Origin of the sequence: Kitasatospora saccharophila, assembly GCF_039529925.1 — a bacterium.
GTDB classification, from domain to species: Bacteria; Actinomycetota; Actinomycetes; order Streptomycetales; family Streptomycetaceae; genus Kitasatospora; species Kitasatospora saccharophila.
Genome location: NZ_BAAANS010000027.1, coordinates 54,383 through 112,053, shown reverse-complemented (window position 1 = coordinate 112,053; position 57,671 = coordinate 54,383). Strand labels below are relative to the sequence as shown.

Below are 57,671 nucleotides of genomic sequence, written 5' to 3'. Positions count from 1 at the left end.
CGGCGGCCCGGCTCGGCCCGGCTCGGCCGGGATCCGGAAGGTGACGGAGCCGGGGCTCCGGCCCCGGGCGTCGATCGGCCCGGCGCCGGCCACCGGGGCGTCCGGGCGGGCGGCCGGGCCGGTCGCCCCGATCCGGAACCGGACCGGGACGCGGCGCCGCGCCGGAGGGTGGCGGGGGTCTGGCACTGGGCGGCGGCGGTCAATAGTGTTCCTCCCAGCCACGTACGCAGAGCACCACCGGACCGCGCTCCACCGCCCAGGAGGCCCCAGTGATCCGCACCAGCTCCGCCCGTCGACCGCTCGCCGTGCTCGGCGCCGCGGTCGCCGCCGCCGTCCTCTCCGCGTGCGGCACCGCGCCGGCCCACCAGGGGGCGGCCGCCGTGGTCGGCAGCGACCGGATCAGCATCGCCCAGGTCCAGGCCCGGGTCGCCGCCGTCCGCGACGGCGCCGACCAGGCGGGCGCCGCCACCGACGAGCAGCCCGGCCTGGCCCAGCACGCCGTCTCCGACCTGATCCTCGGCAAGGTCGTCGAGCGTGCCCTGGCCGACCGCCGGCTCACCGTCAGCCAGGGCGAGATCGACCGGGCCAGGACCGCCGACGCGCGGACGGTGGGCAGCGAGGCCAAGCTCGCCGAACTGCTGCGCGCCAAGCAGGGCGTCCCGGCCGACGCCGTCGACGGCTTCTACCGCCAGCAGATCGGCCTGGTGAAGCTGGCCGGCGGCCAGGACCCGGGCAGCGCCGACGGCGACGCCGCCATCCGCAAGGCCCTGGCCGCCGCGGGCACCGCCCTGCACATCGAGGTCAACCCCCGCTACGGCAGCTGGGACGCCGACCGGATCGGCCTGACCGGCAGCACCGAGGACTGGCTGCCGAAGTCCGGCCAGGACGCCTGACCGCGCGCCGGGGCGCCCCGGGGCCGGACGGGTGAGCGCCCCCGCGCGTCGGACGTGTTCGCGCAGCGATCCCGCACCCGGAGGTGAGGCTGGGCTCCTCCGCCCACCCCGCCGTACCGGTTGCGAGGTCACCCGTGGTCCAGCGCCGTCCGCCCCTGCCCAGGACGCTGCGCGCGCTGTGCGCGGTCCTGCCCGTCGCCGCGCTGCTCGTCCCGCTCGCCGCCGCCCCCGCGGTGCCCGCGACCCTGCGCGGGGCGGGCACCCAGCGGCCGATCGGGCCGGACCCGGCGGTGAACCTGCTGACCCACGGCAACCTGACGATGGCCGCCAACTCGGTGCTGACCTGCGACGACAGCGACGGCTCGCCCTGCAACGACACCGAGGGCAGCAACAACAACCGCACCATGTACGTGAAGAGCGACCCGAACGCGCCCGGCGACAACGCCTCCGCCGCCGACCTGGTCGTCCCGGCCGGGGCGACGGTGCTCTCGGCCCGCCTCTACTGGCAGTTCAACCCGGTCAACACCAGCACCATGGGCGGCCACTCCGGCGACATCGCGCTGGGCGACAAGGTCTACTGGAAGGTCCCCGGCGGCTCCTCCTACCAGCAGCTGACCGCCGACACCTACGACTGGTTCGACCAGCGGACCGGCGGCACCCCGACGCTGCTGGCCGGCGCGGGCGTCAAGGACGTCACCGCCGAGGTGCGGGCGGCCGGCCCCGGCAGCTACACCGTCGCCGACATCCAGGCCTGCGACGGCCGCTCCTCCTCGGCGGACGGCGGCGGCAGCAACGTCGGCTGCTGGGGCGGCTGGTCACTGGTCGTCGCCTACCAGAACGCGGCCGACCCGTTGCGCTACCTCAACGTCTGGGACGGCTTCCAACTGCTGCGCACCCCCGACAACCTGGCCACCATCACCCTCGGCGGCATCCGCACCCCCGCCACCACCGCCCCCGCCGCCGCCACCCTCGGCGTGGTGGTCGGCGACGGCGACGTGCAGATCTCCGGCGACCAGCTGTCGGTCGGCTCCGGCACCGCCGACCTCACCCCGCTGCCGATGCCCGGCCCGACCGGCGTCGTCACCGACAACGCCTTCGCCAGCCGGATCGACCGGGTCGCCGCCGACGGCACCGGCACCAACACCACCACCCGGGACCCGAACCCGGTCGACAACTACGGCTACGACGCCCGGACGATCGACGTCACCGGCAGGATCCCGGCCGCCGCCACCCAGGCCGTCCTGCGGGTCAACGGCTCCGGCGACGCCCTGCACCCGCAGGCCGCCTGGCTCGCCCTCGACGCCCTCGAACCCGACCTGCGGATCACCAAGGCCAACAGCCCGGCCGGCACCACCGACGACGACCCGCCCGGCGACGTCGAACCCGGCGACACCGTCGGCTACTCCTTCGACGTCGCCAACCGGCACGCCGACGGCGGCACCGCCGACCTCGACACCGCCACCGACGTCACCGTCACCGACCGACTGCCCGCCGGCACCACGTACCAGAGCGGCTCCAACCCGGACTGCACCGCCGCCGGGCAGACCGTCACCTGCGCCGTCCCCGACCTCGCCCCCGGCGCCACCGCCAACGTCGCCTTCCGGGTGACGGTCGACCAGGACGCCGCCGGCGGCACCAGGCTGGACGACACCGCCACCCTCGACTTCAAGGGCAGCCAGACCCGGCGCGCGCAGACCCGGACCAGCAACACCGTCCGCAACACCGTCGTCGACCGGCCCCGGTACCGGATCGAGAAGACCGCCTCCCCGAGCAGCACCACCCCCGGCGGCACCGTCGGCTACCGGGTCACCGTCACCAACACCGGCAGGGTCCCGGCGAACGGCGTCACCCTCGACGACGACCTCTCCGGCGTGCTCGCCGACGCCGCCTACCGGGGCGACGCCACCGCCGACCTCGGCACCGCGACCGTCACCGGCACCACCCTGCACTGGGCCGGCGACCTGCCGGTCGGCGCCACCGCGACCCTCACCTACTCGGTGACCGTCGCGCCCGCGCTGACCGCTGACACCCGGCTCACCAACACCGTCACCTCCTCGACCCACCGCAACAACTGCGCCGCCGGCAGCACCGACCCCGCCTGCGGAGCGACGGTCACCGTCACCGTCCCGCCGCCGTCGCCCTCGCCGTCCACCAGTGCCGGCCCGTCGCCGTCCGCGAGCCCCTCGCCGCACCCGAGCGGCACCCCGCGGCCCGTGCCCGGCCCCGGCACGAACGGCCGCCTCCCGGAGACCGGGGGCGCCGGCGCCCTCCCGCTGGTCGGCCTGGCCGCCCTCGGCTGCGTGCTGGCCGGCCTGATGGTGCTGGCGACCAAGTCCCGCCGCCGCCGCTGAACCGGGCCGGGGCCGGCCCGGAACCGCACCGGAGGCCCCGGCCGTCCCGCGACCCGCGATAGGTTCGGTTCCGTGGACACCCCGAAGCTGATCCTGCTGACCACCACCCACCGCGTCGCCCCCGGCCTGCTCAGCTGGCCCGCCTGGGAGGCGCTCCGGTCCGCGCCCGAGGTGCTGGTCGGCGTCGCGGACCACCCGCAGCTGGCCGCCCTGCGCGCGGCGGGCGTCGAGCCGGAGCTGGTGGAGCGGCCGTCCGCCCCCGCGCTGGCCCGGCTGCTGCTGGCCCGGGCGCCCGCCGTCTGGCTGGAGAGCCCGGACGGCGACCCGGGGCTGACCGACGCGCTGGCCCGGATCGCGGTGGAGGAGGCCGGCGAGCACCCGGAGATCGAGCTGCTGCCGGGCTCGTACGACCTGCCGGGGGCCCGGCTGCTCGACCTGGTCACCGTGATGGACCGGCTGCGCTCGCCCGGCGGCTGCCCGTGGGACGCCGAGCAGACCCACGAGAGCCTGGTGAAGTACCTGGTGGAAGAGTCGTTCGAGCTGGTCGAGGCGATCGAGGAGGGCGACCGGGAGACCCTGCGCGAGGAGCTCGGCGACGTGCTGCTGCAGGTGTTCTTCCACTCGCGGATCGCCGAGGAGGACGCCGAGGACCCGTTCTCGATCGACGACGTCGCGGGCGACATCGTGGAGAAGCTCACGTACCGCCACCCGCACGTGTTCGGCGACGTCAGCGTGACCGGCTCCGCCGAGACCGAGGCCAACTGGGAGCAGCTGAAGGCGGCGGAGAAGCAGCGCGAATCGGTGCTCGACGGCGTGCCCTCCGGCCTGCCCGCGCTGGCGTACGCGGCCAAACTGGTCTCCCGGGTGCGCCGGGCGCACTTCACCGGCGTGCCGGACGCGCCGTACCGGCTGCCCGCCGAGCTGACCGCCGAGACCGCGGGCGAGCTGCTGCTGGCCGTCGCCCAGCAGGCGCACGACCGGGGCGTCGACGTGGACGCGGCGCTGCGCGCGGCGGCCCGCCGCTACCGCGCGGCGGTCCGGGCGGCGGAGGGGCTGGCGGAGGAGTAGAGGGCAGGGCCGCCGCCCGGTGGCACGCGGGCCGCGGCGATGTCCTTCGTCCTGCTCTTCGCGGACTTCTCGACCACCATCAACCTCATCGGCAACGGCATCTACGTGCTGCCGCGGGAGCTGCTGCCGGCCCTAGCCGGCCAGCGGGACGTCGGCGACCGGGCGGCGCTGGGTCGGGACGACCTCGCCGATGGCCTCGCCGACCAGGGCGAGGACCTCGGCCAGCGGGTCGAGGTGGCCGGGCAGGTCGGCGAGCTGGACGATCCGCTCGCCGTCCGGGCCGGCGACCGCGAACAGGTCGATCGGGCCGAGGTGCTTGACGGCGGTGTCGACCAGCGCGGCGATGTCCGCCGGGTGGTGGATGTCGCCGGAGACGCCGACCACCGGGCAGCCGGGGCGGTCGAGTTCGGCGGCCAGGTCCTCGGCGATGCCGGGGCGCAGGTCGGCGATGAGCAGGCCGGCGGCGCCGGCGGCGGAGAACCGGCGGGCCAGGTCGGCCCCCGAACCCCCGTCGAGCACCGCGATGACCACCACTGCCCCGGCTACTCGCATGGCCTGCTCCCCTTTCAGAGCGCGCACCCGTGGCCGACCCGCACGCCGCCCACGGTGGTTATCGGAGGATCGTAGGCTCGCCCCGACGCTCCGCAACAGGGATTACCCACCAGGTGACCAGACTCACGCACCGGCGCTTCCCGATACGGTCAAGACATGCCAGACCAGCCCCACGCACCCCAGCCGCCACTGTTCACCTGGGAGTTCGCCGCCGACCCCTACCCGGCGTACGCCTGGCTGCGGGAGCACGCGCCGGTGCACCGCACCACCCTGCCGAGCGGGGTCGACGCCTGGCTGGTCACCCGCTACGCGGACGCCCGGCAGGCGCTCGCGGACGCCCGGCTGTCCAAGAACCCGGCGCACCACAGCGAGCAGGCCCACCGCAGCGGCCGGGTCGGCATCCCCGGCGAGCGGCAGGCCGACCTGATGACCCACCTGCTGAACATCGACCCGCCGGACCACACCCGGCTGCGCCGGCTGGTCTCCAAGGCGTTCACCCCGCGCCGGGTGGCCGAGTTCGAACCGCGGGTGCGGGAGATCACCGACCGGCTGATCGACTCCTTCGCCGGCCGCGGCGAGGCCGACCTGATCCACGAGTTCGCCTTCCCGCTCCCCATCTACGCGATCTGCGACCTGCTCGGCGTCCCGGCCGAGGACCAGGACGACCTGCGCGACTGGGCCGGGATGATGATCCGACACGTGGGCGGTAAGAGGGGAGGGGTCGGCCGGGCCGTCAAGCAGATCCGCGGCTACCTGGCCGACCTGATCCACCGCAAGCGCGCCGACCTCGGCGACGACCTGATCTCCGGCCTGATCCGGGCCAGCGACCACGGCGAGCACCTGAGCGAGAACGAGGCCGCGGCGATGGCCTTCATCTTGCTTTTCGCCGGGTTCGAGACCACCATCAACCTCATCGGCAATGGCATGTACGCGCTGCTGCGCAGCCCGGACCAGCGCACCCTGCTCCAGGAGTCGCTGGGGCGCGGCGAGTCCGGCCTGCTGGAGACCGGCGTCGAGGAACTGCTGCGCTACGACGGCCCGGTGGAGCTGGCCACCTGGCGGTTCGCCACCGCGCCGCTGGCCATCGGCGGGGTGGAGATCCCGGTCGGCGACCCGGTGCTGGTGGTGCTGGCCGCGGCGGACCGCGACCCGGCCCGGTTCTCCGCCGAGAACACCCTCGACCTGGCCCGCTCGGACAACCCGCACCTGGGTTTCGGTCACGGCATCCACTACTGCATCGGCGCCCCGCTGGCCCGGCTTGAGGGGCAGCGCGCGATCGGCAGCCTACTGACCAGGCTTCCGGACGTTCGGTTGGCGGCCGATCCGGCCGAGCTGCGCTGGCGGGGCGGGCTGATCATGCGCGGTCTGCGCGACCTCCCGGTCTCCTTCACGCCCCGCTGACGCCGTTTCAGCACCCGCGACACGCCGCCGCGCAGGGCCGACGACACGCCGGGGCGGGGGCGCGCGTCGCACGCCTGCTCGGAATCAATCCGGACATACCGGGATCGTTCGTGTACGTGACACGAAGATCCGTGATTTCGGCGTGATCATGGTGATATGAGCTTGTGATTGCTCGTCAGCTTTGCCTACTCTCCGACATGCCCGCAGCTGCGGGCCCCGATCGCGGCACGCCGAGTCCTGTCCGCCGCGTCCTCGGGCCACCTACCAGGTACCGGACAGGAGCGGGGGAACCAGTGTGAACGCCGTGGTCCCAACGGCTTGGGGTGAAGCCGCCGAGCAACGGGCGCAACCGCGTCCGGAGCGTCCGGCGGCCGGGCCAGCCTCCCGGTCCGAACCCGACAGCTCACCTCGCAGGCGTGCGGAGAGGAAGTCCCGTGCTGTTCTCCAACGCTGCTCGTCACCGCCGTAGTACCAAGGCCGAGAAGGTCATCGCCGCCGCCGGCGTGGCCTCGGTCGGCCTGGCCCTGCCACTGCTCGCCGCCACCGGAGCGGCAGCCGCCCCCGTCGACACCTGGGACCGCGTGGCCCAGTGCGAGAGCGGCGGCAACTGGAACATCAACACCGGCAACGGTTTCTACGGCGGCCTGCAGTTCACCTCCTCCACCTGGCGCGCCTTCGGCGGCGGCCAGTACGCGGCCCGCGCCGACCAGGCCAGCCGCGCCCAGCAGATCGCGGTGGCCGAGCGGGTGCTCGCCGCCCAGGGCCCCGGCGCCTGGCCGGTCTGCTCCAAGCGGGCCGGCCTCGCCAAGGGCGGCGCGCCCGCCGACACCTCCGAGGACACCGCCTCGCGCTCCCAGGAGCGCCCGACCGCGCCCCAGCAGCCGAAGAGCTCGCCGTCGAAGAAGCCGGCCGAGCCCGCTGCCAAGCCCCAGGCCCCCGCCGCCGAACCCCAGGCCGCCCCGCAGAACAGCGCCCCGCAGGCCGCGCCCGCCGGCGGCTACACCGTCCAGGACGGCGACACGCTCTCCGGCATCGCCGCCGCGCGGAACGTGTCCGGCGGCTGGGAGCGGATCTACCAGGCCAACCACGAGCTGATCGGCGCCGACCCCGACCTGATCCTGCCCGGCCAGGTGCTCTCCCTCTGAGCCCGGCCCGGCACCGGTCCCGGCAGGTGGGACGCCCCGGCCCGGCGGCCTGACGAGGCCCCGCCGCAGCCCTGACGAGGGCCGCGTCCCCTGACCGTCCGTCCGCTCCCGGCGCGTGCGCAGCAGTTCGCGCCGCCGGGAGCGGCGGAGCGGGCGTCAAACAGGTGAACTACCGACGAGTAGCCGGGCCACACCGTGAGACGGGGCCCGGCCGGGCGTGGCCGCACGGCGCTGTGCGGCTAGGCTCTGGTCGTAACGACCACACATCCGCTTCCGCTAGGAGATGCACTCGTGCCGTCCATTGATGTCGTCGTAGCCCGTGAGATCCTCGACTCCCGCGGCAACCCCACGGTCGAGGTCGAGGTCGGTCTCGACGACGGCAGCACCGGTCGCGCGGCCGTCCCGTCGGGTGCCTCCACCGGTGCCTTCGAGGCCCTGGAGCTCCGTGACGGCGACAAGAGCCGCTACTTCGGCAAGGGCGTCGAGAAGGCCGTCCTCGCCGTGATCGAGCAGATCGGCCCCGAGCTGGTCGGCTACGACGCCACCGAGCAGCGCCTCATCGACCAGGCCATGCTCGACCTGGACGCCACCCCGGACAAGTCCTCGCTCGGCGCCAACGCCATCCTGGGCGTCTCCCTCGCCGTGGCGCACGCCGCCTCCGAGGCCAGCGACCTGCCGCTGTTCCGCTACCTGGGCGGCCCGAACGCCCACGTGCTGCCCGTCCCGATGATGAACATCCTCAACGGCGGCTCGCACGCGGACTCCAACGTCGACATCCAGGAGTTCATGATCGCCCCGATCGGCGCGGAGTCCTTCTCCGAGGCCGTCCGCTGGGGCGTCGAGGTCTACCACACCCTCAAGGGCGTGCTGAAGGAGCGCGGGCTCTCCACCGGCCTGGGCGACGAGGGCGGCTTCGCCCCGAACCTGGACTCCAACCGCGAGGCCCTCGACCTCATCACCGAGGCCATCAAGAAGGCCGGCTACACCCCGGGCAAGGACGTCGCGCTCGCCCTGGACGTCGCCGCCTCCGAGTTCTTCAAGGACGGCGCCTACCAGTTCGAGGGCAAGGCGCTCTCCTCCGCCGACCTGATCGCGTACTACGCCGAGCTGGTCGCCGACTACCCGCTGGTCTCCATCGAGGACCCGCTGGACGAGTCGGACTGGGACGGCTGGAAGGCCATCACCGACGCGATCGGCGACAAGGTCCAGCTGGTCGGCGACGACCTGTTCGTCACCAACCCGGAGCGCCTGCGCAAGGGCATCGAGACCGGCACCGCCAACGCCCTGCTGGTCAAGGTCAACCAGATCGGCTCGCTCACCGAGACCCTGGACGCCGTCGAGCTGGCCCAGCGCAACGGCTACCGCTGCATGATGTCGCACCGCTCCGGCGAGACCGAGGACGTCACCATCGCCGACCTCGCCGTCGCCACCAACTGCGGCCAGATCAAGACCGGCGCCCCGGCCCGCTCCGAGCGCGTCGCCAAGTACAACCAGCTGCTGCGCATCGAGGAGATCCTCGACGACGCCGCCGAGTACGCGGGCCGCTCCTCCTTCCCGCGGTTCCGCCCCGCGGACAAGTAAGCACAGCAAGGGCTGAACGCACTGAGCCTGTTGTGACCGGTGCCCCGGCTCCCACCGCGTAGGGTGGGGCCGGGGCACCGGCATGCGCAGGAGGGGCGAGCAGATGGCCAAGTGGAGGATTCCCGGGTTGGCGGCGCGACCGCGCTTCACCAGCCGGGCCACCGTGCTGGTGCTCGTGCTCTGCTCGCTGGTGGCGATACTCGCCTACCCGGCCCGGCAGTACATCGCCCAGCGCGGCGAGATCGCCGACCAGCGGGCCAAGGCCGAGCACGCCCGCCGGCAGGTCGACGAACTGAGCCGGGAGAAGGCCCGCTGGCAGGACCCGGAGTACGTCAAGGCCCAGGCCCGCGAGCGGCTGCACTACGCGCTGCCCGGCGAGACCCCCTTCGTCTCGGTCTCCCCGCCGCCCCCGCCCGGCGCCAAGGCCCCCTCGGCCGACGCCGCCGCCCGGCCGAAGGCCGTCAAGCCCTGGTACGCCGGACTCTGGGACTCGGTGGACGCCGCCGACGCCGCGCCGCCCGCGCCGCAGCCGGTGCCCTGACGCCCCGCGCCCTCCCGAAGCCCCCGCACCCACCCGAACCCCCGCCCCCTGACGAACAGACTCCTCCTGATGAGCAACCAGAACCCTCCCGCGTCCGACGCCCCCGAGGTCGCCGAGCGCGACGTCGCCGCCATCGCCGCCCAGCTCGGCCGGGTGCCGCGCGGGCTGCGCGGTGTCGCCCACCGCTGCCCCTGCGGCAACCCGGACGTGGTGGAGACCGCGCCCCGGCTGCCCGACGGCACGCCGTTCCCGACGCTCTACTACCTGACCTGCCCCCGGGCCGCCTCGCTGATCGGCACCCTGGAGGCGGACGGCGTGATGAAGGAGCAGACCGCCCGGCTCGCCGAGGACCCGGAGCTGGCCGCCGCCTACCGGGCGGCGCACGAGGACTACATCGCCCGCCGGGACGCCATCGAGGTGCTGGAGGGCTTCCCCAGCGCCGGCGGCATGCCGGACCGGGTCAAGTGCCTGCACGTGCTGGTCGGGCACTCGCTGGCCGCCGGGGAGGGCGTCAACCCGCTCGGCGACGAGGCGATCGGGATGCTGGAGCAGTGGTGGGCCAAGGGCCCGTGCGTCAGCGACGCCGAGGTCGAGGCGGCCGGAGCGCGGGTCGCCCGCAACCGGGCCAAGGCCAAGGACCACGACGCGGTGATCGCCGCCAAGGAGGCGCTGAGCGCCGAGCGCGCCGCCCGCAAGGCCGCCGACACCGAGCCGGAGGAGGACGGGCAGTGAGCGCCACCCGGGTCGCCGCGATCGACTGCGGCACCAACTCGATCCGCCTGCTGATCGCCGAACTCGACCCGGAGACGGGCGAGATCACCGACCTGGACCGGCGGATGCTGATCGTCCGGCTCGGCCAGGACGTCGACCGCACGGGCCGGCTGCACCCCGAGGCGCTGGCCCGCACCTTCGCGGCCTGCCGCGAGTACGCGGAGGTGATCGCCGAGCACGGGGTCGCCCCGGACCGGATCCGGATGGTCGCCACCTCCGCCTCCCGGGACGCCGAGAACGCCGCCGAGTTCACCGCCGGGGTCGAGGAGATCCTGGGCGTCACGCCGAGCGTGGTCAGCGGCGACGAGGAGGCCCGGCTGTCCTTCACCGGCGCCACCCGCGAACTGCTCGGCGGCCCGCGCCGGCCGCCGTACCTGGTGTTCGACCTGGGCGGCGGCTCCACCGAGTTCGTGCTCGGCGAGCAGGAGGTGCGGGCCGCGTACTCGGCGGACATCGGCTGCGTCCGGATGACGGAGCGTCACTTCGCGGGCGGGCAGCCCACCGAGGCGCAGATCGCGGCCGTCCGGGCCGACGTCCGGGCCGCGCTGGACACCGTCGCCGGGGCCGTTCCGCTGGACTCCGGCGCCACCCTGATCGGTCTGGCCGGGACGGTCACCACCGTCGCCGGGATCGCCCTGGAACTGCCCGGCTACGACTCGGAGCGGATCCACCACGCGGTGGTCGGCGTCGAGCAGGTGCGGGAGACCACCCAGTGGCTGCTGCACTCCTCGCACGCCGAGCGGGCCGCCGTCCCGGTCATGCACCCCGGCCGGGTGGACGTGATCGGGGCCGGCGCGCTGGTGCTGCTGGAGATCATGGAGCGCACCGGGGCCGCCGAACTGCTGGTCTCCGAGCACGACATCCTGGACGGGATCGCCTGGTCGATCGTCTGACCCCGGCCCGGCCCGGGCCCGGCCCCGGGCTCGGGGAGGGATCGGCGGCCGCTCGGCCGAACGGGTCGCGGAAGGCCCCCGGAGGGGTCGCGGGAGGGCTCCGCGACCCCTTCCGGGGGCCTCCCGGCGTGTCGCGGCGAGAACCTTCGTGAATTTCTTCACATGGCAATCCAGTCTTTCGACCCACTCCGGACGCCTGCTCCGCCCGAAATGTGGGACCGAAGGCCCTGCCGGGAGTCGCTCATGGGATCGCAGGCAACCTGCCGTTCATCCCGGAGAAATCGAAACCGCTCTCGGGAACCCGGGTGGCACCGGGATCGTTGCTGCTCAGCGCGGCACCGCGGCCCCGACCGCTCACCGCGGCGGCCCGGCGGGGGTGAGGAGGGTCCTCCGGCCCGGAAGTGCGGGCGCGCAGTGTAGCACCCGGTGTCCAGGGGCTTGTGACGGGCCTCACGAATGGCCCGTCAGGCGGGGGTGGATACTTTCGGATATGAGCACCACGGAGCGTCCTCGCATCCTCATTGTCGGCGGTGGTTACGTCGGCCTGTATGCCGCGATGCGCATCCTCAAGAAGATGCGTTACGGCGAAGCGACCGTCACGGTCGTCGACCCGCGGTCGTACATGACGTACCTGCCCTTCCTTCCCGAGGCGGCCGGCGGCAACGTCGCGCCTCGCAACCTCGTCGCGCCGCTGCGCAGCGCCCTCAAGAAGGCGGAGGTGCTCACCGGTCACGTGACCGAGGTGGACCACGCCCGCAAGGTCGCCACCATCCAGCCCGCGGCGGGCGACTCCTACGAACTGCCCTTCGAGTACCTGGTCGTCGCGACCGGCTCGGTGTCCCGCACCTTCCCGATCCCGGGCCTGGCGGAGCACGGCATCGGCATGAAGACGGTCGAGGAGGCGATCAGCCTCCGCAACCACGTCATGGCGCAGCTCGACAAGGCCGAGTCCACCACGGACGAGGACGTCCGGCGCAAGGCCCTGACCTTCGTGGTCATCGGCGGTGGCTTCGCCGGCATCGAGACCGTCGCCGAGATCGAGGACATGGCGCGCGACGCCGCCAAGATCTACAAGACCGTCAGCCGTGACGACATGCGCTTCGTGGTGGTGGAGGCGGCCAACCGCATCCTCCCCGAGATGGGCCCGGACCTCGGTCTGTGGACCAAGGGCCGCCTGGAGGAGCGCAACATCGAGGTCTACATCGAGACCTCGATGGACTCCTGCGTCGACCAGCACGTGGTGCTGAAGAACGGCATGGAGTTCGACGCCTCCACCATCGTGTGGACCGCGGGCGTCAAGCCCAACCCGGTGGTCAACCGCTTCGGCCTCCCGCTCGGCCCGCGCGGCCACGTGGACACCGCGGCGACCCTCCAGGTGCAGGGCTTCGACTACGTGTGGGCGGCCGGCGACAACGCCCAGGTCCCCGACCTGGCCGCCGGTGAGGGCGCCTGGTGCCCGCCGAACGCGCAGCACGCCGTCCGGCAGGCCGCCGTCCTCGGTGACAACGTCATCGCGGGCATGCGCGGCTTCCCGCAGGCCGAGTACAAGCACAAGAACCTCGGTGCGGTGGCCGGCCTCGGCCTGCACAAGGGCGTGGCGATCCTCTTCGGCAAGGTCAAGCTGAAGGGCCGCCTGGCCTGGTGGTTCCACCGCGGCTACCACGGCGCGATGGTCCCGACCATGAACCGCAAGATCCGGGTCTTCACCGACTGGACCCTGGCGATGTTCCTCAAGCGCGAGACGGTCGGCCTCTCCGAGATGGAGAAGCCGTTCGACGCCTTCCAGGAGGCGACCGCCCCCGCGCCGAAGCCCGCCGCCGCGGCCGAGCCGAAGAAGGAGCTCGCCGCGAGCAAGTAAGCCGCGACGAGCAGGCGACCAGACCCGACACCAGGTCGGGTACGAGTCGGAGGCCCTCCGCCCGGCAGCGCCGCCGGACCACGACCTCCGTGGTGCTCAGCCGGCCCCGCCACCGGGCGGAGTACAGCAGGCAGTTGACGAAGGCCCCCACCCTCCACCGGGTGGGGGCCTTCGGGCGTTCCGGGGCCCGTCAGGAGGGGTCGGCGGGCGCCGTCCGGTCGGTGAGCCGCTCGTGCCGCTGGCGGGCCGCCTGCGGCGTTCCCAGCCCCAGCCCGAAGGCGATGTCCTGCCAGGTCATCCCGCGGCCCCGGGCCATGGTGAGCAACCCGGCCTCCAGCTCGTCGAGTTCGGCCCGGACCAGCGGCAGCAGGGTCAGCGCGGCCGTGACGTCGTCCCGGTCGACCTCCGGCTCCCCGTCCTCGGCCAGGGCCGCCCCGCTCAGCAGGAACGCCACCAGCCGCACCGCCTCGTGCGGGGCGAGCATCGCCGGGTTGGTCTGCCGCCGCCGCTGCCCGTCGGTGGCGGCGTGCCGCTCGGCGATCCGGAACAGCGAGGCGTACACCCGCGCGCCGCGCGCGGCGGCGGGATCGGGCGGGGCGAACGGGTCGGTGCCCGCGGGCGGCGGGGGAGGGGTGTCGGCCATGGCCCCAGGATGATCCTTGAACGCCAGGGCGTCAAGGATTCGTTGTGAACGAGTTGTTCAATCCAAGGGGAGCGTTGTTGCCGTGCGTGGTGAGGGGCGGGCAAAGCGCGACGAAGAGTAGCGGTTCCGTACTCTTTCGATCACAAAGCGTTACGAAAAAAGGGCAGGAGAGTGCCCAGAGCCGGACTCGAACCGGCACGGCCTCGCGGCCAAGCAGTTTTAAGCTGCCCGTGTCTGCGTTCCACCATCTGGGCCTGGGAGCGCGGCGATCTCTGCCCTGAGCCTAGTCGGCCGGACGACCGTTTCGCATATTTCCCGGGACGGAAGTTGTCATGCTTCCATGACATCTGACGAAGCGTCTGGCGTTTCGGCCACACTGCGGCGGTTATCGGCCATCCGGGGCCTCGGGGGAGGGGTCATCCCGCAGGAGGAGACGGCGGGAAGGGCCGTACGCCTGCCGGTGGTGGGCCAACCCTTCGGCGGAGCGACGTGGGTGGCACGGGGCGGCGGCGAGGATGGGATAGCGGTCGGAGGAGCCCCCGGAGGGGACCTCGCGGCGGCCGCGCCGTGACGAACCCGCCCTCCCGGACAAGGAGTCCCACCGTGAGCACCTCGACCGCGTACGCAGCCCACACCGGTCTGGCGGCGGCCCGCGCCACCGGCCTGAACAAGGTCTACGGCGAGGGCGAGACCCGGGTGGTGGCGCTGGAGGACGTCTCGGTCTCCTTCGGGCGGGGCGAGTTCACCGCGATCATGGGCCCGTCCGGGTCCGGCAAGTCGACGCTGATGCACTGCATGGCCGGGCTGGACACGGTCTCCTCCGGGTCGGCCACCATCGGCGACACCGAGCTGGTCGGGCTGAAGGACAAGCAGCTGACCCGGCTGCGCCGCGACAAGATCGGCTTCATCTTCCAGGCGTTCAACCTGCTGCCCACGCTGACCGCGCTGGAGAACATCACGCTGCCGATGGACATCGCCGGCAGCAAGGTCGACCGGGCCTGGCTGGACCGGGTGGTGGAGACCGTCGGCCTGTCCGGCCGGCTCTCGCACCGCCCCGCCCAGCTCTCCGGCGGCCAGCAGCAGCGCGTCGCGTGCGCCCGGGCGCTGGCCAGCAAGCCGGAGATCATCTTCGCCGACGAGCCCACCGGCAACCTGGACTCCCGCTCCGGCGCGGAGATCCTCTCCTTCCTGCGCAACTCGGTGCGCGAACTCGGCCAGACCGTGGTGATGGTGACGCACGACCCGGTCGCCGCCTCCTACGCGGACCGGGTGGTCTTCCTCGCCGACGGCCGGATCGTCGACGAGCTGCACCGCCCCACCGCCGACGCCGTCCTGGACCGGATGCGCCGCTTCGACGCCAAGGGCCGCACCAGCTGACGTCCCGCCGCACCCGTCGACCCCGCCCGCACCGACCTCCCCCGGGACCCCAACCATGTATCGCACCGCACTGCGCAACGTGCTGGCCCACAAGGGCCGCCTCCTGATGACGGTACTGGCCGTGCTGCTCGGCACCGCCTTCGTGGCCGGCACCCTGGTGTTCTCCGACACCATGGGCCGGGCCATGCGCGACAGCTACTCCACCAGCTTCTCGGACGTCTCGGTGCTGGTCTCCGCCGAGGGCGCGGACGAGGGCCCGGTCGACCACGACGCCCCGCGCCCCGAGAAGGGCGCGCTGACCCAGGCCACCGTCGAGCAACTGGCCGCGCTGCCCGGCGCCGAGCGGGCCCGCGGCGTGGTCTCCGGCTTCACCGGCGTCGCCGACAAGAAGGGCAGCCTGATCGGCGAGGCGTGGAGCGCCCGCGGCGCCAACTTCGCCCCCGACGCCTCCGGCGCGGACAGCCGCTACCCGATGGCGGACGGCCGCGGCCCGCGCACCGCCGGCGAGGTCGCGCTGAACCGGCAGGCCGCCGACAAGGCCGGCTACCACGTCGGCGACACCGTCCGGGTGGCCGGCAACGGCGCCGCCCGGGACGCCGTGCTCACCGGCGTGTTCACCACCGACGACCCGCAGGTCACCTCCGGCGGCACCCTGGTGCTGATGGACACCGCCACCGCCCAGCGCGAACTGCTGGAGCCGGGCCGGTACAGCTCGGTGGCGCTGACCGCCAAGGCGGGCACCAGCGAGGCCCAACTGCTCGACCAGGCCCGGGCGAAGGCCCCCACCGAGGGCGTCGAGCTGAAGACCGGCCAGCAGCTCAAGGACGAGCAGACCAAGATGGTCGCCGACTCGGTGAGCGGCATGAAGACCATGCTGCTGGTGTTCGCCGGGATCTCGCTGTTCGTCGGCATCTTCATCATCGTCAACACCTTCACCATGCTGATCGCCCAGCGCCTCAAGGAACTGGCGCTGCTGCGGGCGGTCGGCGCCAGCCGCGGCCAGGTCACCAAGTCGGTGCTGGTGGAGGCGCTCGCCATCGGCCTGGTCGCCTCGGTCGGCGGCCTGCTCGCGGGCATCGGCATCGGCGCGGGCCTGCAGTCCCTGCTGCACGCCTTCAACGAGGGCCTGCCCACCGGCTCGCTGGTGATCGCCCCGGTGACGGTCGTCGGCACCCTGGTGACCGGCGTGGTGGTCACCGTGCTGTCGGCGCTGCTGCCCGCCGTCCGGGCCTCCCGGATCCCCCCGGTGGCGGCGATGAGCAGCGGCGAACAGCCCGGCACCCAGCGCGGCCTGCTGATCCGCAACTCGATCGGCGTGCTGCTGGCCGGCTCCGGCCTGGGCCTGATCCTGGCCGGCGCGAACGGCTCCGGCTCGGACGCCCAGCACAAGCTGGAGTTCGGCGCCCCGCTCACCCTGATCGGCGTGTTCGTGCTGCTGCCGCTGCTGTCCCGCCCGGTGATCGCGCTGGTCGGCCCGGTGCTGGCCAAGGTGTTCGGGACCCCCGGCAAGCTGGCCCGGCTGAACGCGGTGCGCAACCCGCGCCGCACCGCCAGCACCGCGGCCGCGCTCACCATCGGCCTGACCCTGGTCACCGCGCTGACCGTGATCGGCAACTCGGTCACCAGCGCCGTCACTTCGATGGTCGGCGACACGATGAAGGCCGACTACGTGGTCGGCATGGCCGACGGCCGCGAGCTGTCCCCCGAGCTGACCGGGCTGGTCGCCAAGGCGGACGGGGTGAAGGCGGTCAGCCAGGTCGACAACGTCTGGTGGGACATCGAGGGCGTCGGCGGCAACCGCGCCATCGAGGGCTACGACGCCGCCGCCTTCGACCAGTTGGTCAACCTGACGATGAAGTCCGGCTCCACCGCGGCCCTCGGGCAGGACCAGGTCTTGGTCAGCGAGGAGTTCGCCACCAAGCACCAGCTGGCGGTCGGCTCCGCCCTGAAGGCCACCGCGGCCAAGGGCGCGCCCGTGGCGCTCACCGTCGGCGGCGTCTTCGAGACCACCTCCGGCGTCTCCCCGATCGTGGCCCCCAACCGCCTGATCGAGGCCAACGACCCGCAGCCGCTGGTCCAGCAGATCCTGGTGAAGGGCACCGACGGCCCGACCGCCGCGCTGAAGCAGTCCCTCACGGACGCCACCGGCCGCAACCCGGTGATGGAGGTCCGCACCCTGCAGGACATGGTGGACGAGTTCAGCCGGATCATCTCGACCATGCTCAACCTGATGTACGGCCTGCTCGGCATGGCGGTGGTCGTCGCCGTCCTCGGCGTGGTCAACACGCTCGCCATGTCGGTGTTCGAGCGCAAGCGCGAGATCGGCATGCTGCGGGCGATCGGCCTGGAGCGGCGCGGCATCAAGCGGATGATCCGCCTGGAGTCGGTGGTGATCTCGGTCTTCGGCGCCCTGGTCGGCGTCCTGCTCGGCTGCTTCCTGGCCTGGGCCGCGACCCGCGTCCTGGCCTCCGAACTGAAGGGACTGACCACCGTGATCCCGTACGGCAGCGTGCTGCTCTTCCTCGGCCTCGCCGCCCTGGTCGGCATGGTCGCCGCGCTCTGGCCGGCCCGCCGGGCCTCCCGGCTGGACATTCTGACCAGCATCAAGACCGACTGACCCGGCCGCCGGCGCCCGGACGCCGCCCACCCCGGCAAGGGGCGGGCGGCGTCCGGGCGTTCGGGTCGGGGCGTCAGCGGGTCTCGATGACGACCTTCTCGATCACCACGTCCTCGACCGGGCGGTCGTTGCGGCCGGTCTCGACGTTCACGATGGCGTCCACGACCCGCTGGCTGGCGGCGTCGGTCACCTCGCCGAAGATGGTGTGCTTCCCGGTCAGCCAGGTGGTGGGGCCGACCGTGATGAAGAACTGCGAACCGTTGGTGCCCGGGCCCGCGTTGGCCATCGCCAGCAGGTACGGCTTGGTGAAGGCGAGGTCCGGGTGGAACTCGTCGGCGAACTTGTAGCCCGGGCCGCCGGTGCCGTTGCCCAGCGGGTCGCCGCCCTGGATCATGAAGCCCTGGATCACCCGGTGGAACACCGTGCCGTCGTACAGCGGGGCGTTGCTGGGCTGCCCGGTGTTCGGGTCGATCCACTGGCGCTCACCCGTCGCCAACTCCGTGAAGTTCTTGACCGTCTTGGGGGCGTGGTTCGGCAGCAAGCGGATCTCGATGTCGCCCTTGTTGGTCTTCAGGGTGGCGTACAGTTCCTCGGCCATCGGGGCCGCCTTTCTGGGTATGCGTCAATTGCGACCCCCACCCTGCCCGGTCGGTGGCCACCCGCGCAGGCGACACGGGATCATCCTCACGACCGACGCGGAATACTTTGCCAAACCATTACTCTTGTGCTCTGTGTGGGTGGTGCCGCGCCGCCCCGGAAGGAATGTGATGAGAAGCAGGAACCCGGTCTTCTCGCGGGAGGGGTCCTTCACCCGCAACGACCAGTACGCGGGGTTCGGCACGCAGACGGCCGGCCAGCCGGGGCAGCAGGCGTACGGCTCCCCGTACGCGGGCCAGCCCTACGCCGACCAGCCGCCGTTGACGGACGAGCAGCTCGCGGGCATGTACAACGCGCCGTCCGCCGGCCCGGTCCAGACCGGCCGGATGACCATGGACGACGTGGTCGCCCGGACGGCCATGACGCTGCTGACCCTGGTCGCCTTCGGCGCGGTGGCGTGGTTCACCGTGCCGATGGACAACTTCGCCCCGGCGATCGGCGCGGCCCTGGTCGCGATGGTCATCGGCTTCGTGATCAGCTTCAAGCGCAGCGTCAACCCCGGCCTGATCCTGGCCTACGCGGCGCTGGAGGGCTTCTTCCTCGGCGCGATCAGCAAGGCCTTCGAGACGCTCTGGCCGGGCATCGCGATCCAGGCCGTGCTGGGCACCTCCGCGGTCTTCGCGGCCACGCTGTTCGCCTACAAGAGCGGCCGGATCCGGGTCACCCCCCGGTACACCCGGATCGGCATCTCGATCGCCATCGGCTTCGTCCTGCTGATGATGGTCAACATGGTGGCGATGATGTTCGGCGCCGACTTCGGCCTGCGCTCCGGCCCGCTCGGCATCCTGGTCGGCCTGGTCGGCATCGCGCTCGGCGCCTTCTTCCTCACCCTCGACTACGCCGAGATCGAGGAGGGCATCCGGATGGGCGCCCCCGAGAAGGAAGCCTGGCGGGCGGCCTTCGGCCTGACCCTGTCGCTGGTGTGGATCTACATGGAGATGCTGCGCCTGATCGCCATCCTGCGCGGCGACGACTGACCCGCACCCGGTCGGTGAAGCGGCGGGCCCCGGAGGAACGTTCCTCCGGGGCCCGCCGCGTTCCCGGGAGGGCCTAGGCTCGGGGCATGTCCGAGCAGCTCCCCGCCGCCGCAGCGCGGCTGACCGAAGCCGTCGACCGGCTCGCCGACCGCTTCCGGGCGATGCCGCAGAGCCGCCTGCTGGCCGCCGTCCCCGGGCACCCGTCCCGGGCCGCCGCCGTGCTCGAACTGGCCCGCCGGCTGGCCGACTCGGGCCGGGGGCTGGAGGGGCTGCCCGCGCTGGAGGTGCCGGACTGCGGGGCGTTCGCGGTGGGGGACCAACTGGCCGTCACCGGGCACGACCTGGCGCTGGCCGCGGCGGACGGGCACCCGGAGGCGCTGGCCGCCGCGCTGGACGACGTCGAGCGCACCGACCGGCTGACCGGCTGACCGGCCGGCCCGCCGGGGGTGGGCGCCGGAGCCGGACGCGCCGACGGGGCGCCGAGCCGGTCCGGGCAACCCCTTGCCGGGTGGTCTCGGCGCCCCGTCGGCGCGGGCGCGGTCGGGCGGGCGGTCAGATCGAGGCGACCACCCGGTCGGCGAGCACGTAGACCGTCTCGTCGTCGGTGGAGAAGGTCAGCGAGTACGAGCCGGAGAACCGGGACCCGCCGAGCAGCCGGACGTCCTCACCGGCCCGGACGGCGTCGATCAGCCGGTACGCGGCCTCCCGGTCGCCGGGGGCGACGCACAGCGTGGTGCCGTCGGCGAAGGCGTACACGTCCAGGGTGCCCAGCGGGCCGGGGCGGACGTCGGTCAGTCCGATCCGCTCCTCGGCGAGCGCGGCCAGCCGGTCGTCGGTCCACTCGCGGGACGGGGTCGGGCTGGGCACGAAGTCGGGGTGCGAGGGGTGCCGGCGCGGGTCGGGCGCGGTCGCGGGCTCGGCCTCGGCGTCCAGCAGCCCGGCCTCCAGGCCGGTGGCCAGCAGGTCGGCCTCCCGGCGGGCCCGCACGTCGCCGTTGTCGCCGGGGGCGGGCAGGCCGCCGCCCTGCGCGGGGTGCCCCTGCGCGGGGTGCGCGGCCCGGGCGCCGCCGGCCGGGGTGCCGTCCGTCGGGGCGTCCTTGATCAGGTCCTCCAGCGCGTGGCGCAGCGCCTCGCCGAACTCCGGGTCCATCACGCCGTTGTTGTCGGCGGCGTCCTGCGGGCCGGTCGGGCGCGGGAAGAAGATCGGCCAGTCCTCGCCGATGGTGGTGAACGGGGTGTCGAACAGCGGGGCGTCCTCGGCGGCGCGCGCCTCCTGCTCGGCCCAGAACGCCCGGGCCTCGGTGATCTCCCGCTCCCGGTCGGCGGCCAGCGCCTCGGTGACGGCGCGGCGTATCAGCGCCTCGTCCACCTGCGGGGCCGTCGGCCTGGCGTCCAACTTCCTTGCCAGCGTACGGAGGTGGAGCAGGACGGCGGAGGTCAGGGCGATCAGTACCAGCAGCAGGGAGAGGAAGACGGCGCTCACGGAACGTACTCCCAACGAGGAGCGGAACGGGGTTACGCCTCCACACTGCCGTATCGGCGGCCGTTACTGCAGTGGCTCATGTCGGATTTGTCTGTGACTTTCCTACTTGTCCTCAAATTGTTAGGTAATACCTTTCTACGCTGCGGAGTTGATCCAATCCGGTGCGTCGAACATTCGGTCGCGGAACGATGAAAAACGGGCCGGATCGCACCCGAGGTGTGATCCGGCCCTCAATTACGCAGCGTCACTCCGGATGGGTGAGACGCCTGTCACAGTGGTCAGCTCAGGCGCTCGATCACCATCGCCATGCCCTGCCCGCCGCCCACGCACATGGTCTCCAGGCCGAACTGCTTGTCGTGCCACTGGAGGGAGTTGATCAGGGTGGTGGTGATCCGGGCACCGGTCATGCCGAACGGGTGGCCGACCGCGATCGCGCCGCCGTTCACGTTCAGCCGGTCCAGGTCCACGCCCAAGTCCCGGTAGGACGGGATGACCTGGGCCGCGAACGCCTCGTTGATCTCCACCAGGTCGATGTCCCCGATCGACAGGCCCGCCCGCCGCAGCGCCTGCTTCGACGCCTCCACCGGGCCGTACCCCATGATCTCCGGGGATAGCGCGGAGACGCCGGTGGACACCACCCGGGCCAGCGGCGTGATGCCCAGCTCGCGCGCCCTGGTGTCCGACATGACCACCAGCGCGGCCGCGCCGTCGTTCAGCGGGCAGCAGTTACCGGCCGTAACGGTGCCGTCCGGGCGGAACACCGGCCGCAGCCCGGAGACGCCCTCCAGCGTCACGCCCGCGCGCGGGCCGTCGTCCGCGCTCACCACCGTGCCGTCCGGCAGCGTCACCGGGGTGATCTCGCGCTGCCAGAAGCCCGCCGCGATCGCCGCCTCCGCCAGGTTCTGCGAACGCACGCCGAACTCGTCCTGCTCGGCCCGGGTGATCCCCTTCAGCGCGGCCAGGTTCTCCGCGGTCTGCCCCATCGCGATGTACGCGTCCGGCAGCAGGCCGTCCTCGCGCGGGTCGTGCCACTCCCCGCCGCCGGTCTCCGCCCGGTGCTTGGTGCGCGCCTGCGCCTCGTCGAACAGCGGGTTGGTGGTGCCCGGCATGCCGTCCGAGGTGCCGTTGACCGAGCGGGAGACGGTCTCGACGCCCGCCGAGACGAAGACGTCGCCCTCGCCGGCCTTGATCGCGTGCAGCGCCATCCGGGTCGTCTGCAGCGACGAGGAGCAGTAGCGGGTGATCGTCGCGCCCGGCAGGTAGTCCATGCCCATCTGGACGGCCACGATCCGGGCCAGGTTGTGGCCCTGCTCGCCGCCCGGCAGGCCGCAGCCCAGCATCAGGTCGTCGATCTGCCGCGGGTCCAGCTGCGGCACCTTCGCCAGCGCCGCACCGATCACCTGCGCGGTCAGGTCGTCCGGGCGGACGTCCTTCAGCGAGCCCTTGAACGCCCGGCCGATCGGCGAACGGGCGGCGCTGACGATGACGGCTTCGGGCATGGCGGACTCCTCGCTGAGTGACCTCGGGACGCGATCCGGTGGATCTCCCGGGAAAGTTACCGTTTGGTAGCTCCGGCGTCATCCGCCTCCGGATGTGAGTTCGCCGACGTGATCGCCCGCCGCCCGTCCCCGCCCTCCAGGCCGGCCGGCGCCGCGCCCTCCCCGGCCGGCTCCGCGTCCTCCCCGCGCGGCAGGGCCAGCCGGAAGCGCTGCTTGAGCGTCGCCCACCGCCAGGTGCCGTTCGCCGGACCGGCCGCCGTCACCTCGGTGCCCGAACGCCCCGCCGCCGCCGCGGCCGCCACCGCCACCGGCAGCACCGCCTGCGGCTCCACCACGCCGCCCGCCGCCGACTCCTGCGGCCACAGCCCCAGCTCCGCGCAGAGCGAGGGCAGCAGCGCCATCGACGCCGTCGCGTAGCCCTGCGCGGACGGGTGGTAGCGGTCCGCGGCGAACAGTTCCGGCCGGGACGCGAACTCCGGGCCCAGCAGCGAACCCAGCGAGACCGTCCGCCCGCCCGCCTCCACCACCGCGATGGTCTGCGCCGCCGCGAGCTGCCGGCTCAGCCGCCGCGCCACCCAGCGCAACGGCGGCCGGACCGGCTTGATGGTGCCCAGGTCCGGACAGGTGCCCACCACCACGTGACAGCCCGCCGAGACCAACGCGCCCACCGCCTCGCCCAGTTCGCGCACGCTGCGGGCCGCCGGGGCGTGCCGGGTCACGTCGTTCGCGCCGATCATCACCACCGCGACGTCCGGCCGGTGCGGCAGCGCCAACTCCAACTGCCGGGCCAGGTCGGACGAGCGCGCCCCCGACTTCGCCACGTTCGCCAACCGCACCCGGCGCTCCGCGACCGAAGCCAGCCCCGAGGCCAGCAGCGCGCCCGGCGTCTCCTGCGCCCGCTGCACGCCCAGCCCTGCCGCGGTCGAATCGCCCAGGAACGCCAGCACCAGCGGCTCCCGCGCGTCGGACGGATCGGCGAAACCCTCGCCGTACACGCCGTCCGCGTGCGGCGGATCGCCGTCCAGGATGCCGATCGCCCGGACCGCCAGCCGGCTCTCGGTCAACAGCACCCCGGCCAGACCCACCCCCAGCAACCCCAGCCCACCACCCCCGTACGCCGCCGCGGTGGCGATCCGCCGCGCCACCCGGGCCCTCGACGCCTGCGAGCCGGACATCGGCCACCCCCTCTCCACTCCGCACACCGGTACCCCACTGGTACCCCCCGGCCACCCCGGCGTACCGGCCCACCGGGGCAGAACCACCCGGGCGCCGCACGGGGGCGGGGGGAGGCGGAGGGGGGGTAGGCGCCTGTGGTGGGCTGGGGAGGGGGAGTGGGTGGGGCGGCCACTGCGGCGTACTGGCGCGCCGGGGTGGAATCACTCGGGCGTCTGCGGTGGGGTCGGGCGGGGTGGGGGCGCGTGGGTGTGATGGGGGTCGGGGGGTGCGGGGTGGGCCCTAGGCTGGGGGTTTCGGAAGAACAGTGATGCCATCGACCGGGAGGACCCCCGTGCGGTACCACAATTCGATCATCGAGCTGGTCGGCGACACCCCGTTGGTGAGGCTCAACAAGGTCGCCGAGGGGATCAGCGCCACCGTGCTGGCGAAGGTCGAGTACTTCAATCCGGGCGGTTCGGTGAAGGACCGGATCGCGATGCGGATGATCGAGGCGGCGGAGGCTTCCGGCGCGCTCAAGCCCGGCGGCACCATCGTCGAGCCCACCAGCGGGAACACCGGGGTGGGGCTGGCGATCGTGGCCCAGCAGAAGGGCTACCGGTGCATCTTCGTCTGCCCGGACAAGGTGTCCACCGACAAGATCAACACCCTGCGGGCGTACGGCGCGGAGGTCGTGGTCTGTCCGACCGCGGTCGCGCCCGAGCATCCGGACTCGTACTACAACGTCTCGGACCGGCTGGTCCGGGAGACCCCGAACGCGTGGAAGCCGGACCAGTACTCCAACCCGGAGAACCCGGCCTCGCACTACCACTCCACCGGCCCGGAGCTGTGGGAGCAGACCGAGGGGCGGATCACCCACTTCGTGGCGGGCGTCGGCACCGGCGGGACGATCTCCGGCACCGGCAACTACCTGAAGGAGGTCTCCGGCGGGAAGGTGCAGGTGGTCGGGGCGGACCCGGAGGGCTCGGTGTACTCGGGCGGGACCGGCCGGCCGTACCTGGTGGAGGGCGTCGGCGAGGACTTCTGGCCGACCGCGTACGACCGCGGCGTCGCGGACCGGATCGTCGCGGTCTCCGACAAGGACTCGTTCCAGATGACCCGCCGCCTCGCCAAGGAGGAGGGCCTGCTGGTGGGCGGCTCCTGCGGGATGGCCGTGGTGGCGGCGCTGGAGGTGGCCCGCGAGCTGGGGCCGGACGACGTGGTGGTGGTGCTGCTGCCGGACGGCGGCCGCGGCTACCTGTCGAAGATCTTCAACGACGACTGGATGGCCGACTACGGCTTCCTGCCGACGGCCACCGACGAGGCGCACATCGGCGAGGTGCTGGCCCGCAAGGACGCGATCGAGCACGAGGGCATCCCGCAGTTCGTGCACATGCACCCGGGCGAGACGGTCGCCGAGGCGGTCCGGGTGCTGCGGGACTTCGGCGTCTCGCAGATGCCGGTGGTCTCCGCGGGCGCCGGGCACCCGGACATCATGGCCGGCGAGGTGGTCGGCTCGGTGGTCGAGCGCGAGCTGCTGGAGGGCCTGTTCAGCGGGCGGATCCAGCTGACCGACACCCTCGACGGAGTGATGTCGAAGCCGCTGCCGGTGGTCGGCTCCGGCGAGTCGGTGACCAACCTGATGGCGGTGCTGGAGAAGGCCGACGCGGTGGTGGTGCTGGTCGAGGGCAAGCCGCAGGGCATCGTGACCCGGCAGGACCTGCTGGCCTTCCTGACCGCCCGGGCCGGGCACTGACCCCGCGTCAGGGGGCCGGACGCCCGCCGTCCGGGTGAAGGCGCGGGGTCGGGAACAGTTGGTACCCGGAAGTCACAACCGCGCATCACCCGGTTAACACGGGCAGGGCATCTTTAAAGCACGGCAAGAAGCCGCAAGCGGTGACGAAGGAGGAAGGGAGCGGCTCCCCGGCCTCCGGGGTCACCGAGGACACAACCGGCCGGTCCTGACCCGGCCCACCGTGTCCGCCCGTGGGAGACGCCGTCGTCCCGCCCCTGTCCTGCAGGGTGCGGCGGCTCCCGCGGCAGAGATCGCGCCGCGAGGCGCGGCTCCGCGAGCTCCCGGGTGGGGGAGTCCGAGCGGAGGAGGCAGGGCCGGTCCGGGTTCGCCCGGGCCGGCCCTCCCTCGTGCCCGGACGTCGCGGGCGGCGCGTTCCGGTGGGGGTGATACGCCGGAAGGGTGGGCCAGGCCCTAGGCTCGCCGGTATGACCAGCACCGACCTGCCCGAGCAGGACGCACCGCGCTACGTTCGCCTCACCATCGAGCTGATCGCCGAGATCACCGACGAGGGCGCCCTCAAGGCCGCCGCGCTCACCCAGGTCGCCGACGACGAGTACCTGGAGGACGACGAGCGGGCCCAGGCCGTCGAGGCGATCGAGGTGGACCCGACCGGTTCGCTCGCCCACTTCGTTGACCCGGTCGCCCTGCTCGGCGACATCCCCGGCGTCGAGCTCGCCTCCGCGACCTGGGAGTCCGCCAGCACCGACTACGACCCCGACGACGAGAGCTGGGACGAGTACGAGGTCCAGTAAGCACCCTCGTTCCGCCCCCGTTCCACCCCGTGCGAGAGCCCGGTCCGGTACCCCCGGACCGGGCTTTTGTCCGTTCTGCGGCCTGCTTGGGTACTCTCGTACGATCTGCACATAAATGAGTGATCTTGGGACCGAGGAGCGTGGACGTGACCGCAGCGGACAAGCAGGACCGGCCGCGCGGCGGCAGCTGGAGCCGGCGCGGGGTGCTCTCCGGGCTGCTGGGCGCTCCCGTGCTGCTGGTCGCGGCCTGTTCGGGCGGCGGGGGCAAGTCCGGCGGCTCCGGGGCCTCCGGTGCCGCCGGCTCGGCCCCGGCGGAGGGCGGGGCGTCGAGCAGCGCGTCCACCAGTCCCAAGGCGTCCGTCGCGCAGATCACCGTCAAGCCCGCCGACGGCACCACCGCCGCGCCGTTCACCGAGCCGGTCACCGTCACCGTGCTGAACGGCACCCTGACCTCGGTGACCGTCACGGACGGCACCGGGAAGGCGATAGCGGGGCGGCTCGCGGCGGACAAGGCGAGCTGGACCTCCACCGCCAAGCTCTCCAGCGGCAGCCGGTACACCGTCGCGGCCTCCGCCGTGGACGGCGACCAGCGCCCGGCCGACGCCAACGCGAGCTTCTCCACCGCCTCCCCGGCCAACACCTTCGTCGGCTACTTCACCCCCGAGGACGGCACCACCGTCGGCGTCGGCATGCCGGTGTCGATCAACTTCAACAAGGCGATCACCGACCGGAAGGCCGTCCAGCAGGCGATCACCGTGGTCGCCGACCCGCCGGTGGAGATCGTCGGCCACTGGTTCGACTCCACCCGGCTCGACTTCCGCCCGCAGGACTACTGGGCGAAGGGCACCAGGGTCACCCTGAAGCTGCGGCTCAAGGACGTGGCCGGGGCCAAGGGCGTGTACGGGACGCAGTCCAAGGACGTCACCTTCACCGTCGGCCGCAGCCAGGTCTCCACCGCCGACCTGACGGCCGACACCCTCACCGTCCGCACCGACGGCCAGGTCACCGCCACCTACCCGGTGATCGGCGGCGCCCCCGAACACCGCACCTGGGGCGGCAAGCTGGTGATCTCGGAGAAGTACCAGCAGACCCGGATGAACTCCAGCACGGTGGGCCTGGGCAGCGAGTACGACATCCCGGACGTGCCGCACGCCCAGCGGCTCACCACCTCGGGCACCTTCATCCACGGCAACTACTGGTCGCCCGCCTCGCAGTTCGGCAGCGCCAACACCAGCCACGGCTGCATCGCGCTGCAGGACGTCCAGGGCGGCAACGACCCGAGCACCGACGCGGCGAAGTTCTACGCGAGCTCGATGGTCGGCGACGTGGTCGAGGTGGTCAACTCCGGCGACCGGACGGTGAGCCCCGCCAACGGCCTGAACGGCTGGAACATGACCTGGGCGGACTGGGTCGCGGGCAGCGCGGTCTGAGGGCTCCGGCCGGCCGGGTCACGGTTGGCACACGGAGCTGGGGGGATCATGAGAACGTCCTATACGAATGGTAAAAATATTCGCGTGCGGGGGGACGCGTCATCGTGCTGAGCTTGCCTCCGCGGCAGGGCCGACCGGGCCCGAACCGTCTCCAGTAGCAGGAGCAAGCCATCAACACCGACACCCGCCGCCGCACCGTCCGCGCCGGCATAGCCGTCACCACCGGAGCCGCCCTCCTCGGTGGCGGCCTCGTCGCCTGCAGCACCGTCGAGCAGATCAACACCGGTGAGAAGCTGAGCAGTTCGTTCGAGAAGCTCGGCGACGCCCGGACGCTCTCCTTCGACCTCTCCTTCGACGCCGCCGCCGACCAGCTGGTCGCGTTCGGCGAGGCGACCGACTCGCCGATCGAGCGGCAGGAAGCCGACCTGCTCGCCGACCTGAAGCTCTCCGTCTCGGTGAGCTACGACAAGCCGCTCAAGGAGACCGAGCTCTTCAAGGGCGGCTGCTCCGGTGCCGCCGCCACCACCGGCGCCGACACCGAGGGCCTCTCGATCGCCTACGCGCTGAACGGCAAGAAGGACGGCAAGACCTACCTCGACGTCCGGCTCGTCGACGACACGGCGTACGTCAAGGCGGACGTCCGCGGCATCGCCGAACTCGCCGGCGAGGACGCCTCCGAGCTCGACCGGAACCTCGACGGACTGCCGCCCGAGGCCGCCCCGCTCAAGGACCTGATCGACGGCAAGTGGGTCTCGGCGGACGCCGACGCGTTCAAGCAGATCGCCGAGGGCATGCCGGGCGCCGGGGCGGAGCACGACGGCGGCGCCGACCCGGGCGCCGCGCCCGGCGTCGACCCGTCCGTGCTCCAGCACTTCTGCGACTCGGTGAAGAGCGCGCTCTCCAAGAACGTCTCGGTGACGGACCTCGGCAAGTCCGGCGACGCCGACGTGATCCGGGTGTCCGCGCCCGCGCGCGGCCTGCTCGACAGCGTCTACGGGTCGCTCACCGACGCCGCCAAGGAGATCCCCGGCGCCCCCGCGTTCCCGTCCAAGAAGAAGTTCGACGGCTTCAGCGAGGTGCCGGACCGCAGGCTCGCCGCCGACGTGCGGATCGTGAACGGCCGGGTCTCGGCGATCACCCTCGACCTCGCCCAGTTCGGGGACAAGACCGACTGGTCGACGCACCTGCCGCTCCGGCTCGGCATCTCCGCCGCGGACACCCCGATCGAGGCCCCGTCCGGCGCCACCGCGTTCGACGTCGGCAAGTTCAAGGAGCTGCTGACCTCGATGGAGGACGGCGGATCCTACGGGGAGGACGACTTCGGCACCGACACCGACACCGACACCGACTACGACTACACCGCCGGCGCCCCGCTCACCGCCTCCGAGTACGCCCAACTGGAGGCGCTCGGCATCGACCGGGACACCGCCGAGGCGCTGAACCACGCCGGCTTCGGGTTCGACGACATCAAGGAGATGGCCCCCGAGCTGACCTGACGCACCGTCAGGATTGGAGCGGGCAGCGCCCGGCCCGTCGCGGCAGCACGCCGCGGCGGGCCGGGCCGCGTCCCGGCCCGCCGGCTCCCGGCCCGCCGAGCAGCGCGACGTCCGGAAGCCGCCGGACCGGGCGGCCGCCGGAGCACAGGCTGGAGGCATGCACACCACCGACACCACCACCGCCCTGGACGTCCGGGCCGTGCCCGCCCCGGTGCTCGCCGAACTGCGCCGCGCCGACGACGCCGGACGGGCCCGCGCGGCCACCGACGCCGGGCCCGGCGGCCACCCGCTGCGCTGCTGCCTGACCAGGGCCAGGCCCGGCGACCGGGTCGTCCTGCTGTCGTACGCGCCGCTGCTGCGCTGGGCCGCCGAGACCGGCTGCGACCCCGGCCCCTACCTGGAGACCGGACCGGTGTTCGTGCACGCCGAGCCGTGCGCGGGCCACCCCGGCGGCTGGCCGGAGGGCTTCCACGGCGGCCCGCGGGTGCTGCGGGCCTACTCGGCGGACGGCCTGATCCTCGGCGGCCGGGTCGGCGCACCGGCCGAACTCCCGGGGATCGCGGCCGAGTTGCTGGCCGACCCGGCCACCGCCGTGCTGCACGTGCGGGCGGTCGAGTTCGGCTGCTTCATGCACGAGGTCCGCAGGGCGTAGGGCCGCTCCGGCCGCCGCGTCAGGCGGCGGGCTTCGCGTAGTCGGCGTAGCCCTGCCAGTCGAGCATCACGCAGGGCACGTCACCGAGCACCCAGGCGTCGTGGCCGGGCGGGCAGAGCATGAAGTCGCCCGCGCCGAACTCCGCCGCCTCGCCGTCGTCCATCTCCACCCGCAGCCGGCCGGAGATCACGTACCCGGCGTGCGAGGACCGGCAGCTGTCCGTGCCGGCGATCGGCTTCACGTGCTCCGACCAGCGCCAGCCCGGCTCGAACACCGCCCGGCCGACGCCGCCGGCCGCCAGGTTCACCAGCGCCAGCTGCCCCTTGCCGCCCTCGAACGGGCGGACCTCCTCCGGTTCGTCCAGACTCATCCGCACCAACCCGGCCATCACCGTTCACCTCCGGCCGAGAACGACCCGCGCCCCGCCACCGGGCTCGGCGACGGGGCGCGGCTGACCCCTCCATCCTCGGCACCGGGCCGGGCGGGCGCGACGCGGGACGGTCACCCGGCGGTCGGGGCCCCCTGCGCCCGGGCCCGCTCCTCGGCCTCCCGGAGCTCCAGCAGCTCCAGCACGGCGCCCGCGCGGTGTCCGACGAAGGTGCCGACCGGGTCGTCGAAGTACGAGGCCCACGGGTCGGGCACGGCCGTCCCCAGCGCCCGGAACTGCTCGACCGCCTCGACGGGCCGGTCGGCCCGGTGGTCCATGTACGCCAGCCAGCCCCGCACGTACGTCAGGTGCCGGTCCGCCGGGTCGGCGGCCGCCAGGTCGGCGCGCACCGCGTCGGCCGCGGCCCGCACCTCGGGAGCGCCGTAGGCGTACTCCCGGTCGTAGCCGAACTGCTCCCAGTACCCCTCCAGCTTGAGCACGGTCAGCAGGCTGCCGGGCGGGGCGGCGGCGATCGCGGCGTCCGCGAAGGCGTGCATGTGGGCGTGGTCGCCGCCGCCGCCGCGCCACTTGGCGCACCAGTACTGCAGCGCGTCGAGGTGGGCCGGCCACAGGAGCGGGGCGCGGTCGGTGATCTCCACCCACAGCTCGCGGAAGCGCTCGCGCGGCCAGCTCAGGCCCCGCGCGATCGGGAGTTGCACCGAGAACGGCAGCGGGTCCGCCGGGTCGGCCAGCGCGACGGCCTCCGCGGCCGCCTCGACGGCGTCGCCGAGGATCTTGTGGAACACGTCGAACTGCTCGCGGCTGACCTCGCCGGCGCGCTTCGAGGTGCGCACCTTCCAGGCCACCCCGATCAGCGCGCGCACGCCGGTCACCGCGGCGTCCGCGTCCCCTGGACGCTCGGCGCGCCACGCCTTCAGCCAGGCGTCCTCCTCGACGGCGCTCTCGGCGAACCGCTCGACCAGGCCCCAGCGGCGGTCGTGGTCACCGGCCGCGGCGGCGAACAGCTCCGCCGCCGGACGCCAGTCGCCCGCGGCGGCCGCCGCCAGCGCGGCGTCCACCTCGGGGCCGGTCAACACGCCCTTGTCGACGACCAGTTCGGCCCGGCGGACCAGCCCGTGCTCGGACGGGACGATGGTCGGCCGGGTGGCCTCCTCGATCCGGGCGACGTTCGCCCGGGCCGCCTCGGTGGCGGTCTTCAGTGCGGCGGTGCGCCGTTCCATCAGCCAGGTGGCCAGTTTGAAGCCGATCAGCAGGACCAGCGGGATGATGACGATCAGTCGGGCCATCGGGGACGGTTCTCCAAGGGGTGACGGCGGATCAGGCCGGGGTGGCGGCGGAGGCCGCGGCCTCCGCCAGCAGGGCGCGCAGCGGCGCGCTGTCGGGGGTGTCGGCCACCGCGGCGTCCAGCGCGCCGGGCAGCCGCTCGGCGGTGCCCCCGGGCAGCACCAGGAAGGCCGGGCCGCTCCAGGACGCCTCCCAGCGGGCCGCGCCCCGCGCGTACAGCGCGAGCATGGTGAGCGAGCGCAGCGCCTCGCGCAGCAGCGGGCGGCGGAACTCCCGGGCGGCCCGGCCGGTCGCGGCGGCGGCCCGCTCGCTCCGCGGCAGCAGCCGGGCGATCTCCTCGCCCCGGCCGGCGTCCAGCACGTCCAGCAGGGCCTCGACGGTGCCGGGGCGCCCGGTGCCGGTCAGCGCCCGCAGGACGGGCTGCGCCTTCCCCCGCTCCCGGGCGCGCAGGGTGCCGTCGACCAGTTCGGGCCAGTCGACCCGGCGGGCGCCGCCGGGCGCCGGGACGGCCGCCTCCAGGTCGGTGAACTGCCGCTCGGCGTCGGCCAGCAGGGCCGCGGCCGGGCCGGGCGGGGGCGGGTCGAGCCGGGCGGGGGCGTCGGGCCGGGCCAGCAGCGCGGCGAGCCGCCGGTGCAGCGACGGAGGGGCGCCCGGGCCCTCGTCCTCGTCCTCGTCCTCGTCGGTGCGGCGGGGCAGGCGCCGGACCGCTTCGTCCAGTTCGGCGGCCCGGCGCGGGGCGGCCAGCAGGTGCGCGAAGCCGCCGACGACCTGGCCGGGCAGCGGCAGCAGGTCGGCCTCCAGGCCCATGCCCACGTACTGCTCCAGGTAGTGGGCGTGCAGCGGGGCCAGCGCGTCGGCGCGGCCCAGCGCGGCCACCGCGGTGTCCCGGCCGGCCAGTTCGGCGGCCAGCCGGTCGGCCGCGTACTCCTGCCGCTCGCGCACCCGCGCGGACACCCGGCCGTACAGCCGGGCGTAGGCCCCGAACAGCCGGGCCAGCACGCCCTCGACGCCGCCGCGGCCCGGGTCCTCGGCCCGGGCGGGGCGGCCGGAGGCGACCCGGTAGGCGTTCTCCTCGGCGATCTCCCCGGCCTCGGCCGCGCGGTGCCGGTCGGCGCGCAGGTGCAGGGCGGCGACCACCTGACCCACCGCGTCGTGGCCGGAGAGCACGACCGGGCCCAGCCGCACGCCGTTGCCGGCGAACCGGCCCAACTCGCGGGCCAGCAGCGCGTCCAGCTCCGCCGCGGACAGGCCCAGCAGCAGCGGCGCGCCCAGCAGCAGCGTCCGGCGCCCCGGCAGCAGGCCGAGCAGCGCGGTGCGCTCCACCACCGCGAGCCGGGGCTCCGGCACCAGCCGCAGCTCGGCCGGGCCGCGCACCCCGGCGGCGGCCGCCACCGCGTCCACCCGGGCCCACAGCGCGGGCTGCGCCTCCCGGGACAGCGCCGGACCGGCCGCCGCGGCCGGGCGCGGGCGGCGGGCCAGCAGCACCACCCGCAGCACCGGGTAGCCGACCACCGCGCTCAGCAGCCACAGCTTCACCATCCAGGGGTGGAACCGGTCGGAGCCCAGCACCAGCGCGGCGTTCACCCCGGCCAGGCCCAGCAGGACGGCCGCCGCCAGCAGGGGCAACCCGGCCAGCAGCGCGACGGCGGGCAGGGCCCGGACCGGGGCGTCCGGCCCGGTGCGCTCGGTCGACATCCCACGCCCCCAGCAGCTTCGATCACGTGTACGGCCGGGCGATCGTAGCGGTACGACCCGTGACCCTGCGAGGGCTTTGCGGGGGCCTTGCGGTGACGTTGCGGCAACCTGACACCCCGTCGCGGCACACCCCCGCGAACACCCGGTCGCACTAGGCTCGGTGGCATGACCGAGCACCAGCTTTCCCACGGCTTCGAGACCCTCGCCATCCACGCGGGCCAGGAAGCGGACCCCCGGACCGGGGCAGTCGTGACGCCGATCTACCAGGTGTCCACCTACAAGCAGGACGGCGTCGGCGGACTGCGCGAGGGCTACGAGTACAGCCGCTCCGCGAACCCGACCCGCACCGCGCTGGAGGAGTGCCTGGCCGCGATCGAGGGCGGCGCGCGCGGCCTCGCCTTCGCCTCCGGGCTGGCCGCCGAGGACACCCTGCTGCGCACCCTGCTCAAGCCCGGCGACCACATCGTCATCCCGAACGACGCGTACGGCGGCACCTTCCGGCTGTTCGCCAAGGTGCTGACCCGCTGGGGCGTCGAGTTCTCCGTCGCCGACACCCACCACCCCGAGAAGGTGCGCGAGGCGATCCGGCCGACCACCCGCGCGGTGTGGGTGGAGACCCCGTCCAACCCGCTGCTCGGCATCACCGACCTGGCCGCGGTCGCCGAGATCGCGCACGCCGCCGGGGCGAAGCTGGTGGTCGACAACACCTTCGCCAGCCCCTACCTGCAGCAGCCGATCGCGTTCGGCGCGGACGTCGTGGTGCACTCCACCACCAAGTACATGGGCGGGCACTCCGACGTGGTCGGCGGCGCCCTGGTGGTGGCCGACGCCGGCCTGGCCGAGGAGGTCGCCTACCACCAGAACGCGATGGGCGCGGTGGCCGGGCCGTTCGACGCCTGGCTGGTGCTGCGCGGCATCAAGACGCTCGGCGTCCGGATGGACCGGCACTCGGCCAACGCCGAGCAGGTCGCCGACCTGCTGGCCGGCCACCCGAAGGTGACCCGGGTGCTCTACCCCGGGCTGCCCACCCACGCCGGGCACGACGTCGCCGCCAAGCAGATGAAGGCGTTCGGCGGCATGGTGTCGTTCCGGGTCGCGGGCGGCGAGCAGGCCGCCGTCGAGGTCTGCAACCGGGCGCAGCTCTTCACCCTGGGCGAGTCGCTGGGCGGCGTCGAGTCGCTGATCGAGCACCCCGGGCGGATGACCCACGCCTCCGCGGCCGGCTCCCCGCTGGAGGTGCCCGCCGACCTGGTGCGGATCTCGGTCGGCATCGAGTCCGCCGCCGACCTGCTGGCCGACCTGGAGCAGGCGCTCGGCTGACCGGCGCTCAGGCCGGACGACGGTTCAACGGCGGTCCAGCAGGCCGTCGTTGAACCGGGCCAGCAGCGCGCAGAACACCGCCCGCTCCCCGGGCGTCCAGCCCGCGGTCAGCTCGGCGATCAACTCCCGCCGCCGCTCCCGCACCTCGGCCAGCCGCCCGGCCCCCAGCGGCGTCAGCGCCAGCCGCACCGCCCGCCGGTCCGCCGGGTACGGCAGCCGCGCCACCAGCCGCTCCCGCAGCAGCGGCGCGGCCTGCCGGGTCACCGTCGAGGAGTCCACCCCGAGCCCCGCCGCCAGCGTCTTCACATTGGCGGGGCCGGTCGCGGCGAGCTGCTCCAGCAGCAGGAACGCGGCCCGGTCCAGCTCGCCGGCGACACTGATCCGCCGCGCGAACACCGCGACCTGGTAGGGGAGTTGACCGTCCGGATCGGGGCGGTCGGGATCGGGGGAGGGGTCGGGCACAGGCAGGCTCATCGCGGCTCACGGGTGGTGTGGGCGACTCGTGACCAGCAGCGTACGCGCGCCGGGCGAACACCGGAACAGTGCGCGTCCTACGCTGGCCCCCATGCACAGGTGGCCGATCACGGTGGACGACGTCCGGGGCGCGCAGAAGATGCTGGCCGGGGTGGCCCGGGTCACCCCCATGCAGACCAGCCGCCACCTCTCCGGGGTGGCCGGCACCCCCGTCCACCTCAAGTGCGAGAACCTGCAGCGCACCGGCTCGTTCAAGCTGCGCGGCGCGTACGTGCGGATCGCCGGGCTGTCCCCGGTCGAGCGGGCCGCCGGGGTGGTCGCCGCCAGCGCCGGCAACCACGCCCAGGGCGTGGCGCTGGCCGCCGCCCTGCTGGGGGTGCGCTCCACCGTCTTCATGCCGCTCGCCGCGCCGCTGCCGAAGGTCGCCGCCACCCGCGAGTACGGCGCCGAGGTCCGGCTGCACGGCGCCAACGTCGACCAGGCGCTGCAGGCGGCCCGCGAGTACGCCGAGGCGACCGGCGCGGTGTTCATCCACCCCTTCGACCACTGGGACGTGATCACCGGTCAGGCCACCGTCGGCCTGGAGGTGCTGGAGCAGTGCCCCGAGGTGCGCACCGTGCTGGTCGGCACCGGCGGCGGCGGACTGCTGGCGGGCGTGGCGATCGCGGTCAAGGCGCTGCGCCCGGACGTCCGGGTGGTCGGGGTGCAGGCCGCGGCGGCGGCCGCGTACCCGCTGTCGCTGGCGGCGGGCCGGCCGGTCTCGCTGGAGCGGTACGCCACCATGGCGGACGGCATCATGGTCGGCCGCCCCGGCGACATCCCGTTCGAGGTGGTGAACTCCCTCGCGGACGGGGTGGTGACGGTCACCGAGGACGCGCTCTCCCGCTCGCTGCTGGTCGGCCTGGAGCGGCTGAAGCTGGTGGTCGAGCCCGCCGGGGCGGCGCCGATCGCCGCGCTGCTCTCGGAGCCGGGACGGTTCGAGGGGCCGGTGGTGGCGGTGCTCTCCGGCGGCAACATCGACCCGCAGCTGATGCAGCGGGTGCTGCGGCACGGCCTGGCCGCGGCCGGCCGCTACCTGTCGCTGCGGGTGCGGCTGTTCGACCGGCCGGGCTCGCTCGGCGAGCTGCTGGGCGTGCTGGGCCGGGCGGACGCCAACGTGCTGGACGTCGCGCACGTGCGGATCGACCCGCAGCTGGGCCTGACCGAGGTCGAGGTGGACCTGCACCTGGAGACCAAGGGCCCGGAGCACTGCGCGGTGGTGATCGGGGAGCTGCGCGAGGCCGGGTACGTGGTCAGCCGCTGAGGCCGCTGCGCCCGCCGGGGCCGTTGGGGCCGCAGGTTGTCAGTGGTGGCTGCCAGGCTGTGACCGGGCTCACCTGCGGAGCTTGACGCGATATATCGCGAGTGACAGCATCTTGCGATGTATCGCGAGCTTCGCCGCAGGCGGGCTCGGGTAACAAATCGGATGATCCCCCCGCAAAACCGACTCGCATCAGGAGATGAGGCAGGCCCATGGCGGCAGCCATCGAAGCCGAGAACCTGGTCAAGACCTTCGGTGACGTCCGCGCCCTGGACGGCGTGAGCCTGGACGTGCCCGAGGGCACCGTGCTCGGGCTGCTCGGCCCCAACGGCGCGGGCAAGACCACCACCGTCCGCGTCCTGACCACCCTGCTCCAACCGGACTCCGGACGGGCCACCGTGGCCGGGGTCGACGTCCTCAAGCACCCCAACAAGGTGCGCAGCCTGATCGGCCTGTCCGGTCAGTACGCCGCCGTCGACGAGTACCTCACCGGCCGCGAGAACCTCCAGATGGTCGGCGAGCTCTACCAGATGAGCGCCCGCGACGCGAAGAAGCGGGCGCTGGAGCTGCTGGAGTGGTTCAACCTCTCCGAGGCGATGGACCGCACCGCCAAGACCTACTCCGGCGGCATGCGCCGCCGCCTCGACCTGGCCGCCGCGCTGGTCGTCCGGCCCCCGGTGATGTTCCTCGACGAACCCACCACCGGCCTCGACCCGCGCAACCGGCTCGCCCTGTGGGAGGTCATCGAGACCCTGGTCGAGCAGGGCACCACCCTGCTGCTCACCACCCAGTACCTGGAGGAGGCCGACCGCCTCGCCCACGACATCGCGGTGGTCGACCACGGCAAGGTGATCGCCCGCGGCACCGCCGACGAGCTCAAGCGCCAGATCGGCGGCGAGCGGATCGAGGTGGTGGTCCGCGCCGCCGACCTGGTCCCGGAGGCGGTCGCCGCGCTCACCCCGTACGCCAAGGGCGACCCGACGGTGGAGAAGAACACCCGCCGGATCACCGTCCCGGTCAGCGGCGGCGCCCGGGTGCTCGCCGACGCCATCCGCGAACTGGACGCCCGCTCCATCGAGATCGACGACATCGGCCTGCGCCGCCCGACCCTGGACGACGTCTTCCTCTCGCTCACCGGCCACGTCACCGAGGGCGGCGCGGACGAGGACGAGGACGGCGGCGCGACCGCCGGCCAGGGCCGCCGCGGCAAGGGGAAGGACGCCTGAGATGACCCTCTCCGACACCCGGGGCGCGATCGGCGGCGCCCCCGTCACCCCCCGGCGCGGCGTCGCCGCCACCGCCCACGACTCCTGGGTGGTCGCCAAGCGCAACCTGCGCCGGATGACCCGGATCCCCGAGATCGTCGTGTTCGGCCTCATGCAGCCGGTCATGTTCGTGCTGCTGTTCTCGTACGTCATGGGCGGCGCGATCGCGATCCCCGGCGCCCAGCCCAGCCACCAGACGTACATCGAGTACCTGATGGCCGGCATCTTCGCCCAGACCGTCACCTTCGCGGTGGCCGGCGCCTCGGCCGGCATCGCGGAGGACATGACCAAGGGCCTGGTCGACCGGTTCCGCTCGCTGCCGATGTCCCGGGCCGCCGTGCTCACCGGCCGCACCCTGGCCGACCTGGTGCAGACCGCGTTCATCCTGGTGGTGCTGGCGCTGGTCGCGCTGGCGGTCGGCTGGCGGATCCACAACGGCGTGCTCGACATGCTCGCCGCGTTCGGCCTGCTGCTGCTGCTCGGCTACGCCTTCTCCTGGATCGGCGCGCTGATCGGCCTGTCGGTGCGCAGCCCCGAGGCGGCCACCTCGGCCGGCCTGATCTGGCTGTTCCCGCTGACCTTCGTCTCCAACGCCTTCGTGCCGGTCAGCTCGATGCCCGGCTGGCTGCAGCCGATCGCCTACTGGAACCCGTTCTCCGCCACCGTGCAGGCCTGCCGCAGCCTGTTCGGCAACCAGCTCGGCCCGGTGCCGGACTCCTGGCCGATGCAGCACGCCGCGCTGGTCTCGGTGGTCTGGTCGATCGTCATCATGGCGCTCTTCTCCTGGCTGGCGGTGCGCAAGTACCGCCGCGCGGCCGGCTGAGGCCCGCCCCGTGACGGGCTGAGGCCCGCCCCGCACGCGCGACGGCCGCTCCCCCCACCCGGGGGAGCGGCCGTCGTCGTGCGTCGCGCGGCGGTCAGCCGGAGAACGGCTTGGCGTCGACGATCTTCACGCGCGCCTTCTTGCCGTTCGGCTGCTCGTACTGGGCGTCCTGGCCCACCGACTTGCCGGTGATGGCCCGGCCCAGCGGCGACTGCGGGGAGTACACGTCGATGTCGCCGTCGGTGACCTCGCGGGAGGCCAGCAGGAACTCGATGGTGTCGTCCTCGTCGCCGTCGAAGGCGACCTTCACCAGCATGCCCGGGGCCACTACGCCCGAGTCCGCAGGGGCCTCGCCGACCTTCGCCCGCTCCAGCAGCTGGGACAGCTGGCGGATCCGCGCCTCGGTCTTGCCCTGCTCGTCCTTGGCCGCGTGGTAACCCGCGTTCTCCTTGAGGTCACCCTCCTCGCGCGCCGCCTCGATCTTCTTCGCGATCTCGACGCGCCAGGGCCCGGTCAGGTGGTCGAACTCGGCCTTGAGCTTGTTGTAGTGGTCCTGAGTGAGCCAGGTCACGTCATCGTTGGTCTGGGTCACAGGGTGCTCCTCGTCGGTGCTGGTGCCGCCCCGGGGGCGGTCCGGCGGCGGTGGGTCTGTTTTCTGGGCAGATGCAAAGCAACGCCCGCTCCCGAGCCGGCCGGCGCGGAAGGGGCGAAATCACGAGCCTAACAAGTTCCGGGCCCGGACGGGAGGGTCGTGGGCGGGCCGGGGCCCTCCCGCGCGTCAGCACCCTCCGAAAGGGTGAGCGAGCGGGAGCGGTGACGGGTTACTTCTTGTCGGGGGTGCAGCCGAGCAGCTCCGCGGTGGTGCCGCGGGCCGTGGTCCGCAGCGTGACCACCTCGTCGTAGCTGCCGCCCGCCGCCGGGACCCGGAAGTCCGACTGGCCGACCACCGAGCCGTCCGTCCCCTGCGAGCGGACCGTGCACACCCCGGAGGTGCCGTCGCTCTTGCGCACCGACAGCTGCAGCTGCAGCTCGGAGTCCGACACCGCCTGGAAGGTGGGCACCGTACCGTTCAGCTCGGTCTCGCGCAGCAGGTACGAGCCGCCCAGCCAGGCGATCAGCCCGAGGAACAGCACCCCGCACACCACCGCGGCCACCCGCAGCCTGCGGTCGGCCGTCCGGTCGTCGGCGCGGTTGTAGCGGCCGGCCGGCGGTGCGGCCGGGGGCGCGACCCGCGTCTCGGGCGTAGGGCTGTGGTCCATGGCGGGCTCGGTCCTTTCGCGGAGGGGGGTTCGTCCTTCGGTGGGAATGGACGGGCCCTCCAGTCCGTCACTATAGGAGGGGCACGTCCGCGCCACAGGCGGCGGGGGAGCCGGCCCGACGAACCGGACATACCTGTACCTGAAGGGGACCAGGCGTTGAGCGAGCAGTTGCGTTTGATGGCGGTGCACGCGCACCCGGACGACGAGTCCAGCAAGGGCGCCGCCACCATGGCGATGTACGTCGACCAGGGGGTGGAGGTCCTGGTCGCCACGTGCACCGGCGGGGAGCGGGGGTCGATCCTCAACCCCAAGCTCCAGGGCGACGCCTGGGTCGAGGAGAACATCCACGAGGTCCGCCGCAAGGAGATGGACGCCGCCCGGGAGATCCTCGGCGTCCAGCAGGCGTGGCTCGGCTACGTCGACTCCGGCCTCCCGGAGGGGGACCCGCTGCCCCCGCTGCCCGAGGGCTGCTTCGCCCTGGAGGAGGTCGAGGTCGCGGCGGGCGCCCTGGTCAAGCTGATCCGCGAGTTCCGCCCGCACGTGATCACCACGTACGACGAGAACGGCGGGTACCCGCACCCCGACCACATCATGACCCACAAGATCACCATGGTGGCCTTCGAGGCGGCCGGCGACCCCGAGGCGTACCCCGAGGCCGGCGAGCCCTGGCAGCCGTCCAAGCTGTACTACAACCACGGCTTCCCGATGGGCCGGATCCGCGCCCTGCACGCCTACCTCAGCGCGAACGGGCACGACTCCCCGTACGGCGAGTGGATCGAGGGCTGGGAGAAGTCCGGCCGCGCCGAGCGGGAGATCACCACCCGGGTCGAGTGCGCCGACTTCTTCGAGACCCGCGACAAGGCGCTGATCGCCCACGCCACCCAGATCGACCCGGACGGGCCCTGGTTCCGCGTCCCGCTCGACGTCCAGCGCGAGGTCTGGCCCACCGAGGACTACGAGCTCGCCAAGTCCCTGGTCGACACCGACCTGCCCGAGAACGACCTCTTCGCGGGCCTGCGCAAGTAGCTCCGCGGCCGCTTCGTCCCGCTTCGCCCCGCCCCGTACCACCCCCCGGTGACCCGGCCGCCTTAAGGCCGGGTCACCATGGAGGAATGAGCACCCCCGTGAACCCCGTCCAGCTCGCCACCGCCCTGGCCCTCGACGAGACCAAGGTCACCCCCGGCCTGCTCGGCTTCGTCGTCTTCGCGGCGCTCGGCGTCGCCACCTGGTTCCTCCTGAAGTCGATGAACGCCCGCTTCAAGAAGATCGACTTCGCCGAGCAGCCGGACCCCAAGGACGACTGACCCGGTGCGTCCCCGCCGGTCTACCGGGCGGCGGCGGGCGCGGTCGGCACCGGCGCGTCCGGGGCGGGAGCGCCCGGGCGGGGGCGGGCGGTCAGGGCGAGGACGGCGGAGATCGCGGCGTAGGTGACGACCGTCCCGGCGGCCGCGCCGAACCCGGCCACGGCCGGGTTCTCCTCGTGCGCCACGTAGGGGACCAGGGCCATCGCCATGGCGGGGGCGTGGGGTTCGCCGAGGTAGCGGGCCGCCAGGCAGACCACCGCGACGGCGAGGGCGCCGCCGACCCACTCCTGCGGGACCGTCCACAGCGCCAGCGAGCCGACGGCGCAGCCGCCGCACAGCAGCACGCCGCGCTTGAGGGCCAGCTGGAGGGTGCGGGCGGGCAGCATCGCCCACTCCAGGGCGGAGACCATCAGCGGCGGGGCGACCGCGACCGGCGGCAGGTCCAGCAGCACGCCGCTGACCAGCAGCCAGCCGCCCGAGACCGCGCCGAGGACGAGGAGCCGGTCGACCCGCCAGGCCCCGGCGGCCACCATCGGCGCGGGGGGCCGGGGCACGCCCCGCTCGATCGCGAACATCACCGCGGCGATCGCCGCGCAGATGCAGAGCACGGCCAGCGGGTAGTCCCAGGTGCGCAGGGAGAAGACCACCGGGAGCACGGCGGCGGACACGGCGGGGCCGATCGGCGCGGCGAGCAGTTGCAGGACGGCCAGCGCGATCAGCAGGGCGACGGCCGCGGCGGCCCACTTGCTCCAGTGCAGGGCGTGGAAGAGCTGGGCGACCAGGATGCCGTCCACGGCGCAGAGCACCGGTCCCGCGACCATCCGGGTCGGCGAGGCGATCCAGGCGGGGCGGTGCATCACCCAGACGCCGAAGGCGAGCGCGATCGCCTCCGGGAAGAGGATCGCGCGCTGGTTGAGCCCGACGGCCAGGGCCAGCATGGCGGCGGCCGGCAGGACGGGCGCCAGCCAGCGCAGGGTGGTGCGGAGTTCCTTCTTGTCCATGGACGCGACTACCTCGGGTCGTCTGTAACGGACGGCTCGCTGGTCGCGGGCCGGGAGGGGAGTGGTCGGGCGGCGGCTCAGCGGTGCGGGCGGGCGGTGCGGGTGGTGACGACCAGGACGGCCGCCAGCAGGACCAGGTTCTTGATCACGAATTCGCCCTCCATGGTCAGCAGGGCGGGGTTGCCGTCCTGGAAGGCCCGGTCGGGAACGACCACCAGCACGCCGAAGGTGGCGAGCAGGTGTCCGAAGAGGACCGGCAGCGCCCAGCGCATGCCGATCCCGGCGGCTATCCACAGGCCGAGGACCACCTCGACGCCACCGAGCACCGGGACCACCCAGCCGCCGGTGTGGAACGGGATGGTGCTGGTCACCAGGTCGGCGGCGGGGCTGCGGTCGATCAGCTTGAGGACGCCGAACCAGAGGTAGACCAGGCCCAGCGCGCAGCGCAGCAGGGTCAGGCCGAGCCGGTGCAGGGCCGGGCGCAGGGATTCGTAGCGCTCCAGGACGGGGGCGCCGGTGACGAGGGGGGCGGGACCCTGCCCGGTGTCAGGAAAGTGCGGAGCCGTGGTCACGGTGGCCTCCTGCCAGTGACGGGGTGACGGGGCGCCGACGGCCGTTCGCGGTCTGCGCGGCGCTGATCGGGATGACGCCCGCGGGGGGTCGCGGGCCGGCGGCGGGCCGGGCCGCCGGTGCGGCGGGTGGTGCGGGAACGGGGGGCCGACCGCGGGGGACCGCTTCCCGGGCCAGTTCCTCGCGGAGCTGCCGCTCGTACTGGCGGCGGTAGGCGTCCGCGGTGATCTCGTTGCCCGCGGCCCGGTAGGCGGCCACCAGGGCTTCGTGGGCGCTCTCCCGCAGCCGGTCGGAACCGATCGCGACCAGGGCGACGTCCACGGCGGCGCCCGCGAAACCCGCTTCGGCCAGCCGCCGCGACAGGGTCTCCAGGGCGTGCAACCGGCGCTGGTGCCAACGGATCTGACAGTGCGTCAGCCACTCCTCCGCCCAGTCGGGGAGCAGGTCGTAGTCGAAGTCGAGGTCCAGGGCCCGGCCGAGTTCGCGGTCGTCCATCTCGACGGCCGGGCCGAGGATGCGGGCGGCCGCGCGGTTGGCGGCGGCCAGGTCCACGGCGACGTCGGGGGACAGCGTCAACAGGCCGGCGCCGCACTCCTTGACCAGGGGGACCGGGCAGGCCGGCATGCGGTGCAGCGCGGTGCGCAGCGCGGCCGCCGCGCGGTTGCGTTCGAGGTCGGGCCAGAGGACCTCGGCGGCCCGCGCCCTGGTCAGGCCGCGGGGCTCGACCGCGAGCAGCGCCAGCAGTCGGCGGGCGCCCAGGGAGGGTTTCAGCTCCTCGCCCCGGAAGGAGAGGGTGAACCCGCCCAGCAGGCCGAGTCGGACCTGTTGGGCGCTCGGGTGCGTCGCCAGTTCGCACCGGGCGACGGAGCCGCCGGACGGCTCCGGTCTCTCCGCTTCGTGTGCCACTGCCCCTGTCACGGTCTCTCCCCCGGTCGGCTGCTCCAGCGCCAAGAAGGCTAAGGGGGGTGAATCGGCCGGAGGGCGGCCGATCGGTTCCTCGCATGGGGCCATAGCGACCTCCGATGGGTCGGGCCGGGCGGAGACGGACCGAAGTCGGCAGAAAATCGCCAGATAACCAGACAGTTTCGAACATATAAATGTCAGTACGCGGTCATTTCGCAATGGTGAGACACATTTTTGCAACGTTCGGGACACGTCCGCCGCTCTAGCGTGGCCCCGCTTCCGGCAGTCGGGCGGTCGCCGCCGAGACCGAGCGCCCCCGTCGGCGCCCCGGACCCCGAGCGCCCCGCAGGGAAGCAGGCACCACCGGACCACGCCAGACACCACGGACGGACCCGGCAGCACGGGCGCCGCACAGGCGCCGCCGGGCACGTCCCCATCGGACAAGGAGCAATGCCAGATGCAAGAGCCGTACACCCCCGGTCGGCGCACGGTGTCCCGCCGTTCGATGCTCGCCGCCGCCGCCGGCGCGCTGGGTGCGGCCGGCCTGGCCGCCGCGACCGGCCCGGCCGCCTGGGCCGCCGAGACCCGCACCGGCCGCCGCGCCGACGGCACCGGCGGGCTGCCGAGCGTGGTCGTCCGGTGGAACCAGGCCACCATGGACGCGATCCTCGACAAGTACCGGCTGACCGGCGCGGTCTTCGGCCCGGCCACCGTCAACGCCCGCTCCCTGGCCGTGGTGCACAACTGCATCTACGACGCCTGGGCCTGCTACGACAGCCACGCGAACGGCACCCGCTTCGGCGGCGCGCTGCGCCGCCCGAGGGCCGAACGCACCCTGGCCAACAAGAACGAGGCGATCAGCTACGCCGCGCACGCCGCGCTGACCGACCTCTACCCGGAGCAGGCGCCCGCCGCCGACTCGATGCTGCGCTCGCTCGGCTACGACCCCGCCCGCACCGGCGGCTCGCCGACCGGCCCGGCCGCGATCGGCCTGCGCACCGCCCGGGCCGTGCTCGCCTTCCGGCACCAGGACGGCGCCAACCAGCTCAACGCCTACGCGGACACCACCGGCTACCAGCCGAAGAACCAGCCGCAGTCGGTCGCGGGCTTCGACCCCGCGCTGCTGGCCTCCCCGGCCAACTGGATGCCGCTGGTCGTCGGCGGCGCCACCCAGCACTTCCTCACCCCGCAGTTCGCCCGGATGACGCCGTTCGCCCTGACGAGCCCCGACCAGTTCACCGTGCCGGCCCCGCCCGCGCTGGGCAGCGCGACCCTGAACGCGGCCGTCCAGGAACTGATCACCATCAGCGCCGGGCTGTCCGACGAGCAGAAGGCGATCGCCGAGTTCTGGCTCGACGCCGACGTGACCCCGCCCGGCGCGCAGCAGGCGTGGGCCCGCTTCGTCTCCGCCCGCGACGGCTACGGCGTGGACGAGGACGCGAAGCTCTTCTTCGGCCTCAACATGGCCGAGTGCGACGCCGCGATCGGCTCCTGGGCGGTGAAGGCCCGCTACGACTTCGCCCGCCCCAGCTCGCTCATCCCCTACCTGACCCGGGGCCAGCGGATCCGCTCCTGGGGCGGCCCCGGCCAGGGCACCGTCACGATGGACGGCGCGTCCTGGCGGGCCTACGTGCCGGTGCCGGCCTTCCCGGCCACCGTCTCCGGCCACAGCACCTTCTCCGGCGCCGCGGCCGAGTTCCTGCGCAGGTTCACCGGCTCCGACTCCTTCGGTGACTCCTACCTCTTCAAGGCGGGCACCTCCACCATCGAGCCCGGCCTCACCCCGGCCGTGGACACCCGGCTGACCTGGCCGACCTTCACCGCGGCGGCGGCCCAGGCCGGCATCTCCCGCGTCTACGGCGGCATGCACTGGCGTTTCGACAACGAGCCCGGAATCACCATGGGCACCCAGATCGGCGGCGTGGTCCACCGCCGGGCGACCTGTTACTTCCAGGGTCAGGGCTGATTCCGACCGCACCGAACCGGCGACGGCCGCACCGCGGGTGCGGCCGTCGCACCCCGTGACAACCGGAGGTTGCGATGACCCGACACAGTCCTGTGGTGACGGCCGACTGGGTGGCGCGGCACCGCTCGGACGAGCACGTCGTACTGGTGGAGATCACCGACGGCGGACCCGGCCCGACCGGCTGGATACCCGGGGCGGTGAGCCTGAACTGGCGCACCGACCTCCAGCACCCGGTCCGCCGCGACGTCCCCGACGCCGCGCAGATCGCGGCGACCCTGGGAAGCCTGGGCATCGGCCCGGACGACACCATCGTGCTCTACAGCGGCAACAGCAACTGGTGGGCCACCGCGGCCTTCTGGCTGCTGCGCGTGTACGGCCACCGGGACCTGCGGCTGCTCGACGGCGGGCGCGCCCGCTGGGAGGCGCAGGGCGGCGAACTGACCTTCCGCCGGCCCGAACGGCCGCCGACCGCCTACCCGGTGCCGACCGCCGACCTGTCCCTGCGGGCCACCCGCACCGACGTCCTGGACGGCATCGGCCGGATCAACCTGCTGGACGTGCGCTCGCTGCCCGAGTACCTCGGCGACCGCACCACCCCGCCGGACGTCCCGGAGGACCTGCACGTGCGCCCCGGCCACGTCCAGTCCGCCCAGCACTTCCCCTGGGACCTGCACGTGCGTCCGGACGGCTGCTTCCGCACCCCGGAGGAGCTCCGGGCCGTCTACGCCGAACTCGACACCACCGTCCCCACCGTCGTGTACTGCCGGATCGGCTGGCGCTCCTCGCTCGTCTGGTTCGTCCTGCACGAACTGCTCGGCCTGCCGAACGTCCGCAACTACGACGGCTCCTGGCAGGAGTTCGGCGCCATGGTCGGCGCACCCGTGGTGCGCGGCCCGCTGCCCTGGGGCGAGGTCCGCGGTACGAACGAGCGCAAGGAGACGGTCGATGCCTGAGGTCACGGTCATGCGCGACGTGCTGCGCAGCGGATTCCTGCAGGACGACCTCGCGTGGGTCCCGTGGGTGGAGCCCGGCCGGGTGGGCGTCGAGCACGTCGTCCTGTGGGCCCCCGACAGCGGGACCGGCGAGGACTCCACCGCGCTGCTGCTGCGCTTCCCCGCCGGGGCGCACGGCGACTTCCACGAACACCTCGGCCACGAACTGATGCTGGTCCTGGACGGGGTCCTCGACCACAGCGACGGACGCAGCTTCCGCCGGGGCGACCTGGTGGTGGAGGAGCCGGGCACCCGGCACCAGATGTCCAGCGCCCTGGGCTGCACCGTCCTGGCGGTCCGGGCCAGGCCGGCCGCGGCCCGGGTCCCCGGCCCCGGCGAGCCGGCCGACCGGACCGGCCGACAGCCGACGGACTGACCCCGGCCGCCCCCGGCCGCCCGGGGCCCCGCCCGCACCCACCCGGCGACGCCGCCGCCCACAGCCGCACCGAGGAGACGCAATGGCACACCCAGACCTCGCCACCAGGAAGGCGAAGCGCTCGACCGGACGACCGGACGCACCGGGGCCCGGCCTGCGGGTACTGCTCACCACCGGGGCCTCCGACGCCCACACCTGGAACCTCGTCCACCTGCAACTGTTCCTGGAGGAGGCCGGCCACTCGGTCCTCAACCTGGGCCCGTGCGTGCCCGAACGCCTGCTGGTGGACACCGTCGAACTGACCCGCCCCGACCTGATCGTGTTCAGCTCGGTCAACGGGCACGGCCACCTGGACGGCCTGCGCGCGGCCCACGCGCTCGACGCCAACCCCCTCACCCGGGGCATCCCGAAGGTGATCGGCGGCCGCCTCGGCATCACCGCCGGCGAGGGCGAGGCCGAGCGCCGGACCGCACTGCTGGCGGCGGGCTTCGACGAGGTCCACCCCGACGGGGCCGGACCGGAACCGCTGCTGGGCCGGCTCGCCGCACTCGCCGGGGCCGCCGACGCGCGGCTCGCGGCGTGAGCGGGCCGGGCGGCGGACGGCCGTGGCGCGCCGCCGACCTCGGCGCCTTCGTCCAGTCCGCCGCACGGGACGGGGAGTTGGTGGTGCAGCCGCGGATGGGCATGGCCCGCCCGCAGGACATGGCGGCCGGCGTGGCCGCCGTCGCGGCCCTGGCCGAACGCACGGTCGCCACCATCACCCTGGACAGCTACACCCGGGTCGGCGACCACGCGGCCGCCGCCGAAGCCATCCGCTCCGCCCAACCGCTCAACGGGTTCCCCCTGGTCAGCCACGGCCCGGAGACCTCCGCCCGGGTCGCCGCCCAGGCCGGCCCCGACACCCCCGTCCAGGTCCGGCACGGCTCCGCCGACCCCCGGGCGATCTTCCGGACCATGGTCGCCGCCGGACTGACCGCCAGCGAGGGCGGACCGGTCTCCTACTGCCTGCCCTACGGACGCACCCCGCTCGCGGAATCCGTCACCGCCTGGCGCGAGGCGGTGCGCCAACTCGCCACCGACACCCGGGCCCGGGGCGCCCGCGCCCACCTGGAGACCTTCGGCGGCTGCCTGCTCGGACAGCTCTGCCCGCCGTCGCTGCTGGTCGCGGTGTCGGTCCTGGAAGCGCTGTTCTTCGTCCAGAACGGCATCACCAGCGTCTCGCTCAGCTACGCCCAGCAGACCCACGCCGACCAGGACGCCGGAGCGCTCACCGCACTGCGCCTGCTGGCGGACGAACTCCTCCCCGCCGGGACCGACCGCCACCTGGTGCTCTACACCTACATGGGCGTCTTCCCCCGGACCCCCGAGGGCGCCCGGCTGCTGCTCGCCCGCAGCACCGACCTCGCCGTGCGCGGCGGCGCGCAGCGGATCATCGTCAAGACGGAGGCCGAGGCGCACCGCATCCCCACCCTCGGAGAGAACCTGGCCGCGCTGCGCCGCGCGGCCGCCAGGGCCCGGGCCGCCCGCTCCGGCCCCGCCCCGGCGCCCGCGATCGACGGCCCCGACACCTACGAGGTGCTCACCGAGGCCCGGGCCCTGGTCACCGCGGTCCTCTCGCTCGCGGACGACGTCGGCACCGCCCTGCTGCGCGCCTTCCACCGCGGCATCCTGGACGTCCCCTACTGCCTGCACCCCGACAACCGGGGCGGGAGCCGCAGCGTGATCGCCGACGACGGCCGGCTGCGCTGGGCCGCGCACGGCGCGATGCCGCTGTTCACCACCGGCACCCGCAACGGCACCGTCACCGCGGACCGGCTGGCCGCGATGCTGCGCCGCACCGCCGACCTGCACGACCTGGAGGCGCGCCCGGCCGAGGAGCCCCGGCCGGGCGTCCCGGCGGCCCCGCCGCGGCGCCCCCGCCGGATCGTCGTGGTCGGCACGGGCCCGCGCGGCCTCTCGGTACTGGAGCGGCTGGCCGCCCGGGCCGCCGAACGGCCCGCCGGTAACCCGGTCCGGGTGCAGCTCGTCGACCCGTACCCGGCCGGCCCCGGCCGGGTGTGGCGCACCGACCAGTCGCCCTGGTTCCTGATGAACACCGCGGCCTGCGAGGTGACGATGTTCTCCGGTCCCGCCGACGACGGCCCGGCCCGGCCCGGCGCGGGCCCGAGCCTGGCCGAGTGGTGGGCCGGGCACGACCCGGAGCACGCCGACCCCGACGGGTACGCGCCCCGCGCCGTGTACGGGGCGTACCTGGAGTACGTGACGGCCCGGATCACCGCCACGCTGCCGCCGGACCTGACGGTGGAGCACGTCCCCGCCCGGGTGCTCAGCGCGGACCGCGTCCCCGGCACCGGCGAGGACGGCGGCACCGGCTACCGGCTGCGGCTGGACCGGGGCGACGTCCTCACCGCGGACCGGTTGGTCCTGGCCACCGGCCACCCCGCCGTCGAACCCAGCGACGAGCAGAACGCGCTGGTCGCGTTCGCCGCCGCGCACCCGCCGCTGCGCTGCATCGTCGGCGAGTCGGCCGCGGACATGCCGCTGGCGCTGATCCCGCCCGGTTCGGCGGTCGGCGTCCTCGGCATGGGACTGACCTTCTACGACGTGCTCGCCGAACTCACCCTCGGCCGCGGCGGACGCTTCCAGGAGAGTGACACCGGCCTGCGCTACCTGCCCAGCGGCCGGGAGCCCAGGATCGTCCCGGCCTCCCGCAGCGGCGTCCCGCTGATGACCCGGGGCGTGAACCAGAAGAGCCCCGGCCACCGCTACCGGGCGGTGCTCTTCACCCCCGAGCGGATGGCCGCGCTGCGGGCCGCGGGACCGGTGGACTTCCACGCGGCGGTGCTGCCCTGGCTGATGGCCGAGATCAACCTCGTGCTGCTCGGCACCCGGGTCCGCCGGGCCGCCGGAGCCGCCGCGGCCGAGGAGTTCACCGAACGGGTCCGCGCCGCCCACGCCCGTCCCCCCGCCGCCCGGCCCGAACCGCCCGAGCCGGCCGCGCTCGCCCGGACCGCCGCCGAGTACGGCGCGGACACCCGGACGATCGCCGACCTGTCCTCGCTGGCCCGGCCGTTCGCCGGACGGCGCTTCCGCTCCGCGGCCGAGTACCGGACGGCCCTGGCCGAGCACCTGCGCGCGGACCTCGACGAAGCGGGGATGGGCAACCTGGGCGGGCCGCTGAAGTCCGCCTGCGACACCCTGCGCGACGTCCGCCAGACCATCCGCGGCGTGGTCGACTTCGGCGGCCTGACCCCCACCTCGCACCAGCGTTTCCTGCACGAGTTCGCCCCCCTGGCCGCCCTGGTCTCCACCGGGCCGCCGCCGCTGCGCTCCGAACAGTTCCTGGCCCTGATGGACGCCGGGGTGCTCGACCCGGTCGGCCCCCGCGCCCGCTTCCAGCCGGACCAGGCGAACGGCTGCTTCACCGTCGCCTCCGACCAGGTCGACGCCCCCGGGACCCGGCTGGACACCCTGATCGACGCACGCGTGCCGAGCACCGACCTGCGGGCCGACCGGGACCCGCTGATCCGGGGCCTGATCGCCGACGGCACCATCCGCACCTTCGTCAACTCCTGGGCCGGCCACTCCTTCGACACCGGCGGCCTCGCCTCCACCGACGCGCCGTTCCACCCCGTCCGGGCCTGCGGGACGGTCGAGCACGGCATGCACGTGATCGGGATCCCCAGCGAGCACACCCGCTGGTTCACCCAGGTCGGCAGCGGCCGCCCCGGACCCTGGGGCTCCTTCACCCGGGACGCCGACGACATCGCCCGGGCCCTGCTGGAACCGCTCCCGGGCCCGGCCGCACCGGCCGCCCGCCCGGCGGACGCGGTCGCGGGCGGGAGCACCGGGTGACCCCGCCGACCCGGCCGCCCGACTACTGGGCCCGGCGGCGGACGGCCGCCCACCGGGAGTTCCGGGCCGCCCGCGACCTGCTGCTCGAACTGCGCGGCAACCGGGCGGCGGCCGCCGCCCGGTTCCGCTGGCCCGCCGCCGAGCACTTCAACTGGGCCCTGGAGTGGTTCGACGTCCTCGCCGACGAACAGCCCGGCAGCGCGCTCGAACTGCTCGCCCCGCCCCGGCCCGACGGCCGCACCGAGGTGGCGGAACGGGTCGGGTTCGCCGAACTCTCCGCCCGCTCCGACACCCTGGCGGTGCGGCTGGCCGAACTGGGGGTCGCCCGGGGCGACCGGGTCCTGCTGCTGCTCGACACCCGGGTCGAACTCTGGGAGTCGCTGCTGGCCTGCCTCAAACTGGGCGCCGTCGTGGTGCCCTGCTACCAGGACCTCACCCCGGAGGAGGCCGCCGACCGGCTGCGGCGGGGACGGATCAGCCACCTGCTGTGCACCGCCGGGGCCGCCGCGACCGTCGACGGCGCGACCCGGTCCGGGCCGGGCGCGGTGCCCGGCCTGCGGATCGCCCTCGACGACCCGCCGGCCGGCTGGCTGCGCTACCCCGACACCCGCACCGACCCGCGCCCCTTCCTGCCCGGAGGACCGACCGGGGCCGCCGACCCCGCGTTCTGCTACTTCACCTCCGGCACCACCGCGCTGCCCAAACTGGTCGTGCACACCCACGCCAGCTACCCGGTCGGCCACCTGTCCAGCCTGTACTGGCAGGGCGTCCGGCCCGGGGACCGGCACCTCAACCTGTCCGAGCCGGGCTGGGCCAAGCACTCGTGGAGCAGTTTCTTCGTCCCCTGGACGGCCGGGGCGACCGTGGTCGCCCTGCCCCCCGGCGGCGTACCGCCCCGCCTGCTGCCCAGGATCGCCGCCGACCACGCACTCGACAGCCTGTGCGCCCCGCCGAGCACCTGGCGCGCCATGGTGCCCCACCTCGCCTCGGCCCCCGGCGTCCGGCTCCGGGAGGCCACCGCCGCGGGCGAGTGCCTGGACCCCGGGACCGGCGACGCCGTCCGGGCCGCCTGGGCGGTGCGGGTGCGCGACGGCTACGGCCAGACCGAGGCCACCGCGCTGATCGGACGGGCCCCGGGCGGCCCCGACCCGCTCTCCCCGCTCGGCCACCCGCTGCCCGGCTACCGCGTCGTCCTGGTGGACCCGGACACCGGCGAAGCCGGCGACGCGGGCGAGGTCTGCCTCGACCTGACCGAACGCCCGGCCGGACTGATGGCCGGGTACGCCGACGACCCCGAACGCACCGAAGCGGCCCTGGGCGGCGGCCGCTACCGCACCGGCGACACCGGCGAACGCTGCGTCGACGGCTCGATCCGGCTGCTCGGCCGCCGGGACGAGGTCTTCAAGTCCTTCGGGCACCGGGTCTCGCCGCCCGAGATCGAAGCGGTGCTGCGGCGCTGCCCCGGCATCGCCGACGTCGCGGTGGTGCCCCGCCCGCACCCGCGGGGCGGACTGGCACCGCACGCGGTGGCGGTGCCCGCGGGCGAACCCGGACCCGACCTCGCCCGGGAACTGCTCGCCTGGGCGGCCGCACGGCTGCCCGGCCTGCTGGTGCCGCGCGGCGTCGACCTGGTCCGGGAACTGCCGCGCACCCGCTCGGGGAAGGTGCGCCGGGCCGAACTCGGCTGAGCCGCCCGGGCGGGCCCACACCCGAAGCCCGCCCGGGCGGCTCACACGTCCGGGCCCGCCCGGGCGGCTCACATCCGGGCCGGCGCGTCCTCCTCCCGCTCCTGCCGGGTCTCCTCCCGGTCCGCGGCGCCCAGCAGCGCGGCGGCGATCCCGCGGGCCCGGAGGGCGGCGTCGGGGGTGCCCTCGCGCAGGGCCGTGACGATCGCGCCGTCCGCCAGCAGGGCCAGCTGGCGGGACAGCACCTCGTGCGAGCGGTAGCCGCAGTCGCGCAGCAGCCCGTCCAGGTAGGTGATCACCCGTTCCTTGTGGTCGGCGGCGACGCCGTGCGCCGGGCTGTCCGGGTCGGCCTCCTCGACCATGGTGTTGATGAACGCGCAGCCCCGGAACCCCATCGCCGCGAAGCGTTCGTGGAGGCCGTCGAAGAGCGCGAGGGGCAGTTCGGCCGGCTCCAGGTCGCTGGCCCCGACCCGGGCGGCCAGCCAGGCGCGCCAGTTCCGGTCGCGTTCCGTGAGCACGGCCACCAGCAGGTCGTCCTTGCCGGGGAAGTGGCGGTAGAGGGAGGCGCGTCCGACGCCGGCCTCCCGCAGGATCCGCTCCACGCCGACGGCGCGCACCCCCTCCTCGTAGAAGAGACGTTCGGCGGTGGCCATCAGTCTTGCTCGGGCATTGGTCGGCATCTTCAGACGGTACCACTCGGTTCCGAATTTTCCCGGAGTCCATTGACGGAGGGGGGAGGGCTCTATAGCGTTCACGACGAGACCGATCGGTACCGTCTTGCTCGCCCACGTCATCAGCTCAGCTCCACGCACTGCCGTCCTGAGGAGTACCGCAGCCATGTCCCGTCTGACCCAGCTCACCGCCGAGACCGCCTCCGAGGAGCAGCGGGAGCTGCTGGAGGGCACCCTGAAGCAGCTCGGCAAGATCCCGAACCTGTACGCCGCGATGGCCAACGGCCCGGCCGCCCTGCGCGGCTACCTCGCCCTGCGCGGGGCCCTGGTCGGCGGCAGCTTCGGCAACCGCGAGCGGGAGCAGCTCGCCCTCTTCATCGCGCAGCGGAACAACTGCACCTACTGTGTCTCCGCGCACACCATGCGCGGCGGCAAGGTCGGCCTGACCCAGGACGAGCTGCTGGCCACCCGCCGGGGCACGGACGCCGACCCGCGGATGGACCAGGTCCTGCGGCTGACCGCCTCGATGATGGACACCGGCGGCCGGGTCACCGACGAGGAGATCGAGGCCGCCCACCGGGCCGGGGTGACCGACGCGGAGATCTCCGAGATCGTCGCGCACATCGCGCTGAACGTGCTCTCCAACTACTTCAACCACGTCGCGCAGCCGGACCTCGACTTCCCCCCGGTGGACGCCGAACACATCGGCTAGTCGGCCGTAGGCTTCGGGGAAGGGTGCCCGGCGGGAACGCCGGGCACCCTTCCGGGTTCCCCGGACGCGGACGTGAACGAACAGTAGGTCGGCAGAGACTACGGGGACAGACATGGACATCGACACCAGAACGCTCCGCACCTTCTGGGGTGTCGTCGGAGCGGGTTCGTTCACCAAGGCCGCCCAGCGGCTCGGCTACTCGCAGTCCAGCGTCACCATGCAGATCCGGACCCTTGAGCGGATCGTCGGCGAGCCGGTCTTCATCAGGTCCTCCAACGGGGTGCGGCTCACCCCGGCGGGCGAGACCGTCTGGGAGTACGCCAAGCAACTGCTCAGCCTGGTGGACAACCTGGAGGACGAACTCCAGCGCACCGCCGACCCCTTCCCGCGGATCCGCCTGGGCGTCGTCCCCGCCCTGGCCTGCGGCAAACTGCTCAGCCGGCTGACCCACGCCGGCCAGGCGCTGCTCAAGCACGTCGGGCTCGACCTGCGCGTCGTCGTCAGCCACGACATCCCCGCCGCGCTGCGGGAGAAGCGGCTGGACGCCGCGATCGGGCTCGCCAGCGCCGAACGCCGGTGCGCCGCCGGCGGTGCGGAGGCCGGTGCGGCCGTCGCGGAGGAGCGCGAGCCGTACAGCGACCGGGACAGCCGGATCGTGCTCGGCGGCCTGAAGTTCGCGGCCGTCGCCCCTTCGCCGGGGCGCGGCGGAGGGGCCGCCTCGCAGTACGTCCGGCCGATCACCGCCCCGGTGCTGGTCGCCGACCCGGGCTGCCCCTCGCAGCGCTGGCTGCCCGAGTACCTGCGGATGCGCGACGGCCGACCCGCCGAGAGCCGCGAACTCGCCACCCTCGACGGCATCCGCGAGTCGGTCCGGACCGGCTTAGGCTGCGCGATGCTGCCGGTCGGCCTGTTCGGGGCCGCCGAGCGCGACAGCCTCGTCCCGATGTCCGGCGTTCCCGTCATGCGGTGGAGCGCCGTCCTGCAGAGCGACCCGGCCCGCCCCTTCGGCGACCTCCACCGCCGCGCCCTGGTCGACACCGTCCAACTCGCCCTCCAGCCCACGGCGGCGGCCGGCCTCGCCTTCACCCTCCTCGGCGGCGCCCGCGCCTGACCCCGCCCGGCCCGTTCCGCCCCGCCCGGCCGGTGCGGGCGGGGAGGGAGCGGCCCCGGCGTGTTGGTCGAACGCTCCGCTCGGTGGGCTGACGGGCTGGGATACTCGCGGGCATGGTGAACCGCCTGGCGCACGCGACCTCCCCGTACCTGCAGCAGCACGCCGAGAATCCCGTGGACTGGTGGGAGTGGGGGCCGGAGGCGTTCGCGGAGGCGGAGCGGCGGGACGTGCCGGTGCTGTTGAGCGTGGGGTACGCGGCGTGCCACTGGTGCCACGTGATGGCGCACGAGTCGTTCGAGGACGAGGCGGTGGCGGGGTTCCTGAACGAGCGGTTCGTGGCGGTGAAGGTGGACCGGGAGGAGCGGCCGGACGTCGACGCGGTGTACATGGAGGCGGTGCAGGCGGCCACGGGGCAGGGCGGGTGGCCGATGACGGTGTTCCTGACGCCGGGGAAGGAGCCGTTCTACTTCGGGACGTACTTCCCGCCGGAGCCGCGGCACGGGATGCCCTCGTTCCGGCAGGTGCTGGAGGGGGTGGACAAGGCGTGGACGGAGCGGCGGGACGAGGTCGGGGAGGTGGCCGGGCGGATCGGTCGGGACCTGGCGGAGCGGGCCTCGGTGTACGGGGTGGGGAGCGGGGTCGCCGGGGTGCCCGGGGCGGGTGAACTGCACGCGGCGGTGGTGGAGTTGACCCGGTCGTTCGACCAGCGGCGGGGCGGGTTCGGCGGGGCGCCGAAGTTCCCGCCGTCGATGGTGCTGGAGTTCCTGCTGCGGCACCACGCCAGGACCGGGTCCGGGGCCGCGCTGCAGATGGTGGAGCGCACCTGCGAGGCGATGGCGCGCGGCGGGATCTACGACCAGTTGGGCGGCGGCTTCGCCCGGTACGCGGTGGACGCGACCTGGACGGTCCCGCACTTCGAGAAGATGCTGTACGACAACGCGCTGCTGCTGCGGGTGTACCTGCACCTGTGGCGGGCCACCGGCGAGCCGCGGGCGCGCCGGGTCGCGCTGGAGACCGCCGACTTCCTGCTGCGCGAACTGCGCACCCCCGAGGGCGGGTTCGCCTCCGCGCTGGACGCCGACTCGCTGGACGCGGCGAGCGGGAGGAACGCCGAGGGCGCCTACTACGCCTGGACTCCGGAGCAGTTGGAGCAGGTGCTCGGGGAGGCGGACGCCGCCCTCGCGGTCGAGCTGTTCGACGTCACCGGGACGTTCGAGCACGGCAGTTCGGTGCTGCAGTTGCCCGAGGACCCGGCGGACGAGGGGAAGTACCGGGAGATCCGGGCCAAGCTGTTCGAGGCGCGGGCCGGGCGCCCCGCCCCCGCCCGGGACGACAAGGTGGTGGCGGCCTGGAACGGCCTGGCGGTCGCCGCGCTCGCCGAGGCCGGCGCGCTGCTGGAGCGTCCCGACCTGGTCGAGGCCGCCGAACGGGCCGCCGACCTGCTGATCGCCGTCCACCTCACCCCGGAGGGGCGGCTGCTGCGCACCTCCCGGGACGGCCGGGCCGGTGCCAACGCGGGCGTGCTGGAGGACTACGCCGACACCGCCGAGGGCTTCCTCGCCCTGCACGCCGTCACCGGGGAGAGCTCCTGGCTGCAACTGGCCGGGGAACTCCTCGACCTGGTGCTGCTGCACTTCACCGACGAGGCGTCCGGTGCGCTGTACGACACCGCCGACGACGCCGAGCAGCTGATCCGCCGCCCGCAGGACCCGACCGACAACGCCGCCCCGTCCGGGTGGAGCGCCGCCGCCGGCACCCTGCTCACGTACGCCGGGTACACCGGCTCGGCCCGCCACCGCACCGCCGCCGAACGGGCCCTGGGCATCGTCGGCACCCTCGGCCCGCGCGCCCCCCGGTTCACCGGCTGGGGCCTGGCCGTCGCCGAGGCGCTGCTCGACGGCCCCCGCGAGGTCGCCGTGGTCGGCGCCGCGGACGACCCGGGCCGGGCCGCGCTGCACCTGGCCGCGCTGCGTTCCACCGCGCCCGGCGCGGTCGTCGCGGTCGGGGAGCCCGGCGACACCGAGGTGCCGCTGCTCGCCGACCGCCCGCTGCTGGACGGCCGGCCCGCCGCGTACGTGTGCCGGCACTTCGTCTGCGACCGCCCGACCGCGGACGCCGCCGAACTCGCCGAACGGCTGGGCGGGGCGCGGGAGGAACGGGAGTAGCGGGGAGGGCGGGAGGCGGCGAGGAGGGGGAGCGGCGGGGCGCTGGTCGTGCGCGGTGACGGTGGGTCAGGATGGGGCATGGTCTGGACCCTCACCACCACACTGGCCGAATTCCGCACCGCGGCAGGGGAGTTCCTCGCCGCCGACCCGGTCGGGAACACCGTGCTGCTCACCGTCGTCGAACGGATCGAACGGGACGGCCCGTACGCCTACGGCGGAGCCGCCCCGGACTACGGCTGGTGGCGGGAGCCGGACGGCACCGTCACCGGCGCCACCCTGCGCACCCCGCCGTACGGCCGGCGCCTCGGGCGGATGACCACCGGGGCCGCCGGCGAGCTGGCCCGGGTGCTCGCCGCCTGGGAGGAGACGCTCGGGGCCGTCGGCGGCGGGCGCGAGGAGACGCTCGCCTTCGCCGCCGAGTGGGAACGCCGCACCGGCCGTAGCTGGATCGTCGAGTCCCACGAACGGCTCTACCGGCTGGGCGAGTTGACGCCTCCGCCAGCGCCTCCGGCCGGCCGGGCCAGGCTCGCCGGGGAGGCGGACCGGGAACTGGCCGTCCAGTGGCTCGGCGCGTTCTGCGCCGAGGCCGAGACGCAGCCCCCCGGCGACCTGCGGGCCGACGCGGACCAGCGGATCGCCGCCGGCACCCTGCTGCTCTGGGAGGACGGGGACGGGCGGGTCGCCTCGCTCGCCGGGGCGAGCCCGGCCATCGCCGGGATGTCCCGGATCGGCCCCGTCTACACGCCCCGGGAGCGGCGCGGCCGCGGCTACGCGAGCGCGCTGACGGCGGCGGCGTCCGCCCACGCGCGGGCCCGCGGCGCGGCGGAGGTGCTGCTCTACACCGACCTCGCCAACCCCGTCAGCAACGCGATCTACCAGCGCATCGGCTACGTCCCGGTGGGGGACTCGGTGTACGTGGCCTTCCGGTAGGGGGTTCGGGGGCAGGGGGTTCGGGGGCAGGGGAGCAGG

Annotated in this window: 50 protein-coding genes, 1 tRNA gene, 1 pseudogene and 1 riboswitch; of the genes and pseudogenes, 35 read left to right on the top strand and 17 right to left on the bottom strand. The window is 73.9% G+C overall.

From position 1 onward, the window contains the following. Positions 1-269: 269 nt before the first annotated feature. From ABD345_RS20805 to ABD345_RS20795, 3 genes are all read left to right on the top strand, one after another. Entirely contained in the window at positions 270-893 is a 624-nt protein-coding gene (locus ABD345_RS20805) for a SurA N-terminal domain-containing protein (RefSeq protein WP_344553915.1), read from the top strand. Between the two features lie 134 nt (positions 894-1,027). Continuing rightward, positions 1,028-3,244 (top strand): DUF7927 domain-containing protein, encoded by a 2,217-nt coding sequence (locus tag ABD345_RS20800; protein WP_344553914.1) that lies wholly within the window; start codon positions 1,028-1,030, stop codon positions 3,242-3,244. A gap of 72 nt (positions 3,245-3,316) precedes the next feature. Next, on the top strand, positions 3,317-4,312 hold the full coding sequence (locus ABD345_RS20795) for a nucleoside triphosphate pyrophosphohydrolase (protein WP_344553912.1): 996 nt from the start codon (positions 3,317-3,319) through the stop codon (positions 4,310-4,312). Between the two features lie 132 nt (positions 4,313-4,444). On the opposite strand, the gene ABD345_RS20790 is transcribed toward ABD345_RS20795, so the two are convergent. Beyond that, positions 4,445-4,864 carry an SDR family NAD(P)-dependent oxidoreductase gene (locus tag ABD345_RS20790; protein ID WP_344553911.1) on the bottom strand — a complete coding sequence of 140 codons (420 nt, stop codon included), beginning with the start codon at positions 4,862-4,864 and terminating at the stop codon, positions 4,445-4,447. 156 nt (positions 4,865-5,020) lie between these two features. Between ABD345_RS20790 and ABD345_RS20785 the strand changes: the two genes are divergently transcribed. From ABD345_RS20785 to ABD345_RS20755, 7 genes and pseudogenes are all read left to right on the top strand, one after another. Next, on the top strand, positions 5,021-6,265 hold the full coding sequence (locus tag ABD345_RS20785) for a cytochrome P450 family protein (protein ID WP_344553910.1): 1,245 nt from the start codon (positions 5,021-5,023) through the stop codon (positions 6,263-6,265). A gap of 252 nt (positions 6,266-6,517) precedes the next feature. Beyond that, positions 6,518-6,696, top strand: a riboswitch (cyclic di-AMP (ydaO/yuaA leader). Between the two features lie 3 nt (positions 6,697-6,699). Then, the gene (locus ABD345_RS20780) at positions 6,700-7,410 is read left to right on the top strand and encodes a transglycosylase family protein (protein WP_344553909.1); all 711 of its coding nucleotides are present in this window, start codon (positions 6,700-6,702) and stop codon (positions 7,408-7,410) included. A 291-nt stretch (positions 7,411-7,701) separates the two neighbouring features. Continuing rightward, positions 7,702-8,991 (top strand): phosphopyruvate hydratase, encoded by a 1,290-nt coding sequence (gene eno, locus ABD345_RS20775; protein ID WP_344553908.1) that lies wholly within the window; start codon positions 7,702-7,704, stop codon positions 8,989-8,991. A gap of 127 nt (positions 8,992-9,118) precedes the next feature. After that, positions 9,119-9,532 (top strand): FtsB family cell division protein, encoded by a 414-nt coding sequence (locus tag ABD345_RS20770; RefSeq protein ID WP_344553907.1) that lies wholly within the window; start codon positions 9,119-9,121, stop codon positions 9,530-9,532. A 69-nt stretch (positions 9,533-9,601) separates the two neighbouring features. Then, a pseudogene (locus tag ABD345_RS20765) lies at positions 9,602-10,132 on the top strand (DUF501 domain-containing protein); the annotation flags it as partial. A 128-nt stretch (positions 10,133-10,260) separates the two neighbouring features. Next, the gene (locus ABD345_RS20760) at positions 10,261-11,196 is read left to right on the top strand and encodes a Ppx/GppA phosphatase family protein (RefSeq protein ID WP_344553906.1); all 936 of its coding nucleotides are present in this window, start codon (positions 10,261-10,263) and stop codon (positions 11,194-11,196) included. Between the two features lie 490 nt (positions 11,197-11,686). Continuing rightward, positions 11,687-13,054 (top strand): NAD(P)/FAD-dependent oxidoreductase, encoded by a 1,368-nt coding sequence (locus tag ABD345_RS20755; protein ID WP_344553904.1) that lies wholly within the window; start codon positions 11,687-11,689, stop codon positions 13,052-13,054. Positions 13,055-13,244: 190 nt separating this feature from the next. Here ABD345_RS20755 and ABD345_RS20750 read toward each other — a convergent pair whose 3' ends face one another. Further along, entirely contained in the window at positions 13,245-13,697 is a 453-nt protein-coding gene (locus ABD345_RS20750) for a DNA-binding protein (RefSeq protein ID WP_344553902.1), read from the bottom strand. Between the two features lie 172 nt (positions 13,698-13,869). After that, a tRNA-Leu gene (locus tag ABD345_RS20745) sits at positions 13,870-13,951 on the bottom strand. Between the two features lie 349 nt (positions 13,952-14,300). On the opposite strand from ABD345_RS20745, the gene ABD345_RS20740 reads away from it, so the two are divergent. Continuing rightward, entirely contained in the window at positions 14,301-15,074 is a 774-nt protein-coding gene (locus ABD345_RS20740) for an ABC transporter ATP-binding protein (protein WP_344553900.1), read from the top strand. Between the two features lie 55 nt (positions 15,075-15,129). After that, a complete protein-coding gene (locus ABD345_RS20735; RefSeq protein WP_344553898.1) occupies positions 15,130-17,691 on the top strand; it encodes an ABC transporter permease in 2,562 nt (853 codons plus the stop codon). A 73-nt stretch (positions 17,692-17,764) separates the two neighbouring features. On the opposite strand, the gene ABD345_RS20730 is transcribed toward ABD345_RS20735, so the two are convergent. Beyond that, a complete protein-coding gene (locus ABD345_RS20730; RefSeq protein WP_344553897.1) occupies positions 17,765-18,289 on the bottom strand; it encodes a peptidylprolyl isomerase in 525 nt (174 codons plus the stop codon). Between the two features lie 169 nt (positions 18,290-18,458). Between ABD345_RS20730 and ABD345_RS20725 the strand changes: the two genes are divergently transcribed. Then, positions 18,459-19,325, top strand: coding sequence for a Bax inhibitor-1/YccA family protein (locus ABD345_RS20725; protein WP_344553895.1), 867 nt, complete (start codon positions 18,459-18,461; stop codon positions 19,323-19,325). An 86-nt stretch (positions 19,326-19,411) separates the two neighbouring features. Further along, positions 19,412-19,753 carry a hypothetical protein gene (locus ABD345_RS20720; protein ID WP_344553893.1) on the top strand — a complete coding sequence of 114 codons (342 nt, stop codon included), beginning with the start codon at positions 19,412-19,414 and terminating at the stop codon, positions 19,751-19,753. 124 nt (positions 19,754-19,877) lie between these two features. On the opposite strand, the gene ABD345_RS20715 is transcribed toward ABD345_RS20720, so the two are convergent. The 3 genes from ABD345_RS20715 to ABD345_RS20705 all read right to left on the bottom strand — a co-directional run bounded on the left by ABD345_RS20715 (position 19,878) and on the right by ABD345_RS20705 (position 23,481). Next, a complete protein-coding gene (locus tag ABD345_RS20715; RefSeq protein WP_344553892.1) occupies positions 19,878-20,807 on the bottom strand; it encodes a serine/threonine-protein kinase in 930 nt (309 codons plus the stop codon). Positions 20,808-21,085: 278 nt separating this feature from the next. Continuing rightward, entirely contained in the window at positions 21,086-22,306 is a 1,221-nt protein-coding gene (locus ABD345_RS20710) for an acetyl-CoA C-acetyltransferase (protein WP_344553890.1), read from the bottom strand. A gap of 56 nt (positions 22,307-22,362) precedes the next feature. Then, positions 22,363-23,481 carry an SGNH/GDSL hydrolase family protein gene (locus ABD345_RS20705; protein WP_344553888.1) on the bottom strand — a complete coding sequence of 373 codons (1,119 nt, stop codon included), beginning with the start codon at positions 23,479-23,481 and terminating at the stop codon, positions 22,363-22,365. Between the two features lie 332 nt (positions 23,482-23,813). Here ABD345_RS20705 and ABD345_RS20700 point away from each other — a divergent pair, with 332 nt between their 5' ends. From ABD345_RS20700 to ABD345_RS20680, 5 genes are all read left to right on the top strand, one after another. Further along, entirely contained in the window at positions 23,814-25,214 is a 1,401-nt protein-coding gene (locus tag ABD345_RS20700; RefSeq protein ID WP_344553886.1) for a cystathionine beta-synthase, read from the top strand. Between the two features lie 464 nt (positions 25,215-25,678). Continuing rightward, positions 25,679-26,005, top strand: a complete 327-nt coding sequence (locus ABD345_RS20695; protein ID WP_033218097.1) for a hypothetical protein — start codon at positions 25,679-25,681, stop codon at positions 26,003-26,005. Positions 26,006-26,145: 140 nt separating this feature from the next. Next, the gene (locus tag ABD345_RS20690) at positions 26,146-27,435 is read left to right on the top strand and encodes a L,D-transpeptidase (RefSeq protein WP_344553884.1); all 1,290 of its coding nucleotides are present in this window, start codon (positions 26,146-26,148) and stop codon (positions 27,433-27,435) included. Between the two features lie 455 nt (positions 27,436-27,890). After that, entirely contained in the window at positions 27,891-28,931 is a 1,041-nt protein-coding gene (locus ABD345_RS20685; protein WP_344553883.1) for a hypothetical protein, read from the top strand. A gap of 157 nt (positions 28,932-29,088) precedes the next feature. Then, positions 29,089-29,583, top strand: coding sequence for a DUF1203 domain-containing protein (locus ABD345_RS20680; protein ID WP_344553882.1), 495 nt, complete (start codon positions 29,089-29,091; stop codon positions 29,581-29,583). A 19-nt stretch (positions 29,584-29,602) separates the two neighbouring features. Here the strand turns inward: ABD345_RS20680 and ABD345_RS20675 are convergent, their stop codons facing one another. The 3 genes from ABD345_RS20675 to ABD345_RS20665 form a co-directional block, all read right to left on the bottom strand. Further along, positions 29,603-29,971 carry a cupin domain-containing protein gene (locus ABD345_RS20675; protein ID WP_344553881.1) on the bottom strand — a complete coding sequence of 123 codons (369 nt, stop codon included), beginning with the start codon at positions 29,969-29,971 and terminating at the stop codon, positions 29,603-29,605. A gap of 113 nt (positions 29,972-30,084) precedes the next feature. Beyond that, entirely contained in the window at positions 30,085-31,257 is a 1,173-nt protein-coding gene (locus ABD345_RS20670; RefSeq protein WP_344553880.1) for a hypothetical protein, read from the bottom strand. A gap of 31 nt (positions 31,258-31,288) precedes the next feature. Next, a complete protein-coding gene (locus ABD345_RS20665) occupies positions 31,289-32,950 on the bottom strand; it encodes a peptidase (RefSeq protein ID WP_344553879.1) in 1,662 nt (553 codons plus the stop codon). A gap of 165 nt (positions 32,951-33,115) precedes the next feature. Between ABD345_RS20665 and ABD345_RS20660 the strand changes: the two genes are divergently transcribed. After that, on the top strand, positions 33,116-34,270 hold the full coding sequence (locus ABD345_RS20660; RefSeq protein ID WP_344553878.1) for a cystathionine gamma-synthase: 1,155 nt from the start codon (positions 33,116-33,118) through the stop codon (positions 34,268-34,270). A gap of 24 nt (positions 34,271-34,294) precedes the next feature. Here ABD345_RS20660 and ABD345_RS20655 read toward each other — a convergent pair whose 3' ends face one another. Beyond that, positions 34,295-34,744 (bottom strand): MarR family winged helix-turn-helix transcriptional regulator, encoded by a 450-nt coding sequence (locus ABD345_RS20655; RefSeq protein ID WP_344553877.1) that lies wholly within the window; start codon positions 34,742-34,744, stop codon positions 34,295-34,297. A gap of 91 nt (positions 34,745-34,835) precedes the next feature. Here ABD345_RS20655 and ilvA point away from each other — a divergent pair, with 91 nt between their 5' ends. The 3 genes from ilvA (at position 34,836) to ABD345_RS20640 (ending at position 38,132) form a co-directional block, all read left to right on the top strand. Beyond that, positions 34,836-36,047: a threonine ammonia-lyase gene (gene ilvA, locus ABD345_RS20650; RefSeq protein ID WP_344553876.1), complete on the top strand. Its 1,212-nt coding sequence runs from the start codon at positions 34,836-34,838 to the stop codon at positions 36,045-36,047. A gap of 209 nt (positions 36,048-36,256) precedes the next feature. After that, the gene (locus tag ABD345_RS20645; RefSeq protein WP_344553875.1) at positions 36,257-37,270 is read left to right on the top strand and encodes an ATP-binding cassette domain-containing protein; all 1,014 of its coding nucleotides are present in this window, start codon (positions 36,257-36,259) and stop codon (positions 37,268-37,270) included. Position 37,271: 1 nt separating this feature from the next. After that, on the top strand, positions 37,272-38,132 hold the full coding sequence (locus ABD345_RS20640) for an ABC transporter permease (protein WP_344553873.1): 861 nt from the start codon (positions 37,272-37,274) through the stop codon (positions 38,130-38,132). 94 nt (positions 38,133-38,226) lie between these two features. Here ABD345_RS20640 and greA read toward each other — a convergent pair whose 3' ends face one another. Together greA and ABD345_RS20630 are read right to left on the bottom strand one after the other, a co-directional pair. Then, entirely contained in the window at positions 38,227-38,724 is a 498-nt protein-coding gene (gene greA / locus ABD345_RS20635; RefSeq protein ID WP_344553872.1) for a transcription elongation factor GreA, read from the bottom strand. A gap of 229 nt (positions 38,725-38,953) precedes the next feature. Next, positions 38,954-39,391 (bottom strand): DUF4307 domain-containing protein, encoded by a 438-nt coding sequence (locus tag ABD345_RS20630; protein ID WP_344553871.1) that lies wholly within the window; start codon positions 39,389-39,391, stop codon positions 38,954-38,956. Positions 39,392-39,547: 156 nt separating this feature from the next. On the opposite strand from ABD345_RS20630, the gene mca reads away from it, so the two are divergent. Both mca and ABD345_RS20620 read left to right on the top strand, forming a co-directional pair. Continuing rightward, entirely contained in the window at positions 39,548-40,417 is an 870-nt protein-coding gene (gene mca, locus ABD345_RS20625; protein WP_344553869.1) for a mycothiol conjugate amidase Mca, read from the top strand. Between the two features lie 86 nt (positions 40,418-40,503). After that, complete coding sequence (locus tag ABD345_RS20620; protein ID WP_344553868.1) at positions 40,504-40,695, top strand: hypothetical protein; 192 nt, start codon at positions 40,504-40,506, stop codon at positions 40,693-40,695. A 20-nt stretch (positions 40,696-40,715) separates the two neighbouring features. Here the strand turns inward: ABD345_RS20620 and ABD345_RS20615 are convergent, their stop codons facing one another. The 3 genes from ABD345_RS20615 to ABD345_RS20605 form a co-directional block, all read right to left on the bottom strand. Beyond that, positions 40,716-41,696, bottom strand: a complete 981-nt coding sequence (locus ABD345_RS20615) for a hypothetical protein (protein WP_344553866.1) — start codon at positions 41,694-41,696, stop codon at positions 40,716-40,718. Positions 41,697-41,773: 77 nt separating this feature from the next. After that, positions 41,774-42,268, bottom strand: coding sequence for a DoxX family protein (locus ABD345_RS20610; RefSeq protein ID WP_344553862.1), 495 nt, complete (start codon positions 42,266-42,268; stop codon positions 41,774-41,776). Further along, positions 42,243-43,172 carry a BTAD domain-containing putative transcriptional regulator gene (locus ABD345_RS20605; RefSeq protein ID WP_344553860.1) on the bottom strand — a complete coding sequence of 310 codons (930 nt, stop codon included), beginning with the start codon at positions 43,170-43,172 and terminating at the stop codon, positions 42,243-42,245. Before ABD345_RS20605 ends, ABD345_RS20610 begins: the two co-directional genes overlap by 26 nt. Positions 43,173-43,626: 454 nt before the next feature. Here ABD345_RS20605 and ABD345_RS20600 point away from each other — a divergent pair, with 454 nt between their 5' ends. From ABD345_RS20600 to ABD345_RS20575, 6 genes are all read left to right on the top strand, one after another. After that, complete coding sequence (locus ABD345_RS20600; RefSeq protein ID WP_344553859.1) at positions 43,627-45,135, top strand: vanadium-dependent haloperoxidase; 1,509 nt, start codon at positions 43,627-43,629, stop codon at positions 45,133-45,135. 95 nt (positions 45,136-45,230) lie between these two features. Further along, on the top strand, positions 45,231-46,088 hold the full coding sequence (locus ABD345_RS20595; RefSeq protein ID WP_344553858.1) for a sulfurtransferase: 858 nt from the start codon (positions 45,231-45,233) through the stop codon (positions 46,086-46,088). Continuing rightward, positions 46,081-46,503, top strand: a complete 423-nt coding sequence (locus ABD345_RS20590; protein ID WP_344553857.1) for a cupin domain-containing protein — start codon at positions 46,081-46,083, stop codon at positions 46,501-46,503. The genes ABD345_RS20595 and ABD345_RS20590 overlap by 8 nt, the downstream gene beginning before the upstream one ends. A gap of 82 nt (positions 46,504-46,585) precedes the next feature. Beyond that, positions 46,586-47,086 carry a cobalamin B12-binding domain-containing protein gene (locus ABD345_RS20585; RefSeq protein WP_344553856.1) on the top strand — a complete coding sequence of 167 codons (501 nt, stop codon included), beginning with the start codon at positions 46,586-46,588 and terminating at the stop codon, positions 47,084-47,086. Beyond that, entirely contained in the window at positions 47,083-50,358 is a 3,276-nt protein-coding gene (locus ABD345_RS20580) for an FAD/NAD(P)-binding protein (protein ID WP_344553855.1), read from the top strand. Before ABD345_RS20585 ends, ABD345_RS20580 begins: the two co-directional genes overlap by 4 nt. Then, complete coding sequence (locus ABD345_RS20575) at positions 50,355-52,046, top strand: AMP-binding protein (protein WP_344553854.1); 1,692 nt, start codon at positions 50,355-50,357, stop codon at positions 52,044-52,046. The genes ABD345_RS20580 and ABD345_RS20575 overlap by 4 nt, the downstream gene beginning before the upstream one ends. Before the next feature lie 68 nt (positions 52,047-52,114). Here ABD345_RS20575 and ABD345_RS20570 read toward each other — a convergent pair whose 3' ends face one another. Then, positions 52,115-52,723, bottom strand: a complete 609-nt coding sequence (locus ABD345_RS20570; RefSeq protein WP_344553852.1) for a TetR/AcrR family transcriptional regulator — start codon at positions 52,721-52,723, stop codon at positions 52,115-52,117. A gap of 157 nt (positions 52,724-52,880) precedes the next feature. On the opposite strand from ABD345_RS20570, the gene ABD345_RS20565 reads away from it, so the two are divergent. The 4 genes from ABD345_RS20565 (at position 52,881) to ABD345_RS20550 (ending at position 57,632) form a co-directional block, all read left to right on the top strand. Beyond that, entirely contained in the window at positions 52,881-53,426 is a 546-nt protein-coding gene (locus tag ABD345_RS20565; RefSeq protein WP_344553851.1) for a carboxymuconolactone decarboxylase family protein, read from the top strand. 112 nt (positions 53,427-53,538) lie between these two features. Then, complete coding sequence (locus tag ABD345_RS20560) at positions 53,539-54,537, top strand: LysR family transcriptional regulator (protein ID WP_344553849.1); 999 nt, start codon at positions 53,539-53,541, stop codon at positions 54,535-54,537. A 113-nt stretch (positions 54,538-54,650) separates the two neighbouring features. Next, positions 54,651-56,702 carry a thioredoxin domain-containing protein gene (locus ABD345_RS20555; RefSeq protein WP_344553848.1) on the top strand — a complete coding sequence of 684 codons (2,052 nt, stop codon included), beginning with the start codon at positions 54,651-54,653 and terminating at the stop codon, positions 56,700-56,702. Between the two features lie 78 nt (positions 56,703-56,780). Continuing rightward, complete coding sequence (locus tag ABD345_RS20550; RefSeq protein ID WP_344553847.1) at positions 56,781-57,632, top strand: GNAT family N-acetyltransferase; 852 nt, start codon at positions 56,781-56,783, stop codon at positions 57,630-57,632. Positions 57,633-57,671 lie beyond the last annotated feature (39 nt).

Coding starts and splice junctions, on each gene's coding strand:
- ABD345_RS20640 (WP_344553873.1), top strand. CDS start 37,272: ATGACCCTCTCCGACACCCGGGGCGCGATCGGCGGCGCCCCCGTCACC.
- ABD345_RS20785 (WP_344553910.1), top strand. CDS start 5,021: ATGCCAGACCAGCCCCACGCACCCCAGCCGCCACTGTTCACCTGGGAG.
- ABD345_RS20645 (WP_344553875.1), top strand. CDS start 36,257: ATGGCGGCAGCCATCGAAGCCGAGAACCTGGTCAAGACCTTCGGTGAC.
- ilvA (WP_344553876.1), top strand. CDS start 34,836: ATGCACAGGTGGCCGATCACGGTGGACGACGTCCGGGGCGCGCAGAAG.
- ABD345_RS20590 (WP_344553857.1), top strand. CDS start 46,081: ATGCCTGAGGTCACGGTCATGCGCGACGTGCTGCGCAGCGGATTCCTG.
- ABD345_RS20720 (WP_344553893.1), top strand. CDS start 19,412: ATGTCCGAGCAGCTCCCCGCCGCCGCAGCGCGGCTGACCGAAGCCGTC.
- ABD345_RS20550 (WP_344553847.1), top strand. CDS start 56,781: ATGGTCTGGACCCTCACCACCACACTGGCCGAATTCCGCACCGCGGCA.
- ABD345_RS20585 (WP_344553856.1), top strand. CDS start 46,586: ATGGCACACCCAGACCTCGCCACCAGGAAGGCGAAGCGCTCGACCGGA.
- ABD345_RS20730 (WP_344553897.1), bottom strand. CDS start 18,289: ATGGCCGAGGAACTGTACGCCACCCTGAAGACCAACAAGGGCGACATC.
- ABD345_RS20755 (WP_344553904.1), top strand. CDS start 11,687: ATGAGCACCACGGAGCGTCCTCGCATCCTCATTGTCGGCGGTGGTTAC.
- ABD345_RS20615 (WP_344553866.1), bottom strand. CDS start 41,696: ATGGACAAGAAGGAACTCCGCACCACCCTGCGCTGGCTGGCGCCCGTC.
- ABD345_RS20660 (WP_344553878.1), top strand. CDS start 33,116: ATGACCGAGCACCAGCTTTCCCACGGCTTCGAGACCCTCGCCATCCAC.
- ABD345_RS20705 (WP_344553888.1), bottom strand. CDS start 23,481: ATGTCCGGCTCGCAGGCGTCGAGGGCCCGGGTGGCGCGGCGGATCGCC.
- ABD345_RS20655 (WP_344553877.1), bottom strand. CDS start 34,744: ATGAGCCTGCCTGTGCCCGACCCCTCCCCCGATCCCGACCGCCCCGAT.
- ABD345_RS20560 (WP_344553849.1), top strand. CDS start 53,539: ATGGACATCGACACCAGAACGCTCCGCACCTTCTGGGGTGTCGTCGGA.
- ABD345_RS20735 (WP_344553898.1), top strand. CDS start 15,130: ATGTATCGCACCGCACTGCGCAACGTGCTGGCCCACAAGGGCCGCCTC.
- ABD345_RS20600 (WP_344553859.1), top strand. CDS start 43,627: ATGCAAGAGCCGTACACCCCCGGTCGGCGCACGGTGTCCCGCCGTTCG.
- ABD345_RS20665 (WP_344553879.1), bottom strand. CDS start 32,950: ATGTCGACCGAGCGCACCGGGCCGGACGCCCCGGTCCGGGCCCTGCCC.
- ABD345_RS20750 (WP_344553902.1), bottom strand. CDS start 13,697: ATGGCCGACACCCCTCCCCCGCCGCCCGCGGGCACCGACCCGTTCGCC.
- ABD345_RS20630 (WP_344553871.1), bottom strand. CDS start 39,391: ATGGACCACAGCCCTACGCCCGAGACGCGGGTCGCGCCCCCGGCCGCA.
- ABD345_RS20710 (WP_344553890.1), bottom strand. CDS start 22,306: ATGCCCGAAGCCGTCATCGTCAGCGCCGCCCGTTCGCCGATCGGCCGG.
- ABD345_RS20570 (WP_344553852.1), bottom strand. CDS start 52,723: ATGCCGACCAATGCCCGAGCAAGACTGATGGCCACCGCCGAACGTCTC.
- ABD345_RS20680 (WP_344553882.1), top strand. CDS start 29,089: ATGCACACCACCGACACCACCACCGCCCTGGACGTCCGGGCCGTGCCC.
- ABD345_RS20790 (WP_344553911.1), bottom strand. CDS start 4,864: ATGCGAGTAGCCGGGGCAGTGGTGGTCATCGCGGTGCTCGACGGGGGT.
- ABD345_RS20675 (WP_344553881.1), bottom strand. CDS start 29,971: ATGGCCGGGTTGGTGCGGATGAGTCTGGACGAACCGGAGGAGGTCCGC.
- ABD345_RS20670 (WP_344553880.1), bottom strand. CDS start 31,257: ATGGCCCGACTGATCGTCATCATCCCGCTGGTCCTGCTGATCGGCTTC.
- ABD345_RS20695 (WP_033218097.1), top strand. CDS start 25,679: ATGACCAGCACCGACCTGCCCGAGCAGGACGCACCGCGCTACGTTCGC.
- ABD345_RS20620 (WP_344553868.1), top strand. CDS start 40,504: ATGAGCACCCCCGTGAACCCCGTCCAGCTCGCCACCGCCCTGGCCCTC.
- ABD345_RS20555 (WP_344553848.1), top strand. CDS start 54,651: ATGGTGAACCGCCTGGCGCACGCGACCTCCCCGTACCTGCAGCAGCAC.
- ABD345_RS20725 (WP_344553895.1), top strand. CDS start 18,459: ATGAGAAGCAGGAACCCGGTCTTCTCGCGGGAGGGGTCCTTCACCCGC.
- ABD345_RS20565 (WP_344553851.1), top strand. CDS start 52,881: ATGTCCCGTCTGACCCAGCTCACCGCCGAGACCGCCTCCGAGGAGCAG.